This window comes from Parviterribacter kavangonensis (assembly GCF_056863335.1).
Genome location: NZ_JBXPJA010000001.1, coordinates 1,096,598 through 1,153,063, shown reverse-complemented (window position 1 = coordinate 1,153,063; position 56,466 = coordinate 1,096,598). Strand labels below are relative to the sequence as shown.

The following is a 56,466-nucleotide window of genomic DNA, read 5'->3' as shown; positions in this document are numbered from 1 at the left end:
CTGGAGGCGCACCTCATCGTCGAGACCATCGACGAGCAGACCACCGTCGATCCCGAGACCGGCGAGATGATCGAGCCGCAGGATCCGGAGATCGACCCGGTCAAGTTCGAGGAGTACAAGGACCAGATCGACGAGCGTGACGTCACGCCCGACGACTTCGGCCGCATCGCCGCGCAGACGGCGAAGCAGGTGATCCTCCAGCGCATCCGCGAGGCGGAGCGCGACATGATGTTCGAGGAGTACCGCGACCGCGTCGGCGAGCTGATCACCGGCATCGTCCAGCAGTCCGACAACCGCTACACGCTCGTCCAGCTGCGCGAGCGGGTCGAGGCGCTGCTGCCGCGGTCCGAGCAGGTCGACGGCGAGCGCTACGACCACGGCCAGCGGATCAAGGCGGTCATCAAGGAGGTCTCGCCCTCCACGAAGGGGCCGAGCATCATCGTCTCCCGCCGCGACCCCGAGCTGATCAAGAAGCTGTTCGAGCTCGAGGTCCCGGAGATCGCCGACGGCCTCGTCGAGATCGAGAACGTCGCGCGCGAGCCCGGCTACCGCAGCAAGATCGCGGTCGTCAGCCACGCGCAGGGCGTCGACCCGGTCGGCGCGTGCGTCGGCCCGCGCGGTTCGCGCGTGCGCATGGTCGTGTCCGAGCTGCGCGGCGAGAAGATCGACATCATCCCCTACAACGACGAGCCCGCCCGCTTCGTCGCCAAGGCGCTGAGCCCGGCGCGCGTGCGCGAGGTGCTCGTCGACGACGACGGCCGCCAGGCGACCGTCATCGTGCCCGACGACCAGCTCAGCCTGGCGATCGGCCGCGAGGGCCAGAACGCGCGGCTCGCCGCGCGCCTGACCGGCTGGCGGATCGACATCCGCTCCGAGACCGAGTTCGCGACGGAGGAGCAGGACGGCTACGGCGAGGGCGAGGGAGCGGAGGAGCTGGACGGCCGCTGCCACGCGATCCTCACCAACGGCCGCCGCTGCCCGAACGCCGCGCTGCCCGGCTCGCGGTACTGCGGCCTGGATGCCCACCAGGCGCTGCTGGCGATCGACTCCGACCGGCTCGCCGACCTGCAGGGCAACGGCGACGGCGCGGTCGAGGCCGAGCCCGAGCAGGTGCCGGCGGGCGAGACCGCGGTGGTGGAGGAGACCCCCGCCGAGGTCGCGCCGCAGCCGGAGGGCGCGGAACCCACGGGAGAGGCCTCGTAGCCTCTCCCCAGCGGACCTGCGTGGGCTGCCGTCGGACCACCGACCAGGCAGCCCTGCGCCGGTTCGTCCTCGTCGGCGACCGGGTAGTCGCCGATGAGGCCCGCACGTTGCCCGGCCGGGGCGCCTACGCGTGCTCGGACGCGTGCGTGGAGCGCGCTACGCAGCGCCGCGCATGGAGCCGGGCGTTCCGCACCGCCGTCTCCGGAGGCCCAGAAGGCCCTCCGGCAAGTGACAAGTAGACTGGAACCAAGTGGCAAAGAAGCGCGTCCATGAGCTCGCCAAGGAACGCGACATGTCCCCGCGGGACATGCTCGCGAAGCTGCAGGCTGCCGGACTGCCGGTGAAGGCCGTCGCGTCCGCCGTCGATGAGCAGGCGGCGCTCGACGCCCTGGCCGGCAAGAAGGTCAAGCCGCAGAAGAACGGCGCATCCGGCGACAACAAGCCGCAGTCCGCTCCGCGCTCCAGCGCGTCCGGTCCCGTTCGGCCGTTCGGCTCCGGCTCCGGTCCCGCGCAGCGCATCTCCCGTCCCTCGCAGCCCAGCCGCCCCTCGGGCGGGCAGGGCCAGGGCGGTCAGGGCGGGGCGGGCGGGCCGGGCAGCCGCCAGGGCGGTCCGGGCGGCAATCGCCAGGGCGGTCCGGGCGGCGGGCGCGGTCCCGGCGGTCCCGGCGGCAACCGCCAGGGCGGTCCCGGCGGTCCCGGCGGCAACCGTCAGGGCGGTCCGGGCGGCGGGCAGGGCGGCGCCAACCGCCCCACGCGCGACTCCCGCATGGGCGAGCGCTCCGGCCAGGGTCCCGGTGCGGGCCGCCGGCGCGTCGTCATCGACTCCCAGGCCGCACGGCGCGGCCCCGGCGGCGGCCCCGGTGGCCCCGGCGGCGGCCCCGGCGGCCCTCCCGGCGGTCCGCGCCGCCGCGGTGGCGGCGGCGGTCGCCGGCGCCGGCGCGACTTCGTCGAGGCCGAGGCCCCGACGCTCGACAAGGACGCGCAGACCCGGATCGACACGATCCGGATCAACTCCGGCTCGACCGTCAAGGACGTCTCCGAGTACCTCGGCGTCGCGGTCCCCGAGATCATCAAGAAGCTGATGGGCCTGGGCGAGATGGCGACGCTCACGCAGACGCTGTCCGACGAGGCGATCGAGACGATCGCGCTCGAGTTCGGCAAGGAGATCCAGATCGTCCGCGCGGACGAGGACGACGCAGCCGAGCCGGCCTTCGAGGACTCCGACGAGGATCTCGTCGAGCGCGCCCCGGTCGTGACGATCATGGGCCACGTCGACCACGGCAAGACGTCGCTGCTCGACGCGATCCGCGAGACCGAGGTGGCCGCGGGCGAGGCCGGCGGCATCACGCAGCACATCGGCGCCTACCAGGTGCACGTCGCGGGCGAGGACGGCAACGAGCACCCGATCACCTTCCTCGACACGCCGGGCCACCAGGCGTTCACCGCCATGCGCGCCCGCGGCGCCCGCGTCACCGACATCGCGGTCATCGTGGTCGCCGCCGACGACGGCGTGCGCCCGCAGACGCGCGAGGCCGTCGACCACGCGAAGGCCGCCGACGTGCCGATGCTCGTCGCGGTCAACAAGATCGACCGGGAAGGCGCCGACCCGACGCGCGTCCGCACCGAGATGACGCAGCTCGGCCTGCAGCCGGTCGAGTGGGGCGGCGAGACCGAGTTCGTCGACGTCTCCGCGAAGACGAAGGACGGGCTCGAGAACCTGCTCGAGACGATCAACGTCATGGCCGAGGTCGAGGAGCTCACGGCCAACCCCAACGCCGACGCGTCGGGCGTGGTCATCGAGTCCAAGCTCGATCCGGGCCGCGGACCCGTGGTCACGCTGCTCATCCAGCGCGGCACGCTGAAGATCGGCGACGCGCTCGTCTCCGGCTCCAACTGGGGCAAGGTCCGCGCGCTCTCCGATCACCTCGGCACGCGCGTCGACGACGCGATCCCCGGTCAGCCGATCGAGGTGCTCGGGTTCGACGGCGTTCCCGAGGCCGGCGAGACGTTCCGCGTCGTCGAGAACGAGCGCACGGCCCGCACGCAGGCCGCCGAGCGCGCCCAGCGCCTCAAGACCGAGGCACTCGCCCGCCGGTCCGGCCGCAAGGTCTCGCTCGAGGACGTCTTCCGGATGGCCAAGGAGGGCGATCTCGCCGAGCTCAACCTCGTCCTCAAGGGCGACGTCGCCGGCTCGGTCGAGGCGGTCGAGGACGAGATCGCCAAGCTCCCGCAGAGCGAGGTCAAGGTCAACGTCCTGCACTCCGGGGTCGGCGGCATCAACGAGTCCGACGTCACGCTCGCGGCGGCATCCGACGCGATCATCATCGGCTTCAACGTCCGCCCCGTCGGCGAGGCCCGTCAGGCCGCCGAGCGCGAGGGCGTGGAGATCCGGTCCTACTCGGTGATCTACAAGGCGCTCGACGAGCTGCGCGACGCGATGCAGGGCATGCTCGCGCCGGAGGAGGTCGAGGAGACGGTCGGCGAGGTCGAGGTCCGCCAGACCTTCCGCGCCTCGCGCATCGGCATCATCGCCGGCTCGTACGTCCGCGAGGGCAAGGTCACGCGCGGCGCGCGCGTCCGCCTCGTCCGCGACGGCACCGTCGTGCACGACGGCAGGATCAGCACGCTGCGCCGCTTCAATGAGGACGCCCGAGAGGTCGCCGCCGGCTTCGAGTGCGGCATCACGCTCGAGAACTTCCAGGACATCAAGGAGGGCGATGTCATGGAGGTCTACGAGACGCGGCAGGTCGAGCGCGAGCTCACCTAGCCGCTTCGTGCGGTGCCGGCCTTCGTCGCCCTCTTGCTCATCCACCTGCATTTCCCCGAGGCGGGCAGCCTCAAGGCCAAGCGCAAGGACCTCGCGTCGATCAAGGCGCAGCTTCACGGCCGTCTCGGGGTAACCGTCAGCGAGGTGGACCACCAGGACCTGTGGCAGCGTGCGACGCTCGCCGCGGCGGTGACCGGGGGGTCGCAGGCCGCGGTCGAGCAGGCTGCCGACCGCGTCGAGCGCTGGCTCGACGGCCGGCTGCCGCAGGGCGTCCGCGTCGACCGTACGGTCGTCTCGTTCGGGGAGCTAATGTGAGCGACCGGATGCGCCGGGTCGACGAGGCGCTGAGGGAGGTCCTCAGCGACGCCGTGGGAGAGCTGAAGGACCCACGCATCGGCTTCATCACCGTGACCGACGTCAAGACGAGCCCCGACCTTCGCCACGCCCGCGTCTACGTGAGCGTGCTCGGCGACGAGGCGGCCCGCACGGGATCGATCGAGGGGCTCCAGTCCGCGCACGGGCTCCTGCAGCGGCGCATCGCGTCCGAGCTGCGCCTGAAGCGCACGCCGACGCTCGAGTTCGCCCACGACGACACGGCACGGAACGCAGCGCGCCTGGAGGAGCTCTTCAACGATGAGCACTGACACGCGCGCCGGGTCGCGGGAGCAGGTCCTCGACGCCATCCGCGCGTACGACCGGTTCCTCCTCGTCACCCACGAGAACCCGGACGGCGACGCGCTCGGCTCGCTCGTCGCCATGCAGGGCACGCTCACCGCGCTCGGCAAGCAGAGCGTGATGTTCATGTCGCCCGACGAGTTCCCGCTGCCGTACGAGTACCGCTTCTTCGACCTCGCGGGGATGGTCACCGAGGTGCCCGGCGACCTCGCCGACCGGCTGGTCGTGTTCCTCGACTGCGGCAACATCGACCGCAACCCGGCGGTCCTCGGCCACGAGGACCTGCGGATCGTCAACGTCGACCACCACCACGACAACACGCGGTTCGGGGCGATCGACCACGTCGTCCCCGAGGCGTCGTGCACCGCGGAGATCGTGTGGGACCTCATGCGCGGCCTCGGCGTCGAGGCGACGCCGGAGATCGCCGACGCGCTGTACGTCGGTCTCGTCACCGACACGGGCCGGTTCATGTACGAGAACACCGGCACCCGCGCGCACGTCATGGCCGCCGAGCTGATCGCCGCCGGCGTCGACGTCCACGACATCTACCGCCGCCTCTACGAGGGCATGCCGTTCGCCAAGCTCGAGCTGCTCAGCCGGGCGCTCAACCGCGTCCGGCGCTTCGACGGCGGCCGGCTGACGCTGACCCGCCTGCTGCGCGACGACTACCCGGAGACGGGGGCGGAGGAGAGCTACTCCGAGGGCTTCATCGACAACCTCCGCGCGGTGAACGGGACGAAGGTCGCGGCGCTCGTCCGCGAGCTGCCGGGCCCCGGCCGCGAGGGCCTGTCGAAGGTCTCGCTGCGCGCCGCCGACGAGGACGTCGACGTCAGCGTCATCGCGCGCGCCGGCGGCGGGGGCGGCCACCGCCAGGCGGCCGGCTTCACGACGCGGCTGGACGACGACGAGCTCGTAACGTTCCTGCGCGAGCAGGTCGGGCTGCAGCTGGGCGTCGACGGGCACGCCCCGGCGCGCTGACGGCATCATCCGCCCCGGTGGACGGGGTCCTCGTCATCGACAAGCAGCCGGGTCGCACGTCGCACGACGTCGTCAACGCCGTGCGCCGCGCGCGCGGCGGGCGCAAGGCCGTGAAGGTGGGCCACGCCGGCACGCTCGACCCGTTCGCGACCGGCGTGCTGCTCGTCCTGCTCGGCCGCGCGACACGCGCGCAGCGGTTCCTCATGGGGCTCGACAAGACGTACGAGACGGTGGCGCGCTTCGGCGCCGTCTCGACGACCGGCGATCCGGAGGGCGAGATCACCGAGACCGGCGCGCCGATCCCCGAGCCGCTCGTGCTGCCGACGGGGCGCTTGCGCCAGCGCCCGCCCGCCTACAGCGCGATCAAGGTGGGCGGCCGCCGCGCGTACGCGCTGGCGCGGGCGGGGGAGGAGGTCGAGCTGCCCGAGCGCGAGGTCGTCGTCCACGCGTTCGAGGAGCTGTGGCGCCAGCCGCCGCGCGTCGGCCTGCGCCTGCGCTGCTCGAGCGGCACGTACGTGCGGTCGCTCGTCATGGCGCTGGGCGACGCGTACTGCGAGGAGCTGCGCCGGACGGCGATCGGCCCGTTCGACGTCGCCGAGGCCGACGAGGAGCGCGTGATCCCGCTGGGCGACGCGCTGGCGCGCGTGCTGCCCGTCGTGCGGCTCGAGGGCGCCGACGCGAAGCGCGCCGGCCACGGGGTGCCGATCGCCGGCGAGGCCGACGCCGAGGTGCTGCTCGTCGACGACGACGGCCCGATCGCCGTGGCGGTGCCCCGCGAAGGCGGCGTGCTCAAGCCCGCCGTAGGCTTCCGCGGGTGAAGATCACCCGCCTGCCCGACGTCGAGCGACGCCCGCGCCGGGTGGCGGTCGGCACCTTCGACGGCGTCCACCTCGGCCACCGCGAGGTCATCCGGGGCGCCGACACGGTCCTGACGTTCGACCCGCACCCGCAGTCGGTGATCGCGCCCGACGCGGCGCCGCGGCTGCTGACGACGCTCGAGCGCAAGGCGGAGCTGTGCGCCGGCATCGGGGTCGAGGAGCTCGTCGTCGTCCCGTTCGACCGCGACTTCGCGGGGCGCTCGGCGCAGGACTTCGTCGACGCGGTGCTCGTCGAGACGCTGCAGGCGACGTTCGTGTCGGTGGGGGAGAACTTCCGCTTCGGCCACAAGGCGCAGGGCGACGCCGCGATGCTGCACGATGACGGCCGCTTCGAGGCGCGCGTCGTCCCGCTCCTGGAGATCGACGGGGAGGTCGTCTCGTCGAGCCACATCCGCGGGCTCATCCTCGGCGGCGCCGTCGAGTACGGCGGCCGGCTGCTCGGCGACGCGTTCCGGATGACGGGGGAGGTCGCCCACGGCGACAAGCGCGGACGCACGCTCGGCTACCCGACCGCGAACCTCGTCCCCGATCCGCACTACGTGCTGCCCGGCCACGGCGTGTACGCCTGCCGGGCCGGCGTGATCGGGCCGGACGCCGAGGCGTGGTTCACCGCCGCGGTCAACGTGGGCGTCCGCCCGCAGTTCGTCACGGGCCGCGGCGAGCTCATCGAGGCCTACCTCGTGGACTTCGAGGGCGACCTCTACGGGCGGCAGCTAACGCTCGACTTCCACAAGCGCCTGCGGGGCGAGAAGCGCTTCGAGTCCGTCGATGCGCTCGTCGACCAGATGGGCCGCGACGTCGACGAGGCGCGCACGCTGGTGGAGGCCCGGTAGGCCCCGCGAAGCGGGTGCTACCTTCTCTCGTCGCATGTCGCTGACCCAGGACGCAAAGCAGGAGATCATCACCCGTTGGGGCAGCGGGCCGGAGGACACCGGCTCGACCCGGGTGCAGATCGCGCTGCTCACCGCGCGCATCAACGAGCTCACCGATCACCTGCGCACGCACCGCAAGGACCACCACTCGCGGCGCGGCCTGCTCATGCTGGTCGGCAAGCGCCGCCGGCTGCTGAACTACCTCCAGCGCCACGAGCTCGAGGCGTACCGCGAGCTCATCCGCGAGCTCGGCCTGCGCCGCTAGGACGGCCGCCGTGGCGATCATCGCGCCCGGCACCCCCGCGCCCGAGTTCCGCCTCATCGACGAGGACGGCAACAAGGTCACGCGCGATAGCCTGCTCGGGCAGACGTCGGTGCTCGTCTTCTACCCGTTCGCCTTCAGCCCGGTCTGCACCGACCAGCTGCAGGTCTACGAGGAGGTCCTCGACGAGTTCGAGGCCCGCGGCGCGAAGCTCTACGGCGTCTCGTGCGACGCGGTCTGGTCGCAGAAGGCGTTCCGCGAGAAGCTCGGGGTCACGATCCCGCAGCTGTCGGACTTCGAGCCCAAGGGCGCGGTCTCGAAGGCGTTCGGCGCGTACTTCGAGCCGGGCGGCTTCTCGAACCGCGCGCTCGTGATCGTAGATCCCGAGGGCGTCGTGCAGTGGAGCTGGGAGGGGGAGAACCCCGGCGTCCTGCCCGGGGCGAACCTCATCTTCGACGGGCTCGCCGTCCGCACCTGACCGCGTAGAAGTCCCTAAAGCGGTGCATCGGCGTTCGCCGATAGGAAGGGCATGCTCCCCCGCCGCCTCCTCCTGATCGCCGCCGCAGCCGCGCTGGCGGTCGCGCCGGCCGCCGACGCCGCCAAGAAGAAGACCACCGCCCCGACGACGTCCCCGACCACCACGACGTCGACCGCGTCGACGACCGTGCCGTTCAGCCCCACCGGCGTCTGGAACAAGCCGCTCGCCGCCGACGCCCCGGTCGCGGGGAACTCGCAGCAGCTCGTCGACGACCTCGTCCGCCAGGTCAACGCCTTCGGCTCGTGGGTCAACACGAGCCAGTACTCGACGCCGGTCTACCGCGTGGGCGCGACGCAGAGCACCGTGAAGATCGCGCTCGACGCGCCGGTCTCGACGGTCAACGACATCCTGCGCTCCGCGCTCGGCTCGGTGCCGCTGCCCTCGACGGCGCTGCCCGCCGCCGGCACGGACGGGCACGCGGTCATCTGGCAGCCCTCGACGGACAAGATGTGGGAGCTGTGGCAGCTGCGCAAGCTCGCCGACGGCTGGCACGCGAGCTGGGGCGGCGCCATGACGCAGGCCAGCCAGAACGCGGGCGTCTTCCCGTGGCCGTACGGGGCGACGGCGACCGGCCTGCCGCTGCACGGTGGGCTCATGCTGCCCGACGAGGTCAGGGCGGGGAACATCCCGCACGCGCTCGCGCTCTCGGTGCCCGAGGCGACGGCGGCCATCTTCACCGCGCCCGCGAACCGCACCGACGGCACGGTCGTCGGCGGCGGTATCCCCGAGGGCACGCGCTTCCGGCTGCCGCCGACGCTCGACATCCGCTCGCTCGGGCTGCCGTGGATGGCCGGCGTCATGGCGCAGGCCGCGCAGCGCTACGGGATCGTCGTGCGCGACAAGGCCGGCGCCGTGTCGTTCTACGGCGAGGACCCGAAGAGCATCGGCTCGGACCCGTGGCCGTCCCTGTACGAGGGCCGCTACCCCGACCAGAACGGGATGTTCGCGAAGTTCCCGTGGGACAGGCTGCAGGTCGTCACGCCCTGAGCAGCGGTCCGATCGCGTCGCGGCGGAAGTCGAAGATCGCCGCGACATCCCGCCCCACGAAGAGGCGGTGCGCAAGCGCCCCGAGCGGGCCGAAGCCGATCCCGTAGCGGACGACGTCGCGCATGAGCGTCGTGCCGTCCCCGCGGTCCTCGAACGTGTGCGTGTGGTGCCAGACGGCGTACGGCCCGCGCACCTGCACGTCGACGAAGCGGTGCGGCGGCTCCCACGCCTGGATCGACGTGAGCCAGCTGACGGGGACGCCGTGCAGCCGCAGGCGGTACTGGATGAGCGTCCCGACCCGCATCTCGATCGGATCCGGCGTGACGACCTCGAAGCGCAGCAGCGGCGGCGTGATCGCCTCGAGGTTGCGCGCGTCGGCGAAGAACGGGAACACCTCGCCGGGCGTTCCGGGCAGGATCTGCTCACGATGCAGCACGTGGAGCGCCATCAGTGAGCCTTACGAGCGCCCCGGTGCCCCCGATCACGGACGCCGATCACGTCCGCGGGCCGGCGGGCGCGCCGCTCGTCGTCCTCTACGCGGACTTCACCTGCCCGCGCTGCGTCGTCGCGCGCGAGCGGCTGCGCGACGTCCCGCTGCGCGTCGCGTTCCGCCACTTCGCTTTGAAGGCCAAGCACCCGCGGGCCGTGGCGCTGGCGCACGCGGCGGAGGCGGCGGCGGCGCAGGACGCGTTCTGGTCGTTCCACGACGCCGTCTACGACGACCCCGGCCGCATCGACGACCCGCACCTGTGGGCGCATGTGGAGCGGTTGGGGCTCGATCTCGAGCGATTCGAGGCCGACCGGCGCGCCGACGCGACCGCCGATCGGGTTCGCGCGGACGTCCGCGCGGGGATGCGCGCCGGGATCACGTTGACGCCGACGCTGGTCGATCCGTGGGGCGCTCTGCACGCCGGTGCGCCGGAACGGGACCTCCTCGCCGCTATCCTCACGCGGAGTTCGGAGCAAGAGAAGAAGTAAGAAGGGGCCCGCCGACCGAAGGGCGCGCCCAGAAGAGGAGAACAACTCCATATGGCTTCCAATGACGCCGTGAAGTCCGTCTCTGTCGAGATCGCGGGTGAGGAGATCACCTTCGAGACGGGCAAGATGGCCAAGCAGGCCTCCGGCGCCGTCGTCGTCCGTCAGGGCGACACCGTGGTCCTCAGCACCGCGACGATGGGCAACCTCCGCGACGCGGACTTCCTGCCCCTGACCGTCGACATCGAAGAGCGGATGTACGCCGCGGGCAAGATCCCGGGCTCGTTCTTCAAGCGCGAGGGCCGCTCGGGCACCGAGGCGACGCTGACCGCTCGTCTCATCGACCGCCCGCTGCGCCCGCTGTTCCCGAAGAGCTGGCGCTACGAGACGCAGCTCGTCGGCATCCCGCTGTCGGTGGACCACGTCCACCCGTACGACGTGCTCGCGATGAACGGCGCCTCCGCGGCGCTGCAGATCTCGCCCGTGCCGATCGCCGCGCCCGTCGGCGCCGTCCGCATCGGCCAGATCGAGGGCAACTTCGTCATCAACCCGTCCGAGGCCGACCTGGCCGAGGGCAAGAGCGACCTGGACCTCGTCGTCGCCGGCACCGAGGAGGCCATCCTCATGGTCGAGGCGGGCGCCAACCAGGTGCCCGAGGCCGAGATCCTCGACGCGCTCGACATCGCCCACGCGCAGATCAAGAAGCTCTGCCAGGCGCAGCTCGAGCTGCGTGAGCTCGCGGGCAAGGACAAGGTCGAGGTGCCCGAGGCCGGCGTGCCCGAGGACCTCTACAACGAGATGGTCTCCGAGTTCGGCGAGGCCGTCGACAGGGCGACTTCGGTCGAGGACAAGCTCGAGCGCCAGGACGCGACGAAGGCGGTCGAGGAGCAGGCGATCGAGCGCTTCACCCCGGAGCCCGACGCCGAGAACTACGCCGAGGCGCGCGCCAACGCCGCCAAGGCGTTCGCGAAGCTCGAGAAGACGACGGTGCGCGAGCGCATCGCCGTCCGCAAGCTGCGCCCGGACGGCCGCTCGGAGAAGGAGATCCGGGCGATCACCGTCGAGGCGGGGCTGCTGCCGCGCACGCACGGCTCGGCGCTCTTCACGCGCGGCCAGACGCAGGCGCTCAGCGTCGCGGCGCTGGGCACGCTGAAGGAGGAGATGCGCCTGGACACCCTCGGGCTCCAGACGCAGAAGTTCTACTTCCACCACTACAACTTCCCGCCCTTCAGCGTGGGTGAGGCCGGCTTCATGCGCGGCCCCAAGCGGCGTGACATCGGCCACGGCGCGCTCGCCGAGCGGGCGCTCATCCCGGTCGTGCCGTCGACCGAGGAGTTCCCGTACACGATCCGCGTCGTGTCGGACATCCTCGAGTCCAACGGCTCGTCCTCGATGGCGTCGGTCTGCGGCTCGACCCTGTCGATGATGGACGCGGGCGTCCCCCTGAAGGCGCCGGTCGCGGGCATCGCGATGGGCCTCATCAAGGAGGGCGACGACTACGTGGTCCTCACCGACATCGCCGGCGTCGAGGACCACCTCGGCGACATGGACTTCAAGGTGGCCGGCACCGAGGAGGGCATCACCGCCCTCCAGATGGACATCAAGATCACCGGCGTGACCTTCGAGATCATGCGCGACGCGCTCGCGCAGGCGAAGGAGGCCCGCTCGTTCATCCTGCAGCGGATGGGCGAGGTCATCTCCGAGCCCCGCACGGAGATGTCGAAGTACGCGCCGCGGATCCTGCAGCTCAAGATCGACCCGGACAAGATCGGCCTGCTCATCGGCAAGGGCGGCGAGACCATCCGCGGCCTGCAGGACGAGTTCCAGTCGCAGATCGACGTCAACGACGAGGGCCAGGTGCTGGTCTACTCGTCGAACGGCGAGCTGGGCGAGGCCCTGCGCGATCGGATCTCCTCGATGACCAAGGAGGTCGAGGTCGGCGACACGTTCACGGGCAAGGTCGTCAAGACGACCACGTTCGGGGCGTTCGTCGAGCTCGCGAAGGGCACCGACGGCCTGCTGCACATCTCCAACATCGCGCCGGGCCAGCGGCCCGACACGGTCGAGGAGGTCCTCAACAAGGGCGACGAGCTCGAGGTCCGCGTCGTCGAGGTCGACCGCGAGCGCGGCCGCATCGGGCTGCGCCTCGCCAACGACCCGGCGGTCGAGGGCAAGTCGGCCGAGGAGCTGGCGACCGTCGGCTCCGGCGGTGGCGGTGGCGACCGCGGCCCGCGGCGTGACCGCGGCCCGCGCCGCGACCGGGACGGCGGCGGCGGCAACGGCCGCGGCTCCGGCCGTCCGCGCCGCAACCGCGACGAGTGACCCCGTCAACAGCAACCCACCCGCCGACCCGTAACCCCTGAACGTGGTCGAGCCGCAGGTCACAGAGCTGGACTCCGGCGTCCGGGTCGTCACCGAGTCGATGGACTCGGTGCGATCCGTGGCGCTGGGCTTCTGGATCGGCACGGGCTCGTCCGGCGAGGACGAGCCCGAGGCCGGGCTGTCGCACCTGATCGAGCACATGCTCTTCCGCGGCACCGACCGCTACGAGTCGCTCGAGATCGACCAGATCTTCGACGCCATGGGCGCCGAGATCAACGCGGGGACCGGCAAGGAGACGACGTCGGTCTACGCGCGCGTCCTCGACGTCCACGTGCCGAAGGCGCTCGACGTCATCGCCGACATGGTCTGGCGGCCGCGGTTCGCCGACGAGGACCTGGTGAACGAGCGCCAGATCGTCCTCGAGGAGATCGCGATGTACGAGGACGACCCGCAGGACAAGGTCTTCGACGTGCTCGGCGAGGCGGTCTTCGCGGGGCACCCGCTCGGCCGGGCGATCATCGGCCGCGCCGAGGTCGTCGCCGGCACGCCGTCCGACGGGCTGCGCGCGTTCCACGCCGAGCGCTACGTGCCGCGCAACGTCGTCGTCGCGGCGGCAGGCTCGCTCGATCACGACAAGCTGGTCGCGCTCGTCGAGGAGGCGCAGGCCGAGCGCGTGGGCGCACCCGTGCCCGCGCTCGTCACGCCGCCGTCGCCGACGCCGCCGCAGGTGCGCTTCTTCACCAAGGACACCGAGCAGGTGCACGTCTGCCTCGGCGCGCCGGGCATCGCCCGCGACGACGAGCGCCGCCACGCGCTGCGCGTGCTCGACACGATCCTCGGCGGGACGTCGTCGTCGCGGCTGTTCCAGGAGGTGCGCGAGAAGCGCGGCCTCGCGTACAGCGTCTACTCGTTCCAGTCGCTCTTCGCCGGGACGGGCCAGGTCGGCCTGTACCTCGGCACGCGCCCGGACAACGTCGCCGCGGCGCTGCATGTCGTGGGGGACGAGCTCGAGCGGCTGCGCCAGGAGCCGGTCGACGCCGAGGAGCTCGACCGCGCGAAGGAGAACGTGAAGGGTCGCGTCGTGCTCGGCCTCGAGTCGACCGCCGCGCGCATGAACCGCCTCGGCGCCTCGCTGCTGGCCGGGCTGCCGCTGCTGACGGTCGACGAGGTCATCGAGCGCATCGACGCGGTGACCGTGGAGGACGTCAGCACGCTCGCGGGCGAGCTGCTCGCGCCGGACCGGCTGAGCGCCGCCGGCATCGGCTCCGACGAACCGGCCTTCCGCGCCGCGCTGGCGCCCGTGCACGAGGCGCTTGCGGCATGAGCGACAGCCCGCTCAGGGTCGCGGTCGCCGGCGCCGCGGGCCGGATGGGGCAGTCCGTCTGCGCCGCCGTCGAGGCGGCCGACGGGCTCGAGCTGACCGGCCGCGCCGACCCGGCGCTCGGCACCGACGTCTCGGAGGTCGTCGACGACGCCGACGTGCTCGTCGACTTCACGCGCCCCGACACCGCGCTGCAGAACGTGCTCGCCTGTCTCGACGCCGGCGTGCACGCCGTCGTGGGCACGAGCGGCTGGGACGTCGACGCCGCGCGCACGCGGGCGGCGAAGGAGCCCGGCCCGAACGTCCTCTTCTGCCCGAACTTCGCGATCGGCGCGGTGCTGATGATGCGCTTCGCCGCCGAGGCCTCGAAGCACATGGCGCGCGCCGAGATCATCGAGCTGCACCACGACCGCAAGCTCGACGCGCCGTCCGGCACCGCCGCGCGCACCGCCGAGATGATGGAGGGCGACGTGCCGATCCACTCGGTCCGCCTGCCCGGCCTCGTCGCCCACCAGGAGGTGATCCTCGGCGACGTCGGCCAGACGCTGACGATCCACCACGACTCGATCGACCGCGAGTCGTTCATGCCCGGCGTCGTGCTCGCCGTCCGGGCAGTCGCCGGCCTTCCCGATCGGGTGACCGTCGGGCTCGAGCACGTCCTGTGGCGCTCATAGCGGTCACGGACCACGCGGCCGAGCGGTACCGCCAGCGCGTGCGCGGGACGCTCGACGCGAAGGCGGAGATCACCGAACGGGTCGGCCGCGCGTGGCAGGCCAAGAGCGTCCGGCCCGGCCGCCGGGGCACCGTCGACGTCGTCGATCTCGACGACCGCGACGTGATCTTCGTGTGCCGCCACGACGTCCCGCGCGGAGAGCTCGTCGTCGTCACGCTGTGGGAGGAGGGCGACGGCGCCCGCGTCCCGCGGCGCTTCACCGACGCCCTCGAGCGCTAGCCTGCGCGCCGCCATGAGACACCGCCGGACCATCGTCGGCGCGGCGACGCGGTCGACGTTCCTTGCCGCTCTGCTCGCCGCGGCCCTGCTCCTCTCCGCGTGCGGCGGGGACGACGCGCTCTCGACCGGCGACTACCGCGCGCAGGCGAAGAAGATCTGCCAGGACGCGAAGCGCGCGAGCGACGCGGTTGACCAGCCGACGCGCGCGACGAACGCGGCGATCGTCGACTACTTCAAGCAGCTGCTCGCCACGAACGAGCAGTCGACGAAGCGCTTCGCCGACCTCGATCCGCCCGACGAGCTCAAGGACGCCCACGAGGCGACGTTGAAGGCCAACCGGGAGGGCGCCGACGAGGTGCGGCACGTCATCTCCGAGCTGGAGAAGGGCGGCGACGCCCAGGAGGTCCTCACCGACGCGCAGACGCGCCTGCAGTCGCTGCAGGCGCGCTCGCAGGAGGCCTCCAAGCAGCTCGGCGTGCCCGAGTGCTCCGGCTGACGGCCCGATCCTCCCGCCGCGAACGGGTCTAGGGTTCGCGCCATGGGGTTCATGGACAAGGCGAAGAAGCTGGCCGAGCAGGCCCAGGCGAAGCTCGATGAGGTCCAGAAGGACTTCAACGAGAAGCAGGCGAGCGGCGCCTCCGCGGGCGCCGGCCCGGCCGTGGAGTACGACAAGCACGGGCGGCCGGTCACGCCGCCGGAGGACCGGCTCGTGCCCGAGCCCGGGCCCAGCCACACGCAGGGCGACCCGGCCGACGACTTCCCGTCGACGGCGCCGGCGCCCACGCCGCCCGGCGATCCGCTCGGGGAGCCGCCGCAGGCGCAGGGCGGGGCCGCGAAGGATCAGGGCGATCCCCTCGGCGACCAGCCGCCGGCCGACAAGTCGCCGACCTTCCCGCCGAAGGAGCAGCCCGGGCCGGGGCCCGCGCCCGGCATGACCAGCGGCGACCCGCTGGCCGGCTGATGCGGCGCGCGTACCTGCTCGCGGCGCTGCTGGCGCTGGCGCTCGGCGTGGCCGCGTGCGGCGGCGACGGCGGGGGAGACCAGCTCAGCGAGTCCGAGTACAAGGCCGAGGTCAAGAAGTTCTGCACCGAGCAGGACAAGGAGAGCGACTCGCTCGGCGAGCCGGCGTCGACCTCGTCGGATGCGCTCGCCGACTTCTTCCAGAAGGGCACCGACCTGCAGAAGAAGTACCGCGACCGCTTCGCCGACCTCCAGGCGCCGGACAAGTACGAGGACCTGCAGACCGAGGTCGAGGGGCTGAACGACAAGGAGATCGCGCTGCTCGAGAAGGTGACCAAGGAGCTGCGCGCCGGCGGCGACCCGCGTCAGGTCATCGAGAAGTACACGCCGGAGATCGACGACCTGCAGAAGCGCGGCGACGAGCTCGCCGACCAGGTCGGCGTCCCGGAGTGCAAGTCGAACGCCTGACGACCGGAGGACGCACCGGGCGCGAGCGCTAGGGTTCCCGTGTGCCCGCGCTCGGTGCGATCCTCACCGCCATCGTCACGCCGTTCGACGCCGACGGCCGCGTCGACGAGGCCGCGTTCGTCGCGCTGCACCGGCACCTGATCGAGCACGGCTCGGACGGCGTGGTCGCGTGCGGCACGACCGGCGAGGCGTCCACGCTCACCGACGAGGAGCACCTGCGCGTCGTCGAGCTGGCAGTGAGCGAGAAGCCCGAGGGCTCGACCGTCACGGCCGGCACCGGGTCGAACGACACGGCGCACGCCGTGCACATGACCGAGAAGGCGACGGAGCTCGGCGTCGACGCGATCCTGTCGGTCACGCCGTACTACAACAAGCCGCCGCGCCGCGGGATCGTCGAGCACTTCAAGGCGGTCGCGAAGGCGACCGACAAGCCGATCGTCCTCTACAACATCCCCCAGCGCACGGGGCTCGACATGCCGAACGACCTGCTCGCCGAGCTGGCGCAGATCAACGGCATCGAGGCGGTCAAGCAGGCCAACCACGCGAACCTCGCGCGGATCGACGGGCTGCAGATCTACGCCGGCAACGACGACATGCTCGCCGACGTGCTCGACCTCGGCGAGCCGGGCGGCATCCTCACCGCGAGCCACCTCGCCGGCGAGGAGATGGCGCGCATGGTCGACGCGTCGCCGGAAGACCGCCGCGCCATCGAGCAGGGGCTCATGCCGCTGTACGAGGCGCTCGGCCGCCACCCCGCCGCGATGGCGCTGAAGGCCGGGCTCGCGATGCTCGGGATCCTGCCGAGCGACATGCCGCGGCTGCCGTACGTGCAGCTCGACGAGGCCGAGAAGGCGGAGCTGCGCTCGGCGCTCGAGCGTCACGGGGTGCTGGAGCCCGCCAGCCGTTGAGCGGGACCCTCCGCGTCCTGCCGCTCGGCGGTCTGGGCGAGATCGGCAAGAACATGACGGTCCTCGAGTACGAGGGCAGCATCGTCATCATCGACACCGGCCTGCGCTTCCCGACCGCCGAGATGCCCGGCGTCGACCTCGTCCTGCCCGACTTCCAGTACCTGCGCGGCCGCGAGGACGACGTCGAGGCGATCGTCATCACGCATGCCCACGAGGACCACGTCGGCGCGCTGCCGTGGGTGCTGCGCGAGCTCTGGGGCCGCGAGGCCGAGGACGCGCCGCCCGTCTACGGGCGCAAGCTCACGATGGCGATGGCCCGCTCGCGCCTGGACGAGCACAAGCTGCGCGACGTCGAGCTCGAGGACGTCGACCCCGGCGAGCTGATCGACGCGGGCCCGTTCACGCTCGAGCTCGTTCACATGACGCACTCGATCCCCGACGCCGCCGGCGTCGCGGTCACGTGCGACGTCGGCACCGTCTTCGTCACCGGCGACTACAAGTTCGACCAGACCCCGGTCAGCTCGGGCGGCCCGGACTTCGGGCGCCTGGCGCAGCTGGGGGAGGACGGGCTGCTGCTGCTCTGCGGCGACTCGACGAACGCCGACCGCGCCGGCTGGTCACCGAGCGAGGCGGGCGTCGGCCCGCACCTCACCGAGGTCATCGAGCGCGCGCCCGGCCGCGTCGTCGTCACGAGCTTCGCCTCGAACGTCCACCGCGTGCAGCAGGTCATCGACGCCGCCGCGCAGCTCGACCGCAAGGTCGCGCTCGTCGGCCGCTCGATGCGCAAGTACCAGAACATCGCGCGGTCGCTCGGCCTGGCCGAGATCCCCGAGGGCGTGATGATCGGCGCACGCGAGATCGACGACTTCCCCGACGAGAAGCTCGTGATCATGTCGACCGGGTCGCAGGGGGAGCCGGGCAGCGCGCTGCGCCGCATGGCCCACAACGACCACCCGGCCGTCGAGCTCAAGCCCGGCGACACCGTCGTTTTCAGCGCGACGCCGATTCCCGGCAACGAGCGCGCGATCAACGAGACGATCGACCGCCTCTTCCGCATCGGCTGCACGGTCGTGACGGCGCGCGACTACCCGATCCACGCGTCCGGCCACGGGTACGCGGAGGAGATCAAGCTGATGGTCGGGCTGACCAAGCCGCGGTACCTCATGCCGTTCCACGGCGACCACAAGCGCATCCGCCTGCACGGCGAGCTCGCGGTCGCCGTCGGCATGGACCCCGACGCGATCTTCCACGGCGAGAACGGCATGCCGCTCGAGATCGACGGGGACGGCGCCCGGTTCGGCGAGCGCGAGCAGAGCGGCATGATCTTCGTCGACGGCCTCGAGATCGGCGACGTCAACGACGTCGCGCTGCGCGACCGGCGGATGCTGTCGGCCGATGGCATCTTCGTCGTCGTCGCCACCATCTCCGAGCAGACGGGCCAGTCGGTCGCCGAGCCGGAGGTCATCTTCCGCGGCGTCCCGTTCCCCGACGAGGCCGAGAACCTGCTGGGCGACCTGCGCGCGGAGATCGAGCGGTCGATCGAGCGCGCCGCCGTCGAGGAGATCCGCGAGGTCGACCTGCTCGAGAAGGTCCTGCACGACGACCTCGGCGCGTTCGTCTACGACCGGCTGCGCCGCCGCCCGATGGTGCTGCCGGTCGTCGTCGAGGTCTAGTTCTCCGCCGCGGCGGGCAGCCGCACGACGAAGCGGGTCCCGCGGCCGTCCTCCGGCTCGTCGAGCTCGACGCGGCCGCCATGCGACTCCGCCACCGCGCGGACGATCGCCAGCCCGAGGCCGAACGAGCCGCCCCGGCCGCCGCGGTCGCCGGTGCCGCGGACGAAGCGCTCGAAGACCCTGTCGCGCAGCTCGGGCGGGATGCCGGGGCCGTCGTCCTCGACCGAGAGCTCGACGTCGCCGTTGACGCGCTGCACCGCCGCGCGGACGTGGGTCCCCTCGGGCGTGTGCTTGATCGCGTTCTCCATCAGGTTGAGCACGAGGCGGTGCAGCTCGTCGCGCGCGCCGTCGACGACGAGGTGCGGCGCGTCGACGCTGAGCACGTGGCCGTTCGTCACGGGCTCGAGCTCGCCGGCGGCCTCGACCACGACCTGTCCGACGTCGAGCGGTTGGTGCGGCGCGGCGCGGCGCGCGTCGGCGCGCGCGAGGAGGAGGAGATCCTGCACGAGGCGGCGCATCCGCTGCGATGAGCGCAGCGCCGATCGGGCGGCGTCGCCCTGCTCGCCCTGCAGCGTCTCGGCGAGGAAGTCGAGGTTCGCGAGCACGCTCGTCAGCGGCGTGCGCAGCTCGTGCGACGCGTCGGCGACGAACTCGCGCTGGCGGCGCAGCATCTGCTCCTGCTCGGACCGCGACTCCGCCAGCGCGCGCAGCATCTGCTCGAGCGTCCGCGTGAGCTCGGCGATCTCGTCCTCGGCGGGGCCCGGCTCGGGCAGCCGCTCGGACGGGTCGCGGGAGATCTCGATGCGCCGCGCGCTGGCGGTCAGGTCGGTGATCGGGCGCATCGCGCGCTTGGCGATCATGAGCCCGGCGAGCAGCGCGAGGCCGGCGCCGCCGACCACGCCGCCGACGAGGAACAGGCGCACGCGCCGCACCGTCGCCTCGACCGACGCCTTCGGGCGCCCGTACTGGATGAAGAGGTGGGCGCCGGGCAGCGTGCGGACCGCGCGGTTCTCGACGCGGTAGCCGTTGAACTCGACGGTCTGGCCGACGATCGGCCCGAGGTCGGGCGCGTTGCGGCTGCGCTTGAGCACGCGCCCGTTCTCGGCGATCACGAGCCGCGCCGCGGCCTGCTCGCCCTGCACGAACGTCGTGAGGTTCGGGCGGAACACGCTGATCCGGTACGTCCCGGGGCCGACCTCGCCGATCGTGATGCCGACCGCGTCCTGCAGCCGGTCGGCCGCCGCGGAGACGCTCGAGTCGAACTCGCTCTGGATCCGCCGCGAGGTCAGCACGCCGACCGCCACCGCGAAGGCGAGCAGGATGACGAGCGTCAGCAGCGCGGAGCCGCCCGCGAGCCGCCACCGGAAGGGGATGCGCGCGTAGAGGTCCTTCACGGGCGCACCCTACGCGCGCAGGACGTACCCCGCCCCGCGGATCGTGTGCAGGAGGCGCGGTTCGCCACCGGCCTCGAGCTTGCGGCGCAGGTTCGACACGAACACCTCGATGGTGTTCGTCGTCGCGAACGGGTCGTAGCCCCAGACCTCCTCGAGCAGCCGCTGGCGCGGCACGACGATGCGCTCGTTGCGCATGAGGTACTCGAGCAGCTCGAACTCGCGCTGGGTGAGCTCGATGCGGCGGTCGCCGCGCAGCACCTCGTGGGTGTCCGGGTTCAGGGTCAGGTCGGCGACGACGTACGAGCGCGAGCCGCGGGGCGGGCGGCGCCGCAGGAGCGCGCGCAGGCGGGCGAGCAGCTCCTGGCGCTCGAACGGCTTGACGAGGTAGTCGTCGGCACCGGAGTCGAGGCCCTCGACGCGGCTCTCGAGCGCGTCGCGGGCGGTGAGCATGAGGATCGGCACGTCGCCGTCGGCGCGCATGCGGCGCGCCACCTCGATCCCGTCGAGCTTCGGCAGGCCGAGATCGAGGATCACGAGGTCGGGCATGAAGGCGGTCGCCTGCTCCAGCGCGACCTCGCCGTCGCCGGCGATGCGCACCTCGTAGCCCTCCATGCGCAGCGAGCGCTGCACCGCAAGCGCGATGTCCTCGTCGTCCTCGACGACCAGAACCCGGGGATCTCGTGTGTAACCGCTCACGCGCGTGGCAGCGTAGTCGCGTTCCTTTGCGCAGGATGAAGCGCATTGGCGTCGAAGGGAAGCGGGCCGCCCATGCCTGCAACTCGTACGCCATCCCGTTCCCCGCGCACCGGCGCGAAGAAGAAGCCGACGCCCCGCTCCGGCGGGTCGCGTGCCAAGGCCCGCAAGCGCAGCTCCTCGCAGAGCCTGCACTTCGAGCAGCGCCACTTCGACATGCTCGGCCTCGCGTTCGTCGCGCTGGCCGTGTTCCTGGGCTTCGTGCTCTACCGCGACCGCGACGGCGGCGAGGCGGGCCGCACCCTGGTCGACGCCCTGACGTCGCTCGGCGGCGACATGGCCTACGGCGTCCCGATCGCGCTCGGCGCCATCGGGGCCATCCTCGTCCTGCGGCCCGTGCTTCCCGCCGTGCGGCCGTTCCGCTCCGGCGGCATCTGCCTCTTCTTCGCGGCCGCGCTGTGGCTGGGCGCGGAGAACGGCGGGACGATCGGCGACCTGCTCGAGACCAACCTGGCGATGCTGATCGGCGACTTCGGCGTCGACGTGCTCGCGTTCTTCCTCTTCCTCGCGGCGGTGCTGCTGCTGACCGGCGCGTCCGTCGCGGGCGTGCTGAAGGCGACGCACACCGGCGTCAGCGACACGACCCGCGCGCTGCGCACCGCCGCGCCGGCCCGCAAGCCCGCACCGCGCCGGCGTCGCCCGATCACGCCGCCCGAGCCGGCCGACGACGAGCCGCGGGTGACGAAGTCCTCGCGCGCACCGGTGTGGGAGCCGCTGCCGGAGCCCGAGCCCGTTCCCGAGTTCGAGCCGGCCGCATCCGAGGGCCCGGCCGAGGAGGAGCCGCCGCCGTGGTCGGTCGACCCGGTGGAGGAGCCCGGGCAGCCCGAGCTGTTCAGCTCGACCGAGCCGGAGGCCGACGCCGAGGCCGAAGGCGAGGCCGACGACGGCGAGGATCCCGAGACGGCCGCCGAGGTCGCCGCCGCGACGCGCCACGTCGAGGTCGGCCCGGACGACCTGACGCCGCAGGGCCGCTACCGCTCCTCGATCACCGACGACCCCGAGTTCGAGTGGGTCAATCCCGATCCGGGCCAGGTGCTCAAGCGCTCCACCGCCGAGCAGGCGCGCCCCGACACCGCCGGCCAGGCGGAGACGGCGAAGAACCTCGTCGAGGCGCTCGGCCACTTCGGCGTCGAGGCGCGGGTGATCGGCACGACCGCCGGCCCGCACATCACGCGCTACGAGCTGCGCCTCGCGCCCGGCATCAAGATGAGCAAGGTCGCCCAGCTCAAGGACGACCTCGCGTACGCGCTCGCCGCGACCGACATCCGCATCCTCGCCCCGATCCCCGGCAAGACCGCGGTCGGCGTCGAGGTGCCGAACACGCGCCGCAAGGTCGTCCAGCTCGGCGACGTCTTTGCGGCGCGGCCGGCGGACTGGTCGCCGCTGACGGTGTGGCTGGGCAAGGACGTCGCCGGCAAGGCCGTCGGCGCGGACCTCGCGAAGATGCCGCACCTGCTCGTCGCGGGCACCACCGGCGCGGGCAAGTCGGCGTGCGTCAACGCGATGCTCTCGAGCGTCCTGCTGAACGCGAGCCCGCACGAGGTCAAGCTCGTGCTCGTCGACCCCAAGCAGGTCGAGCTCAACCACTACGACGCCGTCCCGCACCTGCTCACGCAGGTCATCACGAGCCCGCGGATGGCGGCCAACGCGCTCCAGAACCTCGTGAAGGAGATGGAGGACCGCTACGGGCGGATGTCGCTGGCCCGCACGCGCAACCTGCCCGAGCTCAACCGCTACCGGGCCGAGCGCGGCGACCAGCCGCTGCCGTACATCCTGTGCGTCATCGACGAGCTCGCCGACCTCATGATGGTCGCGCCGGCCGACGTCGAGGACTCGATCATCCGCCTCGCGCAGAAGGCGCGCGCGGTCGGCATCCACCTCGTCCTCGCGACGCAGTCCCCGCGCGTGGACGTCATCACGGGCATGATCAAGGCGAACGTCCCGTCGCGGATCGCGTTCGCCGTCTCGTCGCAGACCGACTCGCGCGTGATCCTCGACCAGAACGGGGCCGAGACGCTGCTCGGCAAGGGCGACATGCTGTTCTCGCCCGTCGGCTCCTCCAAGCTGCAGCGCATCCAGGGCGCGTACATCGACGAGGCTCAGATCGAGAAGATCACGAAGTTCTGGCGCAAGCAGGGCGAGCCCGAGCTGCGTGAGGACCTGCTCGAGGAGGTCGAGGACGAGGACACGGGCACGGAGGACGCCGGCCCGGACGACTTCGATCCCGACGAGGACCCGCTGCTCGAGGAGGCGATCCACCTCGTCGCGGAGATGGGCACGGCGTCGACGTCGATGCTGCAGCGGCGGCTGCGCCTCGGCTACACGCGCGCGGGCCGGCTCATCGACATGCTCGAGCGGCGCGGCGTGATCTCGGGCTACGAGGGCTCCAAGCCGCGTCAGGTGCTCGTCTCGCCGTCCGACGTCACGCGCTTCATCGAGAACCTGCGTGAGAAGCAAGGAACCGGTGCGGCAAGCGGTTCCCCGGAGCTTCCGCCGCCGCCCGAGTAGGTTCTCCGGCTGACGATGCCGGAAGTGGGGGCCACTCTGCGCGAGGCGCGCATGCGCCAGCGCATCGACATCACGGACATGGAGGTGCGGACGAAGATCCGCGCCAAGTACCTCCGTGCGCTCGAGAACGAGGAGTGGGACCTGCTGCCGGGCCCGACTTACGTAAAGAGCTTCCTGCGCACGTACGCCGACGCGCTGGGGCTGGACAGCCGGGCGCTGGTCGAGGAGTACAAGCTGCGCCACGATCCGCTCGAGACGGGCGAGCTGCACCCGATCCGGCGGCCGACCGCGCGCGAGCAGCGCCGCCGCTCGGGCGGCGGGGGCGGGCGCGGCGGGCTGCCGGGCTTCGCGATCGTCGGGCTCGTCCTGGCGGCGATCGTCGTGGCGCTGTTCATCATCGGCGAGGGCGCCGACGACGGCGGCGACGACGCCTCGCAGATCACGTCGACGCCGACGCAGACGATGGCGAAGAAGAAGCCGGCGAAGGAGAAGAAGAAGGCGCCGGCCAAGCCGACGACGGTGCGGGTGCAGATCGTCCCGACGGCGGCCATCTCGGTGTGCCTGGTCAACGCGAGCGGCGACATCCTGATCGGCAACCAGATCCTCCAGCCGGGCCAGCCGAGCGAGACGTACAAGTCGAAGAAGTTCCGGCTGGTGCTGGGCAACAACGCGCTGCAGCTGAAGATCAACGGCAAGACGCGCGAGGTGCCGCCCTCCAGCGGGCCCATCGGCTACACGATCACGCCGAACGGGCGGTCGGACCTGCCCGTCGAGCGCCGTCCGACCTGCCAGCCGTCGTGAGCGCGCGCGCCGGCGTCGTCGTCACGGGCACCGAGGTGCTGACCGGGCGGGTGCTCGACCGCAACGGTCCGTGGCTGTCGGAGCGCCTGCGCGACCTCGGCGTCGACCACGCGCACACCGTCGTCGTCGGCGACCGCGACGAGGACATGCGCGCCGCGCTTGCGTGGATGGCCGAGCAGGGGATGGACGTCGTCTGCACGTCGGGCGGGCTCGGGCCGACCGAGGACGACCGGACCGCGGCGATCGTCGCGGAGTTCTGCGGCCGTTCGTTCGAGCTCGACGAGGCGCTCGAGGGGCGGATCGCGAAGATCCTCGAGCGGCTGACGAAGCGCTGGCCCGATCTCGATCTGGACGCGATCCGCGCGGGCAACCGCAAGCAGGCGATGGTGCCCGTCGGGGCCGCCGTGCTGGAGCCGGTCGGCACGGCGCCCGGGTTCGTCGTCCCTCCCGTGGACGGGCGACCGGGTCCCACGGTCGTCGTGCTGCCCGGCCCACCGCGCGAGCTGCAGGGCATGTGGCCGGCCGCGGTCGAGACCGAGGAGCTGAGCGCCGCGATCGGCGGGCGCACCGAGTACCGCCAGGTGATGCTGCGGATGTTCGGGATCCCGGAGTCCGAGATCGCCGAGACGCTGCGGATCGCGCGGCGGTCGGGCGTCGACCTCGATGCGCTGGAGATCACGACCTGCCTGCGGCGTGGCGAGGTCGAGGTGGTCACCCGGTACGAGCCGCCGCAGCAGGACGTCTACGACGCCTTCGACGCGGTCGTCCGCGAGCGCCACAGCGACACGCTGTTCTCCGACGACGGCACGTCGGTCGACGAGCAGGTCGCCGGGCTGCTGAAGGACCGCGGGCTGACGATCGCGACGGCGGAGTCGTGCACGGGCGGGCTTCTGGCCGGCCGGTTGACGGACCGCGCCGGGTCCTCGGACTACGTGCTGGGCGGCCTCGTCGTGTACTCGAACGACGCGAAGATCGCGCTGGCGGGCGTGGACGCGGGGCTCATCGACCGCGTCGGCGCCGTCTCGGTCGAGGTCGCGCAGGCGCTGGCCGGCGGCGCGCGCTCGAAGCTGCACGCCGACGTCGGCGTCGGGATCACCGGCATCGCCGGCCCGGGCGGCGGCACCCCCGAGAAGCCCGTCGGGACCGTCTGCTTCTCCGTCGAGGGCCCCGACGGCTCGCTCACCCGCAGGCTCGAGCTCCCCGGAGGCCGCACCGACGTCCGCGACCGGTCCACGACCGTCGCGATGCACATGGTCCGGCGCGTCCTGCTGGGTGAGGTCGACTGAGGCTCTTCGCGGCCCTCGAGCTGCCCGACGGGGTGGTCTCCGCCCTCCACGACTGGGCGACGGAGGCGACGAGCGGGCTGCGCGTCCTCCCTCCGTCGTCGTTGCACGCGACGCTGGTCTTCCTCGGCGAGCAGCCGGAGGAGGACCTCGAGGCGATCTCGGCCGCGGTCCGTGGCGCCGACGGGCCGGCGCCGCGGCTCTCCCTCGGACGGCTCGCCGCCCTCGGCCGCGGCAGGGCGCTCGCCGTCGACCTCGTCGACCACGACGGCGCGGCCGCGGACCTGCAGGGCCGGCTGGCCACCGCGCTCGCCGATCTCGGCGTCCACGAGCCGGAGGTTCGCGCCTACCGGCCGCACGTCACCGTCGCGCGCGGCGACCGCGTCCGTGTGAAGGGACTGTCCCCGCTTCCGGAGCTGCCTTCGTTCCACGGCACCGCCGTGACGCTGTTCCGCTCCCACCTCGGCCGCGGCGGGGCGCGGTACGAGGCGCTGGTTTCCGTGCGTCTGCAGGCGTGAGCCTCCGCTCGTCGCGCTCGGTCGCGGGCGGTACGGTGCGCGCATCAGGAGCCGCACGATCCACCCGGCCGTCGTCGGCGTCCTCGTCGCCGTGGCGGCGCTGTGGCTCCCCGCGGGCGCGTCGGCCCGGAGCACGCTGGTGGACGTCCCCGTGTCGGGGCGGCTCGACGTGGCGGCGCTGGTGCGGCTTGGGCTGGACGTCACCGAGGACGTGACGCCGCGCCGCGCGCGGGTGCTGCTGCGCGACGCCGCCGACGCGCGCAGGCTGCGGCGGGCGGGGTGGACCTACCGGGTGGTCGTGCGCGACGTCGACGCGGCGTCGCGCCGGCGCGTCGCGCGAGCCTCCTCGTCGCCGGCGCTGCCGAGCGGGCATGCGCCGCGCTACCGCGTGCTCGACGAGTACGTCTCCGAGCTGGCCGCGCTGGCGTCCGCGCATCCGGGGCTCGTCCAGTCCGTCACGCTGCCGGAGCGCTCGGTCGAGGGACGGCCCATCACCGGCGTCGAGCTGGCCTCCAACGTCAACCGCGACGACGACGGCCGGCCGGTGTTCGTCGTGCTCGGGCTCCATCACGCGCGCGAGTGGCCGTCGGGCGAGGTGGCGCTCGAGTTCGCCCACGACCTCGCGCGCGGCTACGGGACGTCGGCGCGGATCACCGCGCTGCTCGATCGCGTCCGGGTGCTCGTCGTCCCGGTCGTCAACCCGGACGGCTACGTCGCGTCGCGCGGCGATGACCCCGCCGCGGCCGGCGGCGTCGACGAGCAGCGCCGTCGCAACTGCGCCGCGACGACGCCGGCGGAGGAGGCGATGCCCTGCATGTTCCGGGAGGGCGTCGACCTGAACCGCAACTACGCGGCGGGGTGGGGCGGCGTCGGCGCGGGCGTGGACCGAACGAGCGAGACGTACCGCGGCCCGGCGCCGTTCTCCGAGCCCGAGTCGCGTGCGGTCCACGAGCTGCTCCAGCGCCGGCAGGTCACCGGCGTGCAGTCGCTCCACACGATCGTCGCCCAGGTGCTGCGCCAGCCGGGCTTCCGCGACTACGGCCCCGAGGCGCCCGACGAGGCGCGGATGCGCGAGCTCGGCGACCGCCTCGGCGCCGTCACCGGCTACCAGTCGCTGCACGGCTACGAGCTCTACGACGTCAACGGGGCGGCCGAGGACTGGAACTACATCGCCCAGGGCGCCTACGGCTACACGGTCGAGCTCGGCCCGGCGTCCGACAGCGGCACGAACCCGGTCTTCCACGGGCCGTTCCAGACCGCGGTCGTCGACCAGTACTACGGCGGCTCGGCTTCCGGGCGCGGGATGCGCGAGGCGCTGCTGCTCGGCGCCGAGGCGGCCGGCGACCTCCGCGACCACGCGCTCGTCGCCGGCTCCGCGCCCGCCGGCTCGGTCCTGCGCCTCCGCCGCTCGTTCCGCACGTCGACCGTCGCGATCTGCACTGCCACCGGCTGCGCGACCCGCACGCCGCCGCAGCAGCTCGACGACTTCGTGGAGACGACGCTGACCGTCGGCGCGAGCGGCAAGTTCACCTGGCACATCGGCCCGTCGACACGGCCGTGGATCGGCCGCGACGGGACGCGCGAAGCATGGACCCTGTCCTGCACACCAGCCGACGCGACCTCATCGAGCGCCGGGGAGGCGCCGTCCCCGAGCGCGTCTTCCGCCGCCACCTCCGAGCTGGTGGTCGTCGGGCGCGGCCAGACGGCGCGGGTCTCGCCGTGCACGCCCGGCGACTCGCCGGCCGTCTCCCGGACGGCGGGCATCCTCCGCGTCTCGGTCGGGGCGCCGCGCCTGCGGGCGTCGCCGACCCGGGCGGTCGTCGTGCCGGTCTCGGTGAGCGGCGGGGTGCTCCGGTCGGGGCGCCTTCGACTGATCGACCGCCGGCGCCATCTGGTCGCGAGCCGCTCCTTCGGGCGCCTGGCGGGGGAGCGGACGCTGCATGTCCCGCTGCGCGCGCCGCTCGGACCGGGCCGCTACCGCCTCGTCCTCCGCGGAACCGCGACGGACGGCGCGAAGGCCGGCGACACGGCGCGCCTCGTCGTGTCCCGGCGCTGAACCGCGCGTCTTCCGGCGCACTTCGTGGCACCCGTGGCACGCGGCCGCGCTCAGCATGTGTTCCGTCCGATGCCCGACGCATCCTGTTGCGTCCCAGACGAAGTGAGTGAGGTTGACCAGAGCATGTCCGTGAGCGAGCAGGAGAAGGCCGCGAAGGCCCGCGACGCCGCCCTGCAGGGGGCGCTGTCCCAGATCGAGCGCCAGTTCGGGAAGGGCTCCGTCATGCGCATGGGCGATGAGGGCGCTCAGGTCAAGGTGCAGGCGATCCCGACCGGCGCGCTGTCCCTCGACCTCGCGCTGGGGATCGGCGGGGTCCCGCGCGGCCGCATCGTCGAGGTCTTCGGCCCGGAGTCCTCCGGCAAGACGACGCTGATGTACCACATCCTGGCCGAGGCCCAGAAGATGGGCGGCGTCTGCGCGTTCATCGACGCCGAGCACGCGATGGACCCGCTCTACGCCAAGGCGATCGGCGTCAACATCGACGAGCTGCTCGTGTCGCAGCCCGACTACGGCGAGCAGGCGCTCGAGATCGCCGACATGCTCGTGCGGTCCTCGGCCGTCGACGTCATCTGCGTCGACTCCGTCGCCGCGCTGACCCCGCGCGCCGAGCTCGAGGGCCAGATGGGCGACACCACCGTCGGCTTGCAGGCGCGCATGATGTCCCAGGCGATGCGCAAGCTCGCCGGCAACCTCAACCGCACCGGCACGCTCTGCCTCTTCACGAACCAGATCCGTGAGAAGGTCGGCGTCATGTTCGGCTCGCCGGAGACGCAGCCGGGCGGTCGCGCGCTCAAGTTCTACTCGTCGCAGCGCCTCGACATCCGCCGCATCGAGACCCTCAAGGAGGGCACCGAGGCGGTCGGCAACCGCGTGCGCGTGAAGGTCGTCAAGAACAAGGTCGCCCCGCCGTTCAGGCAGGCGGAGTTCGACATCGAGTTCGGCCAGGGCATCTCCACCTCGGGCTGCATCCTCGACCTCGGCATCGAGCACGGCGTCGTCACGAAGTCGGGCTCGTTCTTCTCCTACGGCGACGAGCGGCTCGGCCAGGGCCGCAACAACGCCAAGGCCTACCTCAACGAGCACGGGGAGGTCGCCGCCGAGATCGAGGCGAAGATCTACGAGGCACTCGGGATAGACCGCGACAAGGTGGCCGAGATCGAGCCCGACACGGACATCCCGGCCATGCCGGAGGCCATCGCCGCCGTCTGACGCCGCGCGCGGTGAGCGAGAAGTACGAGAAGGCGCTCGGCAGGGCGTACCGGTACCTGGGTCACCGGGACCGGTCGGTCGCCGAGCTGCGCCGGCACCTCGCGGTGAAGGAGCCGGACGCGGACGTCGTGGACGCGGTCGTCGAGGAGCTCGAGAACCAGGGCTACCTCGACGACGCGCGCTTCACCGAGCGGTTCGCGGACGACAAGCGGCGCCTCGAGGGATGGGGGCCGGACCGGATCGCCCGCAAGCTCGGCGACGCCGGCATCGCCCGCGCGCACATCGAGGCCGCGCTCGCGCAGCGCGACGCGGAGGACGACCTGCAGGCCGCCGTCGCGCTGCTGCAGCGCAAGCTGCGCGAGCCGCCCGCGGACGACCGCGCCCGCGAGCGCGCGCTCGGGTTCCTCGTCCGCAAGGGCTACGACCTCGACCTCGCCTACGACGCAGTCCGCGCGATCAGCCGGTGAGGTACGATCCGGCGAAGCGAAGGCACCGGGCCCGAAAGGGCATGAAAGGGCAGCAAAACCGCAGTTTCCGATTCGTAGTTGCTTCGGCCCCCACGACACCAGAACCCGACCGAACACCGCATCACCGTCGTAGCCTGAAGCGCGACCGCCAGGTCGCTCGTCCGCTGTCCCGGCGTGCATCGGCACGGCCCGGACCCTCGCTCCAACCACTGAGAGAAGACCTGGGCCGGCTCCGGCCGTCCCAGCTGGGGAGAGAGAGCAATGGAACTGGTGATCGCGGCGGCGCTGGTGGCGACGGGGCTCGTCGCCGCCGCCGTCGTCTTCCGGAGGCCGAGCGCGGCCACCGCGGGGCCCGGCGCCCCGGCGGCCGCGCCGGTCGCCGGCGCCGCGTCGCACGGAGCGGTGAGCGCACGCGAACGAGAGCTCGAGCAGCGCGCCGAGGAGCTGCGCCAGCGCGCGGCAGAGCTCGAGCGGCGCAACGTCGAGATGGAGGCCAAGGCCGCGGAGGTCGCGGCGCTCGGCGCCGAGCTGGACCAGGAGCGCGCGCTGCTGGCCCAGCAGCGCGAGGAGCACGTCAAGGCGCTCGAGCGCGTCTCCGGGCTGTCGGCCTCCCAGGCCAAGCAGCAGCTCGTCAAGCAGGTCGAGGACCAGGCCAAGCACGACGCGGTCCGCACGCTGCGCCAGGTCGAGGAGCAGACCAAGCGCGACGCCGAGCGCCGCGTCCGCTCGATCCTCGCGGTCGCCATGCAGCGCCTCGCCGCCAGCCACGCCGCCGAGACCACGGTCAGCGTCGTCCAGCTGCAGGCCGACGACATGAAGGGCCGCATCATCGGCCGCGAGGGCCGCAACATCCGCGCCCTCGAGAACCTCACGGGGATCGACTTCATCATCGACGACACGCCCAACGCGGTCGTGCTGTCGGGCTTCGACGGCGTCCGCCGCGAGATCGCCCGGATGACGCTCGAGAGGCTGCTGCAGGACGGGCGCATCCACCCGGCCCGCATCGAGGAGGCCTACTACCAGGCGAAGTCCGAGCTCGAGGCTCACATCGTCGAGGCCGGCGAGAGCGCCGCGTTCGACGCGAACGTGCCGGGCTTGGATCCTGAGCTCGTCAAGCTCCTCGGCCGCCTGAAGTTCCGCACCAGCTACGGGCAGAACGTGCTCGCGCACTCCGTCGAGTGCGCGCACCTCGCGGCGATGATGGCCGACGAGCTCGGCGCCAGCGCGAACACCGCCCGCCGCGCCGCGCTGCTGCACGACATCGGCAAGGCCGTCTCGCACGAGGTCGAGGGCCCGCACGCGCTCGTCGGCGGCGAGTACATGCGCCGCCACGGCGAGACGGAGGCCGTCGCGCACGCCGCCGAGGCGCACCACAACGAGGTCGAGCCGCAGACCATCGAGGCGGTCATCGTCCAGGCCGCCGACGCGCTCTCCGGCGCCCGGCCCGGCGCCCGCGGCGAGTCGCTCGAGTCCTACGTCAAGCGCCTGCGCGAGCTCGAGCAGCTCGCCAGCCGCCACAAGGGCGTCGAGAAGGTCTACGCCATGCAGGCCGGCCGTGAGATCCGCATCATGGTCGCGCCGAACGACATCGACGACGACGGCATGACGCTGCTCAGCCACGAGATCGCCCGCGAGATCGAGCAGGAGCTCGAGTACCCGGGCCAGATCAAGGTCACCGTCATCCGGGAGTCGCGCGCGGTGGAGTACGCCCGCTAGCGGCGAGCCCGAATCGCCCGGCGGGCCGAGCCGCGGTTGCCCGCGGCGTCGGTCGCCCGGGCCACGACGACGAGCCGCACCGCGCCACGGCGGCGGCCGAGGAGCGCGCGGCGCCCCCGCGCGGTGAGCCGGAGGCGCAATGCGGCCGCGCGGCCGGCGAGAACGCGCCGCTTCGCGGTCGCCACCACGAGCCGCCCGCTCGCCAAGCGCAGCTCGACCGCGCACGTGGCCGGCTCGTCGACGCGGCACGTCAGCGTGAGCCCGCGGCGCAGCAGCGTCCGCACCAGCGGGCGCGTCGCGACGCGAACCCGGATGCGCGGCGCACGCCGATCGGGCAGCACGACGAGCTGCGGGACCGGCGTCAGCAACGGCGCAGTCGCGACGACCTCGCCGGTGTCCCGCGGCGGCGCGGCGCCCGCGTCGGCAGCCACCGGCGGCTGCTCGGGCGGCGGCGGCGCGGGCAGCTCGACGGTGAACGTGCGGGTCCCGCTCGTGGCGACGTTGCCCGCCTTGTCGTGGACGATGACCGACCAGCGGTGCTCGCCCTCGGCAAGCGCAGCCGGGGCGGAGGCCGAGGTCGCGGTCGGCGGGAGGTCGCCGGGGATCGGCTGACCGTCGATGACGAGGAAGTAGCGGGCGATGCCGCTGCCGCTGCCGCCGGCGTCGGTCGACGGCTGCCACGAGAAGACCGGCTCCGCGCCGGTGACCGCGCCGGGCGCCGGGTCGAGCTGGACGGGATCCGACGGCTTCGTGCGGTCGACGAGCAGCGAGCGGAACGGCGTCTGCGACGTGTGGCCGGCCCTGTCGCGCGCCCGCACCCACCACTGATGCGGCCCGGCGCCGAGGTCGGCGGGCAGGTACGTCCCGGTGCCCGCGCCGGTGATCGTCGCCCGCGAGACGCCGTCGACGAACACGTCGTACTGCTGCAGGCCCGAGCCGGCGTCGGACGACGGCTCCCACTCGAAGAACGGCCGCGGGTCGTTCGTCGCCGCGCCGGGCGCCGGCCTGATCGTCGTGAAGGCCGCCGGCGCGATCGTGTCGACCGTGAGGCTGCGCGTCGTGTCGGACGAGCGGACGTTGCCGGCCTTGTCGACGGCGCGGACCGACCACGAGTGCACGCCGTCGGGCAGCGGCGTCGCCGGCGTCGCGGTGATCGTGCCGGGCAGCAGCCGGTCGCGCTCGACCACCGAGCCGGCGCCGGCGCGATTGACGACGAGCTGGTAGCACTGCAGGCCGCTTCCGACGTCGCCGGTGGCCGACCACGCGAGGTCGGGGGTGGGATCGCCGATCACGGCGCCGTCGGCCGGGCCGGTCAGCGGGAACGCGACGGGCGGCGTCGTGTCGCCGGGGATGCGCAGCGCCGACCGCCCGTCGACGCGCCCGTCGGCGGCGACCTTCCCGTAGAGCGCCGGCACGAGGTCGGCGCTGCGCACGATCGCGTCCTTGAGCGCCGCCGTGCTGATGGTCGGGTGCGCCGTGCGCACGAGCGCACCGATCCCCGTCACCACCGGCGCGGCCATCGAGGTGCCGCTCAGGTAGCCGACGGAGTCGCCGACGGTCGCGCACCGGATGAGGACGTCGTCGAGGTGGGCGCCGTCGTCCTGGCCGCTGCCGTCGCTGTGCAGGCGGAACCGGAAGCGGACCTGCGGCTCGTCCTGGAGGAACTCGAGGTCGACGAGGCCGGGCAGGAACGCTCCGCCGGTCGGCGGCATGCCGAAGTTGAACTGCGTCCACGGACCCGACGGCCCGAGCTTGTACTCGGCGACGAAGAGGTCCCCGGCGCCCAGCACGAGCCGGTAGCGGTACGTCATGACGCAGCCCTTGCGGCCGGTGAAGTTCAGGACGTCGCTCAGCGTCGCGGTGCGGTCGGTGTTCGCCGCGTAGTTCGCCCCGGGGCTGTCGGTGATGCTCTGGGTGGGGCTGGCGGAGCGCTCGGTCGTGCGCGCGAAGGCGCCGGCCGCGCCCTCGTTCCAGTGCTGCGCGCCCTCGAAGTCGTCGCTGTGCAGCACGTCGGGCGGGATGACGGTGCTCAGGATGTCCTGGCCGGGCGCTGCGACGTCGACGCCGGACCCGAAGTTCGAGAACCCGATCAGGGCGTCGGTGCGGCGCGTGGCGGCGACGCACAGGACGTTCGCCGATGGGTACGAGCACGGGTACGTGGGCTCGACCGCCACGTCGTCGCCCACCTGGTCGGCGCCGCCGTTGCCGGCCGAGACGACGTAGAGCGTGTTCGGGTTCGCCTCGATCGCGTCGCGTTCGGCCTGCGAGGGCGTGGGGCTGCCCAGGCTTGCGTTGACCAGCCGGACGCCCTTCTGGCCGGCGTAGGCGAACGCCGACGCGGTGGCCGCCGAGCTGCACGTGTTGACGCACGCGCGCAGCGGCACGAGCCGCGTCTGCCACGCGACGCCGCTGATGCTCGTCCCGTTGTTGCCCTCGGCCCCGATGATCCCCGCCACGTGCGTGCCGTGGTCGGTGATGCCGTACGGCTCGTTGTCGTCGCGGATGAAGTCCCAGCCGCGCACGTCGTCCACCAGGCCGTTGCCGTCGTCGTCGACGTGGTTGGACTCCCGGCCCGCTCCGGTCTCGCCGGGGTTCGACCACAGCTGGAACGCGAGGTCCTCGTGCCCGAAGGCGATGCCGCTGTCGACGACTGCGACGGGGACCGTGGGGCTGCCGGTGGTGATGTTCCACGCGTTCACCGCGTCGATGTCGATCCCGGCGGGTCCGGTCGTCCCGAGGACGGTCTGACCGGTGTTGCGCAGGCTCCACTGCTGGGCGAACCCGGGATCGGCGGGGATCGCATGCGGCTCGCGCTCGAGGTTCGGCTCGGCCCAGAGCACCGACGACCTCGCCTCGAGCCGCTCGATCGCCCGGCCGACCGCGCCGCGCGGCACCTGCAGGAGCTCGGCGTGGGGGAGGACCAGGCGTTGCTCGAGCCGCGCGCCGGCGGCCGCGCGGGCCGCCGCCCGCTCGGTGCCGTCCGCCGCCGGCCGGTACCGGACGACCACCTCGCCGGGGATCGTCTGCGCCGCCGCGACGCCGGTGCCGAGCGCGAGCAGGGCGACCATCGCGGCGAGAGCGGCGGCGCAGCGCATGGCTCAGCTGGCGCCCACGTAGACGGCGCTGAGGGCGCCGTGCGTCACGACGGCGTCCCCGTTGCCCTGGCGGCACTGCAGCTGGATCTGACGCGCTCCGGCGGCGACGGGCGCGCTCACGGCGTTGAGGGAGACGTGGGTCGGCGCCGCGGAGCTCGTCTGGTTGGCGAGCGCGCCGAACCCGAACTCGCCTCCGGCGATGGCTCCGTCGACGACCACGCGACAGCCGCCGTCCATCGCCTGCGCGGCGTTGCCGGCGATCACGTTCGCGCTGGCGGTGATGAGGATGCGGCCATCGGCCGGCAGCTGCAGCGTGACCGATCCGCACAGGTTCGCGGCGTCGGTGAAGACGAAGCTCGCGGGGTTGCAGGCGGCGCCGCTGTACACCGACCGTCCGGGGCCGGCCTGGCCGGGAGCGCCGTCGGCGCCGTCCTTCCCGTTGGTGCCGTTGGTGCCGGTCGCGCCCGCCGGGCCGGCGGGACCGGCCGGGCCCGCCGGCCCGCGCTCGCCCGCCTTGCCCGCCTTGCGCAGTGACGCGACGTCCGCGGCGCGGAGGTCGGCGAGCCGCAGGCTGCCGTTCTTGACGTGCTTGCCACGGATCGCGTTCTTCGCGATCTGCCCGCCGCTGATCTTCGCGGCGAGGCGCGCGACCGGATCCGCGAGCGCGCTGCCGGCCAGCGCCGCGATCAGCGCGACGATCGACACGACGAGCGCCGCGCGGCCGTGCAGGTGGTTCCTCATCGTTGCTCCTCCGACTCGGTGGCGGGGGCGTCGTCCGCGCTCCAGGCCAGGAGCTGGCCGGCGAGCTGCGAGACGTCGCTGAGCCGGATGCGACGGCGTCCGCGAACGTCCTCGACGAGCACGCCATCGGGCGGCGGCTGGAGGACGACCACGAACGTGCGGCGCGAACCGGTCACGATCGGCGACGCTAGGGGCGGGGGCGAAACGCACGCGAAACGCCCTCGCGCGCCGTCGGCCGAGCGGGTCTAGCGTCGCCGCCATGTTCCGTCGCACGCCGATGTCCGCGCTCCCGCTCGCCGCGTGCCTGCTCCTCGTGCCGGCCATGCCGGCAACGGCCTCGACGCGTGCGGCCACCGTCGTGCGGGTGGTGGACGGCGACACCGTTCGCGTGCGCGCGGGCGCGGCGGCGACGACGCTCGAGCTCGCCGGGGTGTCCGCTCCGGAAGGGTCGGCGTGCTTCGCTCGGCAGGCCACGAGCAGGCTGCGCAGCCTGCTGCCCGCCGGCGTCCGGATCCGCTTCGAACGGCGGCCGGGAACGCGCAGTGCCTGGATCCGCCGCGGGACGCGCGCGGTCAACGTCGCGGTCGTCGCCTCGGGGCACGCGAGGGCGGGCTCGCTCGGCGGCGCGCGTGGCGCGGCGATCCGCGCGGCGCAGACCGACGCGCGCGACGCGGGCGCGGGCCTGTGGACCGCCTGCGCCGCTGCGCCTGCGCCGCCGGCCCCGGCACCCGCGCCGACGCCGACACCGACGCCCGAGCCCGAGCCGATCCGGGGCGAGGAGGCGAAGACCATCCTGCGTTCGCTGCTGCGCCATCAGCACTTCAAGCGCATCGGTCAGGTCAACTCGAGCAGCGGCAGCCTCTCGAGCCGCGACGAGTGGGGGTTCTGCAACGAGGCCTACGCCTCCTACTCGTTCTCGAGCGGCAGCTTCGGCTCGAGCGAGGACACCGACACGGGCACCTGGTCGGTGATCGACGCCGTCGCCGATCCGTCCCGGCGCGCGGCGCAGGGCACGATCCAGCTCACGTCGTCGAGCCGGGCGCCACGGACGATCGAGGTCGGCATCGACAGCGCCGGCGACGACCTCATCGACGAGCTGCGCTTCAGCGAGCAGCAGGCGTACGACTGCTCGGGCGCGCCCGGCGACTGAAGCCGCAGAAGTTCAGGGTGCCCACCCTGAAGACGGGGTGACGCGCGGTCGGCAGGCTGCGCCGCATGGGACCAGGGACGGTCGCCCTGCAGCCGGGGCCTTCGAGGCACCACGGGACGGACCCCGGCGTGCTGCGCGCGCGGGTGTGTCGTGCGTTGCGATGGGCGCTCGACGAAGGCGTCCTCGAGCCGGCCGAGGTGCTGGCGCTCGTCGCGTCGTCCACCCGGGGCGGCGCGGCCGTGCGTCTGCGACTGCGCGTCCTCGGCCGCTTCGCCGTCGAGCGCGACGGGCGCAGCGTGCCCGACGCAGCGTGGGAGCGGCCGCTCGCCGCGCGCGTCGTGCGCTTCCTGCTCGTCCACGACGGGGCGGCGGTGCCGGAGGACGCGATCTTCGAGGCGTTCTGGCCGGACATGCCCGTGGCTTCGGCGCGGCAGAACCTCCGCATCGCCGCGCGCCGTGCGCGCGACGTCCTCGGGGCGGAGGCGATCGAGCGGTGCGGGCGCACCTGGCGCCTGGCGCTCGACGACGACGTGATCGTCGACGCTGCGGCGTTCGACGCGCAGGCGGTCGAGGCGCTCGCCGCGACGGGTGGTGGGCGGCGCGCAGCGCTCGAGCGCGCGGCGGCCGCGTGGACGGGCGAGCCCCTGCCCGAGGAGCGGTACGCCGACTGGGCCGCGGTCTGGCGCGAGCGCCTGCGCGACCGCTACGCGGAGGTCCTCGGCGCGCTTGCCCGGACGTGCACCGCCGAGGGCGACCACGCCGGGATGCTGCGCGCCGCTCGCGCGTCGGTGGTGCTCGAGCCGTGCAACGAGGCGGCCCAGCGCGACCTCATGGTCGCGTACGCGCGCGCAGGCCTGCGCGGACACGCGCTCCGCCAGTTCCGCGAATGCCGGCGGGTGCTCGTCGACGAGCTGGGCGTCGAGCCCGACTGCGCGACGGCGCTGCTGCACCGGCGCGTGCTCGCCGGCGACCGCGTCTGAGCGCGCGTCGCAGCCACGGCGACCGCTACCTTCTCGCCGCCCGCGGGTTTGGATGACCGGGCAAGACAGCCAACGGGAGGCGGCAACGAACATGAAGAGGGTCCTCGCAGCGACGGTGGCGGCGCTGCTCACGATGCTCCTGGGCGCCGGGTCGGCGTCCGCGGCGGCGCCCGTCGCGAGCACCGGCGGCGTCGGCTCGATCACGTCGAGCGGCGCGAAGCTGAACGGATCGGTCGATCCGAACGGCGAGCGCACGACGTACTACTTCGAGTACGGCACGACGACGCGGTACGGCTCGCGGACGCCCGACGGCGCGACCGGCACGGGCACGAGCGCGGTGAAGGTCTCGGCGACCATCGGCGGCCTCGCGCCGAACACGACGTACCACTACCGGCTCGTCGCGTCGAACCCGAGCGGCGTCGATGCCGGCTCCGACAGGACGTTCAAGACCAAGCCGCAGCCGCTCGGCCTGCAGATCGCCGCGAACCCGGGCAACCCGGTGACGTTCGGCTCGCCCGCGGTGATCTCCGGCACGCTCACCGGCACCGGCAACGGCGGCAGGCAGGTCGTGCTGCAGGCGCGCACGTTCCCGTACACCGCCGCGTTCGCCCAGGTCGGCAACCCGGTGGTGACGGCGGACAACGGCAACTTCTCGTTCACGCTGCTGCCGCAGACGATCAACACGCAGTACCGGGTGCAGACCGTCGCGAAGCCGGCCGTCACGAGCCCGATCCTCAACCTCGGCGTCGCGGTGCGCGTGGCGACGAACGTGACGAAGACGCGTGTCAAGCGCGGCCGCACCGTGCGGTTCTTCGGCACGATCAAGCCGGCCAGGGCGGGCGCGCAGTTCGCGGTGCAGCGCGAGAAGACGCCGGGCGTGTGGCAGAACGTCGCCGGCGGGATCACCCACGGCACGGGCGATTCGAGCAGCTGGTCCAAGCGGGTGAAGATCCGCCGCGGCGGCAACTACCGCGTGTTCGTCCTGATCATCGACGGCAACTACGTGTCGGGGATCGGGCGGACGGTCAAGCTCCGCTCGTTCAAGTAGGCAGGGGTTCGGGAACGGCGGCCGCCGCCTGGCGGCCGCCCCGAACTACTCTTGGGCAGGCCGATGAAGCGCTTCCACGTCACCACCTTCGGGTGCCAGATGAACGAGCACGACTCGGAGCGGATGAAGGGCATGCTCGAGTCGCTCGGGTACTCCGAGACCGGGGAGGCCGAGGACGCCGACCTCATCCTCTTCAACACGTGCTCGATCCGCGAGAAGGCCGACGAGCGCTTCATCGCCCGCCTGCAGCAGGCGGCCGCGCTGAAGAAGCGCGATCCCGAGCGCGTCATCGGCGTCGGCGGCTGCTGGGCGCAGTCGGTCAAGGAGCAGGTGTTCCGGCAGTTCCCGTACGTCGACGTGGCGTTCGGGCCGGGGCAGGTGCACAAGCTCGCGGAGTTCCTCACGAGCGACTCGATCACCGCGCAGGGGTTCTTCGAGTTCGAGGGCTTCACCGGCCACCTGCCGATGAAGCGCGCGCGCGAGTTCCAGGCGTGGATGCAGATCTCCGTCGGCTGCAACTGCCGGTGCTCGTACTGCATCGTCCCCTCGACGCGCGGGCGCGAGGTGTCGCGGCCGTTCGACGAGCTCGTCGACGAGGCGGCGCGCCTGGCCGGCGACGGGGTCCGTGAGATCACGCTGCTCGGCCAGAACGTCAACTCGTACGGGCGCGACCTGCGGCCGGACCGGCGGACGTTCGCCGAGCTGCTGCGCGCGCTGGACGACACCGGCGTCGACCGCATCCGCTACACGTCACCGCACCCGAAGGACATGCGCGAGGACGTGATCCGCTGCCACGCCGAGCTCGGGTCGCTGTGCGAGCACATCCACCTGCCGCTGCAGTCGGGCTCGACGCCGATCCTCAAGGCGATGCGGCGCACGTACTCGAAGGAGCGCTACCTCGACCGCGTCGCGCTCATCCGCGAGCACGTGCCGGACGTCGCGCTGACCACCGACATCATCGTCGGCTTCCCGGGCGAGACCGAGGAGGACTTCGAGCACACGCTCGACGTCGCCGAGCAGGTCGGCTACGACGGGGCCTTCACCTTCATCTACTCGCCGCGCCGGGGCACCGAGGCCGCGGAGCTGGCCGACGGGTTCCTGCCACACGAGGTGTCGGTGGAGCGGATGGAGCGGCTCGTCGAGGTCGTCCAGCGCCGGGCGCGCGAGCGGGCGCAGCGCTTCGTCGGGCGCACGATGGACGTGCTCGTCGAGGGCGTCTCGCGGACCGATCCGTCGAAGCTGCGCGGTCGGACGCGCCACAACAAGACGGTGAACTTCACCGGGCTCGCCCAGCCGGGGGAGCTCGTGCAGGTCGAGATCACGGGCGCGACCTCGACCACCCTGTCGGGGGAGGAGCCGCTGCTCTCCCGCATCGGGGCACCCTGATCGCGAAGTTCTTCGGGGACCCCCCGAGGCCAGCGGAGCCGCCGGTGAGCACCATCGGGGCATGCTCCGCTTCGCCCTTCCGCTCGTCGCCTGCGCGGCGTTCCTGATCCCGGCCTCCGCGCAGGCCGCGCCGTACTACGAGGTCGACTACACGGTCGGGCTCGACGCGACGGCCAACTGGTCCTACAGCCGGTTCGTCGATCACGGCGGCGGCAACACCGACAAGGTCGACGCGACGGTCACCGCGAAGGTCAGCGGCTCGATCACCGACGTCCTGTTCCGCAACGGGGAGCTGCTCTCCGTGAAGCCGACCGGCCTGGCGACGATCGACGTCACCGGCGGCGCGACGGTCGTGCAGACCCGCTGGAACCCGGTCAAGCAGACCATCGAGACGACGACCGACCAGTGCACGGCGGTCGGCGGCCTGCCGGGCGGCGCCGCGCACATCGCGAAGGATCCGTCGGGTCTGGACACGCCGAACGCCGCCGATCTGGTCGTCCGCCTGACGACGGCGATGTACGTGCAGCTCGACTGCACCAAGACATCGGACGCCGGCTTCGACTTCGCCGCGCCGCAGAAGGAGTTCCCCGACGGCGAGTTCGACTCGGACTTCACGCTGCCGCACGAGGCCGTCGGGATGGGCACGATCATCCAGAACGTCGGCGCGTCGGTGGCGCGGCGCAGCCCGCAGTTCTGCCCCGGCATGGACGCCTACGTGACGGCGTGCTCGTTCAACTGGAGCGGCAAGCTGACGTTCGACAAGCAGGCCGAGTACCAGTACGGGATCGAGACGCTGCCGCCGGCGCCGGCGGACGAGCTGACCGAGGCCGACGTCCCGCCGGTCCCGCCGCGTCCCACGGGTTCGGTGACGCCGCCTGCGACCACGACGCCCACGCCGTCGTCGTCGGGCTCGGGCGGCCCCGGCGTGCTGCTGCCCGCCACCGGCAAGGTCTCGCGGCTGGGCGACCGGCTGACGTTCAAGGTGACCTGCCCGGCCGGGTGCAGCGGGAAGGTGGTCATCGCCGGCACGCAGCTGCGGGTGCGGTTCCCCGCTTCGCGGTCGGCGCGCCTGGCGACGGTGAAGGTCCCCAAGTCGCTGCGGCGGGCGGTGCGGAGCGTGAAGGCCGTGAAGGTGACGCTGACGCCGCTGTCGGGCGGCAAGCAGGTCAGCCGGAAGCTGCGCCTGCGCTAGGCAGCTCGTACTCGAACCACGCGGACCGCTCCGCGCCGGTGCGCTCGTACAGGCGCTGGGCGGTCCGGTTGTCGAGCGCGGTCTGCCAGCTGAGCGTCGCCGACCCGCGCTCGCGGGCGACCGCCCGGGCCGCCTCGATGAGCTGCCGGCCGACGTCCCTGCCGCGGGCGTGCTCGGCGACGAACAGGTCGTTGAGCAGCACGTGCTCCTCGGCGGTCGTGCTGCTGAACGTCCAGTAGAGGTTCGCGAGCCCGAGCGCCTCTCCGGTGCCGGCGTCCCGCGCGACGAGGAGCAGCCCGGCGTCGCCGCCGCCCATGAACCGGGCGAGGAACGCGCGGTTCTTGTCGTCGCCGGCGTCGGTCGCGGTGTAGAACCGCTGGTAGCCGGCGAAGAGCGGCAGGACGTCCTCCAGGTCGTCGACCGTGGCGGGGGAGATGGCGACGGGCACGCGGCGATCCTACGTCTTGGCTCCGTCATGACGCTGTGCGAACATGTGTTCGCATGCGCTGGGACAACCTGACGATCGAGGCCGACGAACGCTCGCGCCTCCCCGGCTACAAGGACGGCGCCGTCGTCCGTCGCTTCGACGCCCCCGAAGCCCTCGACACCCGCTTCCACGAGGTCCGAGCGAAGTCCGCGCTCAACCGAGTCCCCAAGGCTTCGCAGGTCCCGTTCCGTTGGACGATCAACCCGTACAGGGGATGTTCGCACGCATGCAAATACTGCACGCATGCAAACACTCCGGTGCTCATGGCCGACGGCACGCACCGCCCGATCAAGGATCTTCAGGTCGGTGACGCGATCGTAGGGACCGTCCGGGACGGCTCGTACCGCCGCTACGTCGAGACCGTGGTCAAGGATCTCTGGACGGTCATCAAGCCGGCGTTCCGCGTGATCCTCGAGGACGGGACCGAGTTGATCACGAGCGGCGACCACCGCTTCCTCACCGGTCGGGGGTGGAAGCACGTCACCGGCGCGATGAGCGGCGCAGACCAGCGTCCGTACCTGACGCTCAACAACGCTCTCCTAGGCACGGGGAAGTTCGCGGAGCAGCCCGATCACGACGACGACTACATGCGCGGCTACCTCTGCGGGATGATCCGCGGAGACGGAACGCTCAGCTCACGCGAGTACGTGCGGCCGAGCGGATCGATCGGCGCCCATCACCAGTTCCGGCTCGCGCTCGCCGACCTGGAGGCGCTGTACCGCTCCCAGGTGTTCCTCGCATCCCTCGGCGTGGGATCTCGTGAGTTCCTCTTCGCCGCAGCGACGGAGCGGCGCCGGGAGATGATGGCGCTCCGATCAGGTGCGGCCGCGAAGATCCAGCGGGTCCGGGAGCTGACCGCTTGGCCGCTTTCTCCGAACGACGGCTGGCGAAAGGGCTTCCTCGCCGGCATCTTCGATGCGGAGGGCTCCTGCGCGGAGGGGGCAGCCGCAGTGAGGATCGCCAACTGCGATCGCCAGATGCTCGGCTGGACCGAGGAGTGCCTGCGTCACTTCGGCTTCGACACTGCCCGCGACGTCCCCGGCAGGGAGAACGGAATCGAGTACGTGCGGTTCCGGGGCGGCCTTCGCGAGCGGCTTCGGTTCTTCCATCTGACCGACCCCGCGATCACGCGCAAGCGCACGGTGCAGGGCATCGCGCTGAAGTCGGACGCGAAGACGCGAGTCGTGTCGATCGAGCCGCTCGGGAAGGCGATGCGGCTCTACGACATCACGACCGGGACGGGTGACTTCATCTCGAACGGCGTGGTGTCGCACAACTGCTTCGCGCGGCCGACGCACACGTACCTGGACTTCGACGCGGGACGGGACTTCGAGAAGGAGATCGTCGTCAAGGTGAACGTTCCCGAGGTGCTGCGGGCGGAGCTGGCGCGGCCGTCGTGGAAGCGGGAGCACGTCGCGATGGGCACAAACACGGACCCGTATCAGTGGGTCGAAGGCCGCTACAAGCTCATGCGCGGGATCTGGGAGGCGATGCGGGACTTCTCGAACCCGTGCTCGATCCTCACGAAGTCGCCGCTGCTGCTGCGCGATCTCGACCTGATGCTGGAGGTCGCCGCGCGGGCGCCGTTCCACGCGAACCTGTCGATCCCCACGATGGACGAGAAGGCGTGGCGGGCGAGCGAGCCGCACACGCCGAACCCGAAGGCGCGGATGGAGGCGGTGGCGGAGCTGAACCGGGCCGGCATCCCCTGCGGGATCCTCGTGGCGCCGCTGATGCCGGGCATCAACGACTCGCCCGAGCAGGTCGAGCGGATCCTCGAGATGGCCGCCGAGGCCGGCGCGACCGGGATCGGCGGGATCGCGCTGCACCTGCGCGGCGATGTGCGGCAGGTGTTCATGGACTGGCTGCGCTCGTACCGGCCGGACCTCGTGCCGCGGTACGAGGAGCTCTACCGCAACGGGGCGTACGCGCCGCAGCGGGAGCGCGAGCGGCTCGCCCGGCTGATCCACGACGACCGCATGCGCGGAGGCACATGGCCGAAGGACGTCCGCGAGGAGGCCCTCGCGCGCGAGGTGGTCAAGGAAAAGGAGCCGTTCTCGCTCGCCGAGCACGAGCGGCGCGGATGGATGCAACTGGGCGCCTCGTCGGACGATCTGCGCGGCGTGTCCCGGTCGGCGGGCGACCGGGAGCGGCGCGAGCGCGAGCGACGCTTGGCGGAGAGCCGCGCCACGAGGGACCGCGGCTCGTCTGAGACAGAGCGCACAGACGCCATGCCGCTGCAAACGACCTTGTTCTAGAGCAGGCCAACCGGGGAAGCACGGACCCTGGATGGCGCAACGGCGACCACACGTGCCCGAAGACGTGAAGAAGATGTTCGACACTCGCAGCCACGCGTGGCGGGAGGTCGGGCTCGCGCGTCAGCTGAGCCGCAAGGCGGTGCGGCGCGCACGGCTGGAGACGCTCGTGCTGCTGGCGCTGGTCGCGGCGACCGTCGTGCTGTTCGTCTACCGCAAGGAGCTGTTCGGCATCGACGCGCCGATCCGGCTCGGGGCGGCGATGGTGCTCCTGCTGCTCGGCTTCGGCCTGGCGCGGGACATCGGCCGGCTGCTCGGCCCGGCGCTCTTCCGCCGTATGGACCCCGGCACCGCGGGAACCGTCGGCTTCCTCGTCCGGCTGTTCTTCGCGACCGTCGCCACGCTCGCCGCGCTGCGGGTCGCCGGCGTGACCAACGCGAACCTCGTGCCGGCCGCCGCCGCGACCGCGGTCATCCTCGGTCTCGCGGCGCAGCAGACCCTCGGCAACCTTTTCGCCGGCGTCGTGCTCCTGAGCGCACGGCCGTTCGTCGTCGGCGACCGCGTCCGGCTGCAGGGCGGCGACCTCGCGGGGGAGGTCGAGGGCACCGTCAGCTCGCTCGGTCTCCTGCACACCGTCTTCTCGAACGGCGAGGACTCGATCATGGTCCCGAACCGGACCGTGCTGAACGTCGCGATCGTCCCGCTGCGCGAGCCCGCCGGCATCGACCTCCGCGCGCGGCTACGTCCCGGCGTCACGCCGCTCGACATCCAGCAGCTGCTGCAGCAGACGATCTCGACGCCGACCCGCGGCGAGCCGCGGATCCTCCTCGAGGAGATCGACGGCGACGAGGTCATCGTCCGCGTTCAGGCAACCCCCGAGGCCAACGCCGACGGCCCGCGCCTCGCCAGCGAGGTCCTCGCGGCGATCGGGCCGGAGACACGCCGCTTCGAGCGCGAGGCCGACCGCGAAGACCGCATCTCGAGCACCGGCGGCGAGGCGAGCTACAGCATGGACTCGTCGTAGGCGCGCGCCGCGGCGCCGTTCAGCGCTTGCTCTTCTGACCTTCGCCGAGGGCGTCGGAGATCTCGGCGGAGCCGAGCCGGCGGGCGAGGGCGGCGGAGAGGCCGGGGGCGACTCCGGCGAAGGCCGCGCCGGCGCGGAGGCTCGCGGGGGCGACGTCGATCTCGGGCGGGTCGTCCTCGATCGCCTTGACGACGGCGGCGGCGACCTGCTCGGGCGTCCGCGTGCCGACGCCCTTAGGCAGCTTCACGCCCGACTCGGCGAACATGCCGGCGTCGCGGATGAACCCGGGGAAGACGGTCGAGACGCCGACGCCGCGGCCGTGGAGATCGCCGCGCAGGCCGAGCGCGAACCCGCGCAGCCCGAACTTCGTGGCCGAGTAGATCGAGCTGCCCGGCGTCGCCGACTTGCCGGCGAGCGAGGAGATGAAGACGATCTGGCCGCGACCGCGCTCGACCATGTGCGGCACCAGCGCATGCGCGAGGACCATGGGCGCCCGGAGGTTGACGTCGAGCACCTTGTCGAGCTGCTCGACGGTGTAGTCGACGAGCGGCCCGCTGCCCGGCAGCGCCGCGTTCGCGACCAGGACGTCGACGTCGCCGCTGTCCGCGCCGAGCCTCGCGACCGCGTCGGGGTCGAGCAGGTCGACCGCCGTCGTCGTCGCGCCGATCTCGGCCGCGAGCGGCTCGAGCACATCGGTCCGGCGCCCGGTGAGGACCAGCTTCGCGCCCCGCGCCGAGAGGGCCCGCGCGATCGCCTGCCCGATGCCACCCGTCGCGCCGGTGAGGAGGACCTTCGCGCCGGCGATGTCGATGTGGCCGCCCATGAGGGTCGGAAGGTTCTCACGGAGTGCCGTCGCCGCGCGCCGAAGACGGCGGTGCCAAGAGGTCAGCGGGGGAAGACGGCGAGCGTGGCGGTGAAGCTGTGGAGGAAGCTGCCCCCGCCGACCGGGCCGATCTCGCCGCCCGCGAAGAACCCCGCGGCGGGGGCGTCGCCGAGCTCGTCGCCGATCGCCTCGGCGTCGTGGTCGGGCATGCCGAACATCCCGCGCCCGCGGCCGTTGCAGGTGAACACCAGAGCGCCGGCGGGATCCGCGCCCCCCAGCGCGAGGCGGCGCAGCTCGAGCTGGCTGTGCAGGTCGCTGGTCGCGGACTCGGCGTCGCGGGCGTGCAATCGGACGACCTGGCCCGGCCGGACCTCGGCGGCGACGGCGACGGAACCCTCGTCGGGATCCGCGCCGATCAGGCCGCGGACGAGGAAGTCGCCCTGGACGTAGTCGGGCTTGTCGCCGTCGACCACGATGCCGAGGAGCAGGCCGTGGGAGATCATCTCGCGCTCGTCCGTCGGCAGCTCGTAGATGACCTCGCGCAGCGTCTGGATCGCCGGCTTGCCCGCGAGCTCGCCGATCACGTGGCCGTCCGCCGCCGTGACGGTCAGCTCAGGGCCGACCGGCGTCGCGCCCTGCGAGACGCACGGCAGCATCTCGACGCCGTCGAACCGCACGCCGACCGCGCCGTTGGCCAGGACCTCGTCGCCGTGGAAGAGCACCGCCCCGCCCGTCGGGCCTTCACCGGACGCCACGCCGCCGAGGACCGGGACACCGGGCGACCGGGCCGCCAGCTCGGCGAGCACGAGGTCGACCGGGAACGTCCACGGGTCGGGCAGCATGATCGCCCCGGCGGCGCCCGTCAGGTCGGGGACCCCGTCGACCGTGAGCACGCCGTCGGGCATCTCCTCGACGCCGGCATGGAAGGTGCTCGCCGTGCCGGCGCCGAGCGAGGCCGCCCACACGGCGACGGCGGTGCCGCTCTCGACCTCTCGCCGCCCGCCCATCACGCCGCCGGCGCCGCATCCGACCAGCGCGCCCGGCGCCATCGCCTCGTGCACGCCCTCGAGCGTCACCGCCGGCTCCTGCAGGTGCTGGCCGGACGCGAAGAGCACCACGAGGTCGGCCGGCGCGCCATCGAGCTCGGCCCGCGCCTGGAGCGACGCGGTCACCGCCGCCTCGCGCCCGTCGCCCCCGACGGCGAGGCCACATCCGATCCGAACTCCCACGGCGCGACAGTACCCGCGGGGCGTAGGAGGCACCCGTTGGTGAACATCCCCACCCATGAGCGTCCTTGCCCTCTTCGGCCCCACCGGCGTGGGGAAGACCGCGGTGGCGATCGCGCTCGCCGACCGGCTGCGCGGCAAGGGGGAGCGTCCGGTCGCCGTGTCCGCCGACGCGCTGCAGGTCTACCGCGGCCTGGAGGTGCTCACCGGCGCGGCCGACGCGGGGGAGCAGGCGCGGCTCGAGCACCGGCTCGTCTCGATCCTCCCGGTGACGGAGCGCTTCAGCGCCGGCGAGTACGCCCAGCGCGCGCACGCGGAGATCGACGGGCTGCTCGACGAGGGCGCGACGCCGATCGTGGTGGGCGGCACGGGGCTCTACCTCCGCGCCGCGCTCGCGGACCTCGATCTCCGCCCGGCCCCGCCGCCCGAGCTGCGCCGCGCTTGGGAGCGCAAGATGGACGAGCACGGCCCCGAGGCGCTGCACGCCGACCTCGCCACGCGGGCGCCGCGGACCGCCGCGCGGATCGACCCCCGCGACCGCAGCCGGATCATCCGCGCGCACGAGCTGCTCGACATGGGCGCCGACGACGCGCCGCCCGGCGAGAACCGCCTCTGGACCTCTGACACGAGGCACCCGACGCGGCTCGTCGGCCTGATCATGGACCGCGACGCGCTCTACGCGGCGATCGACCGCCGCGTCGAGGCGATGGTGGCCGCGGGCGCGGCCGAGGAGGTCCGGCGGGCCGACGCCGGCGACGCGAGCGAGACGGCGCGCAAGGCGCTCGGGTTCGAGGAGCTGCTGGCGGGCGACGTCAAGGCGATGCAGCGACGGACGCGCCAGTACGCGCGCCGGCAGCTGACGTGGATGCGCAAGCTCCCCGACGTCGAGCTCATCGATGTCACCGGGCGAGCGCCGGAGGACGTCGCCGCGGAGATCGCGCCGTAACGGCAAGATCTCCGCCCGATGCGCTTCGAGAAGTGGCAGGCCCTCGGCAACGACTACCTCATCGTCACCGAGCCGGTGGACCCGGAGACGGTCACGGCGCTCTGCCACCGGCACACGGGCGTCGGCGCGGACGGCGTGCTCGTGCTGAGCCGCAGCGACGAGCCCGGCTTCACCGCCGACCTGCGCATCTTCAACCCCGACGGCAGCGAGGCCGAACTGAGCGGCAACGGCGCCCGTGAGGCGCTCATGTACCTGCACCTCCGCGGCTGGGCGAAGGGCAGCCAGTTCTCGATCCGCACGATCGCCGGCGAGATCCGCGCGACGGTCCTGGATGACCGCACCTGCCGCGTCGACATGGGCCGCGCGAAGGTGCGCGAGGCCGGCGAAGTCGAGGGCCGCGCCTACCAGGCGCTCGAGGTCGGCAACCCGCAGTGCGCGATCCGGATCGCCGACCGGGACGAGCTCGAGGCGCTCGACCTCCCGGCGATCGGCCCCCCGATCGAGCGCAGCCCGCTGTTCCCGAACCGCACGAACGTGTCGTTCTGGACCGAGCTCGCGGACGACCGCATCCGCGCCCGCATCTTCGAACGCGGCGTCGGCGAGACGATGTCGAGCGGCACCGGCGCGACCGGCGCCGCCATCGCGCACGTCCTGCGCGGCGGCGATAGCCCGGTCACGGTCGAGCTCGACGGCGGCGAGCTGGTCGTCGATGTGGGGGAGGACCTCCACATCGACCTCACCGGCTGGGCCGTCCCCGTCTTCGTGGGCGAGACCGCCTAGCCGAGCGTCACGGGCGTCGTCACGCCCTCGACGGCCTTGCCGCGCATGACCTGCAGGCGGTAGTTCCCCTTCCGCCGGACCACGAGGGAGACGTTCAGCGACCGCCGGCGCGGCACCATCGTCCAGCGCTTGACCAGGCGGCCGTCGCGGCGCAGCTGCACGGTCCGGGCGATGCGCGACCCGCCGAAGACCCGCGCCTTCAGCCGCGCCTTGGCCGCCTTCAGCCGGCCGCCCATGATCGCGCTACGCCGGCCCTTCTGCAGCGACAGGCGCAGGTCGGCCGACTTCGGCCCGAAGACCTTCGCGTACGTCCGCCCGGCCCGGACCGCGTCGCGCACGCCACGCTCGGACAGCGTCTTCGCGTAGACGACCGTCGTGCCGATCCCGACCGGCGTCTGCGTCAGCGCGTTCTCGGGCTTGCCCGCGTGATGGCTGTCGGACACCGCGATCGCGGCGGGCCGGAAGCCCTGCTGCCACAGCGAGTCGAACTCGGTGATCGCGATGAGGGTGAACCCGTTCGGCGCCTTCGGCTCGCCGGTCGGCCCGGTGTGGACCTCGTACGCGTCGACCTTCGTCCAGTCGGTCTCGATGTCGGAGTAGTCCCACGGGCAGCCGCGGCAGACGTTCGCCAGCCCCGGCACGTCGGACGGGAAGATCGTCGGGTGGTTGACCTGCGTGAAGCCGCCGAAGCGGTGGATCTCGTCGAACACGCTCGACGGCGCCCGAGCGGCGCGCACCGGGGCGAGCGAGCCGTCGGGCAGCAGCTCGACGACCGGCCCGAGGCGGTGGTCGACGTAGTGCAGCGACAGCTGGTTCTGCGTGTGCCCGCGGTAGGTGATGATCTCCGCCGAGCGGCCGATGAGCTTGCCGGGGTGCTGCTTCTGGTACCTCCCGAGCTCGCCCCAGTTCGACGTGGTCACGTAGTCCGTGACCGTCACGAAGTCGAGGCCGGGGCCGCGCGGCGGCTCGCTGAACGCGTACGAGAGGACCTCGCTCGTCGGCGCGTCGCCGAGCGCCGAGTGCTCGGCATGCACGTGCAGGTCGCCGGCGTACCAGCCGGCCGACCGCCGCACCGGCGTCTCGTCATAGGGCGCGGGCTCGTACGGCGAGGCCGCGAACGCGGGGTCCTTGTCGAGCTGCACCTCCACGCGCCACGCCACGCGGCCGTCCGCGTCGCCGTCGGCCTGCGAGACGACGGCCGCGACCCCGATCTCGGCCGCCCACTGGCCCGCCTGGATCGGTCCGGGCACGAACCCGCGCGTCGTGCGGCCGGGGACGACGCCCTTCGGTTCGGCCTCGTACTGCGCCTCGGTCGAGAAGCCCTGCGGCGTGACCGTCACGTCCGGGTGCGACGAGCCGCCCCAACCGCGGAACTGCTCCTCGCCCCACTGGCCGCCGGCGGGCCGGGCGCTCCACAGGCCGAGGTCGAGCGTGTGCTTGAGCAGCGCGTTCTTCGGCGCGTCCGGCTTGTCCCAGCAGTACTTGACGCGCACCGACGTCGTTCCCGCGGGAACGTCGAACGGGACCATGACGTACGAGCCCATCTGCTCGACGCCGAACGAGCCGGTGATGACCCGGTCGGCGCGGATGGGGACGCCGGGGCAGGCGGCGTCGACGCCGCCGGCCTGCGCGATGCGGGCGGACGGGGGCTGCTCGGCGACGTAGTGCGCGAGCGCGGTGGACGGCAGGGCGAGGAGCGCCAGGACGGCGAGCACGAGGCGGGACACGCCGCGAAGATATCTTCGGAGCGGATGACTGCCAGCGCCCATGGCATCGCGACGATCGACGTCGCCTCCGGCCGCACGCTCGACGTCCTGTACCCGGCGCCGGTCCTGAGCCGCGAGCCCGAGCCGGTCAGCGGCCTCCCGGAGCGCCCCCTGACCGACGACGTCCGCGGCGTCCGCCTCGAGGCCGTCACGACGGTCATCGACGACCTCGGCTCGGCGCCGGCGAGCACCGAGGACGCGTACCTGCGCCTCCATCTGCTGTCGCACCGCCTCGTCAAGCCGCACGAGATCAGCCTCGACGGCATCTTCGCCGTGCTGCCGAACGTCGCGTGGACGAACCGGGGTCCGGTCGACGTCGAGCAGGTCGAGGCCGTGCGTCTGAAGCTCCGCGCGCAGGGCCAGCTGCTCGAAGTCCTCGGCGTGGACAAGTTCCCGCGCATGACCGACTACGTCGTCCCGAGCGGCGTGCGCATCGCCGACGCCGACCGCGTCCGGCTCGGCGCGCACCTCGCGCCCGGCACGACCGTCATGCACGAGGGGTTCGTGAACTTCAACGCCGGGACGCTCGGCACGTCGATGGTCGAGGGCCGCATCTCGGCGGGCGTCGTCATCGGCGACGGCACCGACATCGGCGGCGGCGCCTCGATCATGGGCACGCTCAGCGGCGGCGGCAAGGAGATCGTCCGCCTGGGGGAGCGCTGCCTGCTCGGCGCCAACGCGGGCCTCGGCATCGCGCTCGGCGACGACTGCGTCGTCGAGGCCGGCCTCTACATCACGGCCGGCACGCGCATCACGCTGCCCGACGGCGACGTCGTCAAGGGCCGCGAGCTCTCCGGCGTGTCGGGGCTGCTGTTCCGCCGCGACAGCGTCAGCGGGCGGATCGACGCGCTGCCGCGCAAGGGGTCGTGGGGCGGCCTCAACGCGGCGCTGCACGCGCACCAGTAGCCGCCCGCACGATCGCCTCGACGGAGCGGTCCACGTCGGCCTCGGTCGTCGACCAGTTCGACACGGCGATGCGCATGTAGCGCTCGCCGCGCCACGTCGTCCCGCCCATCCAGCAGGTGCCGTCGCGCTGGACGGCGTCGACGACCGCGTCGGTGGTGGCGTCGTCGCCGAAGCGCGCGAGCACCTGGTTGAGGACGACGTCGTTGCCGATCGTCGCGCCGTGCGCCTCCAGCGCGCCGGCGAACCGCCGGGCGTGGGCGCAGCAGCGGTCCACGAGGTCCGCGACGCCGTCGGTGCCGAGCTGCCGCAGCGCCGCCCACGTCGCGAAGCCGCGGGCGCGGCGGGAGGACTCGAGCGCGAGGTCCGCGCCGCCGGGATCGCCGGTCCCGGAGCCGGTCAGGTAGGCGGCGGTGTACGACACCGCGGTGGCGTGGAGCTCCGGGTCGCGGCAGAACGCGTACGCCGAGTCGTACGGGACGTTCAGCCACTTGTGGCCGTCGCACGCCCACGAGTCGGCGAGCTCGATGCCGTCGACGAGGTGGCGCAGAGCGGGTGACGCCGCGGCCCACATGCCGAACGCGCCGTCGACGTGGACCCAGGCGCCTCGCTCGTGCGCGAGTGCGCAGCCGGCACGGAGGTCGTCGACCGCGCCGGTGTTGACGTTCCCCGCCTGGAGGCACACGATCGTGGGACGGCCGCCGGCGCCGGACAGCACCCGTTCCAGATCGGCGACGTCGATGGCGCCGTTCGCATCCACGGCGACCGGCTCGATGGACGTCTCGCCGAGGCCGAGCAGCCGCAGCGCGCGGTCGATCGTGGCGTGCCGCTCGGCGCCCGCGACGACGCGCACGCGCGGCGCGCCGAAGAGGCCGTCGCGGCGCACGTCCCACCCGCAGCGCTCGAGCACGGCATGGCGGCCGACCGCCAGGCCGACGGTGTTCGCCTGCTGCGCGCCCGTGACGAACCCGCACGACACGGTCGCGGGCAGCCCGAGCAGCGCCTTCAACCAGCCGCCCGCGGCCCGCTCGACCGCGATCGACGCGGGGGAGAGCACCGCGTTGAACGCGCACTGGTCCCACCCGGCGGCCACCATCTCCGCCGCCGTCGCCGCCGGCAGCGACCCGCCGATGACGAACCCGAAGTACCGCGGTCCCGCCGTGGCCACGAGGCCGGGCTCGACGGCGGAGACGAGCTCGTCCAACACCGTCTCGGGAGAGGTCGAGTCCGCCTGAAGGGTTCCGCCGAGCGTCCGCCCGATTGGGTCCGCGTCGGTGGGCCGCCCAACGGGCCGCTCATCGAGCGAGGAGCGGAAGTCCGCGGCGATCGCCGCCGCGCGGCCGAAGAGAGGACCGAGGTCGCTCGCCGGAGAAGTCGAGGTCGCGAGAGGGTCGCTCATGGAGCGACTCTACGCCGCGATCCCTCAGGCGGCGAGCATCTCGGCGGCGCGGGCGCACTGCTCGATCGTCGGGACGAGCGCGACGCGGACGTGGCCCTCGCCGCCGTCCCCGAGCCATGAGCCCGGCGCGACGACGATCCCGCGGTCCAGGAGCGACTCCGCGTAGGCGACGTCGTCGCCGCCGGGGACGCGCAGCCAGAGGAAGAAGGACGCGTCGCCGCCGGCGGGCTCGAGACCCGCGGCGAGCAGCGCCGGAAGCAGGACGTCGCGCTTGCGGGCGTAGCGCTCGCGCGTCTCGGCGACGTGGGCGTCGTCGTCCCACGCGACGACCGAAGCGCGCTGGATGAACGTCGGCGGCGCGGTTCCGGTGTTCGGGCGGAAGCGCTTCAAGGCGGCGATGAGATCGGCGTCGCCGGCGACGAACCCGGACCGGTAGCCGGGCATCGACGACCGCTTCGAGAGCGTGTGGAACGCGAGGACGCCCTCGCGGCCGGCCTGCAGCGCCGAGGCGGGCGGGCCGCCGTCGAACCACAGCTCGCAGTACGCCTCGTCGCTTGCCAGGACGACGCCGTGCTCGGCGCAGCGCGTGTGCGCCTCGCGCAGGAAGTCGATCGGCATCGCGACCGCCGTCGGGTTGCCCGGCGAGTTCAGCCACAGCAGGCCGAGGCGGTCCCAGGGCAGCGCGTCGAGATCGGGCAGCCAGCCGCGATCGCCCCGCAGCGGCATCGGGACCACCTCGCGCCCGGCGAACAGCGCGCCGCGCTCGGGCACGGGATAGCCGGGCGTCGGGACCGCGACCGCGCCGTCGACCACCTGCGAGAGCGAGAAGATCGCCTCCTTCGACCCCAGCGTCGGGACGACCTCGGTGTCCGGATCGACCTCGACCCCGAACCGCCGCCCGAGCCACCGCGCCGCCGCGGCGCGCAGCTCCGGCAGGCCGACGGCGAGGGGATAGGCCGAGACCGGCTCCGCCTCGATCGCCTCCGCGACCGCCCGCCGCAGGAAGGCGGGCGTCTCCTCCCGCGGCTCGCCGACCCCGAAGTCCAGCACGTCGACACCGGCCGCAGCGAGGCGCGCCTTGGCGTCCGTCAGCCGCACGAAGGGGTAGGTCCGGAGATCCGTCAAGACGGGCGACAAGGTCATCGGGCGATGAGCCTCTCGAGGGTCTCGTAGGAGCGGACGAGGGCGTCGATGGCGACCTGCTCGTCACGGGCGTGCGCGAAGCGGGGCTCTCCGGGGCCGAAGTTGATCGCGTCGACGCCGGCGAGGGAGAACTCGGCGACGGGGGTCCACGCCTGCTTGGGCTCCCAGGCGAGGTCCTCGCGCAGCCGCTCCACCAGCGGGTTGCCCTCGGGGACCGCGCCGGACGGGGCGTTCGAGGCGATCTCGAGCTCACCGAACGGGTCGCAGACCGCGCGCAGCAGCGCCTCGGCCTCCTCGGGCGACCGGCCGGGGGCGTAGCGGAAGTTGATCTCGGCGACCGCCTCGTCGGGGATCACGTTCGAGGCGATCCCACCGGAGACGCGCGTCACGGACATCGCCTCGGTGAAGGTCAGCCCGGCGAAGACGTGCTCGCGCCACGGCTGCTCGGCGATGGCGGCGATCGCCTCGCCCAGGCGGTGGATGGCGTTGTCCGCGTGCCAGGGCCGCGCGGAGTGCCCGCTGCGGCCGCGGACGACCAGCCGGGCGAAGATGTTCCCCAGGCAGCCGGCGTGGATCGCGTTGGACGTCGGCTCCATCACGATCGCCAGCGACGCGCCCGCCAGCTCCGGGCAGCGCTCGATCAGCGGCGTCAGCGCGCTCTCGGCGTGCGGCAGCTCCTCCCGGCCGAAGAGCACGTACGTGTACGGCACGCCGGCCAGCGCCAGCTCGACCATCACGGCGTCCGCACCCTTCATGTCCGCGGCGCCCAGGCCGTGGACCGCGCCGTCGGCGATCCGCCCCGGCAGGTTGCCCTGCTCCGGCACCGTGTCGAGGTGCCCGGCGAGCACGATGCGGACGTCCTCGAGCTCCCCGAACACGAGGCACGTGTCGCCCTCGTCGCGCAGCCGCACGCCCCCGTTGCGCAGGACGCGAAGGACGTGCGCGGTCAGCTCCTCCTCCGACCGGGACTCGGACGGGACGTCGACGAGCTCGAGCGTTCGTCGGGCAAGGCGGTCGGCGAGCATCGGGCCTATCTACCATGACGGGGATGCAGCGGACGGCACGTGCGAAGCAGCGAGCGTTCTGCATCGCCGTGCTCGAGCGCGGCGATGACCTCTCCGAGCTCCACGAGCTCCTGCGCACCGCGGGCGTCGCGGTGGTCGGCCAGTCGATCCAGCACCGCGATCGGCCGCACCCGAACACGTACGTCGGGCCGGGCAAGCTCGAGGAGATCAAGGAGCAGCTCAAGCGCACCGACGCGAACATGGTCGTCAGCGACGACGAGCTGTCCCCGCGGCAGGAGCGCAACCTCGAGGAGGCGCTCGGCGTCCCGGTCGTCGACCGCACCGCGACGATCCTCGACATCTTCGCCGCCCACGCCGCGACGGCCGAGGGCAAGCTGCAGGTCGAGCTGGCGCAGCTCGAGTACAACCTCGCCCGCATGCGCGGCCTGTGGACCCACCTCGAGCGCCTCGGCGGCGTGTCGAGCGGCGGCTTCGCCACCCGCGGCCCCGGCGAGTCGCAGATCGAGACCGACCGCCGCCTGGCGCGCGACCGGATCTCCGCGCTCAAGCGCCGTCTGGCCGAGGTGAAGGGCTCGCGCGCCGTCATGCGCGCCGAGCGCGAGCGCGCCCACCTCCCGCAGATCGCGCTCGCCGGCTACACGAACGCCGGCAAGTCGACGCTGCTCAACCGGCTCACCGGCGCCCACGTCGGCGTCCGCGACCGGCTCTTCCACACGCTCGACCCGAGCACGCGCCAGCTGCGCCTGCACGGCCGCACGTACCTGCTGACCGACACCGTCGGGTTCATCCGCAAGCTCCCTCACCAGCTCGTCGACGCCTTCGGCGCGACGCTCGAGGAGACGCGCCTCGCCGACCTCGTGCTCCACGTCGTCGACGCGAGCGCGCCGGAGGAGGAGATGCTCGAGATGCTCAGCGCCGTCGAGGAGGTCCTCGAGGAGATCGGCGCCGGCGACCAGCCGCGCGTCCTCGTGCTCAACAAGGCCGACGCGCTCGACGACGAGCGCCGGCGCGAGCTCGGCTTCCGCCATCCGGACGGCGTGCTCGTCAGCGCGCTCACCGGCGAAGGGCTCGAGGAGCTGGGGGAGCGGATCGAGCAGGAGTTCGAGCGCACCCTGCGCCCCGTCGACCTGCTGCTGCCGTACGCCGAGGGCGGGCGGCTCGCGGAGCTGCACGACGTCGCCGGCGATCTCGACCGCGAGGAGATGCCCGAGGGCGTCCGCGTGCGGGCGCGCGTGCCGGTCACCGTCGCCGAGCGCTTCGCCGAGTTCGCGTTCTCGAGCAACGGCCACCCCGACAGCTAGGTTCCGGCGATGGACCTCTCCGACTACCAGGCCCGGTCGCGGGCGACCGCCGTCTACCCGGATGCCGGCGACAACCTCCTGTACCCGACGCTCGGGCTGTGCGGCGAGGCCGGCGAGGTGGCCGAGAAGATCAAGAAGATGGTCCGCGACGACGACGGCGTCCTGTCGGATGAGCGGCGCGACGCGCTCGCCAAGGAGCTCGGCGACGTCCTCTGGTACGTCGCGCAGATCGCCACGGAAGCCGGGCTCGACCTCGGCGAGGTCGCCGGGGCGAACCTGGACAAGCTGCTCTCGCGCCGCGACCGCGGCGTGCTGCAGGGCAGCGGCGACGACCGCTAGCCGGCGGCGATCA

At 72.8% G+C, this 56,466-nt stretch carries 55 protein-coding genes (2 of these 55 only partly in view); 41 read left to right on the top strand and 14 right to left on the bottom strand.

Annotated features, from left to right (window positions below):
• The 11 genes in view from nusA to AC1UE4_RS05945 are tightly spaced (at most 51 nt apart) and all read left to right on the top strand, a layout consistent with a single transcriptional unit that may run on beyond the window.
• Positions 1-1,203, top strand: partial view of a transcription termination factor NusA gene (nusA, locus tag AC1UE4_RS05995; RefSeq protein WP_482916308.1) — the 3' portion only. Its footprint begins 198 nt before the window's first position; 1,203 of the gene's 1,401 nt are visible here — the last part of the coding sequence; its start codon lies beyond the left edge, outside the window; the stop codon is at positions 1,201-1,203.
• A 20-nt stretch (positions 1,204-1,223) separates the two neighbouring features.
• Complete coding sequence (locus AC1UE4_RS05990; protein WP_482916307.1) at positions 1,224-1,442, top strand: YlxR family protein; 219 nt, start codon at positions 1,224-1,226, stop codon at positions 1,440-1,442.
• Between the two features lie 11 nt (positions 1,443-1,453).
• Positions 1,454-3,970 carry a translation initiation factor IF-2 gene (gene infB, locus AC1UE4_RS05985; protein WP_482916306.1) on the top strand — a complete coding sequence of 839 codons (2,517 nt, stop codon included), beginning with the start codon at positions 1,454-1,456 and terminating at the stop codon, positions 3,968-3,970.
• A gap of 12 nt (positions 3,971-3,982) precedes the next feature.
• On the top strand, positions 3,983-4,285 hold the full coding sequence (locus tag AC1UE4_RS05980; RefSeq protein ID WP_482916305.1) for a DUF503 domain-containing protein: 303 nt from the start codon (positions 3,983-3,985) through the stop codon (positions 4,283-4,285).
• A gap of 8 nt (positions 4,286-4,293) precedes the next feature.
• Entirely contained in the window at positions 4,294-4,614 is a 321-nt protein-coding gene (gene rbfA / locus AC1UE4_RS05975) for a 30S ribosome-binding factor RbfA (RefSeq protein WP_482916304.1), read from the top strand.
• Positions 4,604-5,623: a DHH family phosphoesterase gene (locus AC1UE4_RS05970; protein ID WP_482916303.1), complete on the top strand. Its 1,020-nt coding sequence runs from the start codon at positions 4,604-4,606 to the stop codon at positions 5,621-5,623. Before rbfA ends, AC1UE4_RS05970 begins: the two co-directional genes overlap by 11 nt.
• Positions 5,624-5,640: 17 nt before the next feature.
• On the top strand, positions 5,641-6,441 hold the full coding sequence (truB, locus tag AC1UE4_RS05965; RefSeq protein ID WP_482916302.1) for a tRNA pseudouridine(55) synthase TruB: 801 nt from the start codon (positions 5,641-5,643) through the stop codon (positions 6,439-6,441).
• Positions 6,438-7,334 (top strand): bifunctional riboflavin kinase/FAD synthetase, encoded by an 897-nt coding sequence (locus AC1UE4_RS05960; protein ID WP_482916301.1) that lies wholly within the window; start codon positions 6,438-6,440, stop codon positions 7,332-7,334. Before truB ends, AC1UE4_RS05960 begins: the two co-directional genes overlap by 4 nt.
• A 40-nt stretch (positions 7,335-7,374) precedes the next feature.
• Positions 7,375-7,638 carry a 30S ribosomal protein S15 gene (gene rpsO / locus AC1UE4_RS05955; RefSeq protein WP_482918210.1) on the top strand — a complete coding sequence of 88 codons (264 nt, stop codon included), beginning with the start codon at positions 7,375-7,377 and terminating at the stop codon, positions 7,636-7,638.
• A 10-nt stretch (positions 7,639-7,648) separates the two neighbouring features.
• Positions 7,649-8,113, top strand: a complete 465-nt coding sequence (locus AC1UE4_RS05950) for a redoxin domain-containing protein (protein ID WP_482916300.1) — start codon at positions 7,649-7,651, stop codon at positions 8,111-8,113.
• A gap of 51 nt (positions 8,114-8,164) precedes the next feature.
• The gene (locus AC1UE4_RS05945) at positions 8,165-9,160 is read left to right on the top strand and encodes a hypothetical protein (protein ID WP_482916299.1); all 996 of its coding nucleotides are present in this window, start codon (positions 8,165-8,167) and stop codon (positions 9,158-9,160) included.
• Here the strand turns inward: AC1UE4_RS05945 and AC1UE4_RS05940 are convergent.
• Positions 9,150-9,608 (bottom strand): SRPBCC family protein, encoded by a 459-nt coding sequence (locus tag AC1UE4_RS05940; RefSeq protein ID WP_482916298.1) that lies wholly within the window; start codon positions 9,606-9,608, stop codon positions 9,150-9,152. The two genes, AC1UE4_RS05945 and AC1UE4_RS05940, sit on opposite strands and share 11 nt — an antisense overlap.
• Before the next feature lie 23 nt (positions 9,609-9,631).
• Here AC1UE4_RS05940 and AC1UE4_RS05935 point away from each other — a divergent pair, with 23 nt between their 5' ends.
• The 10 genes from AC1UE4_RS05935 to AC1UE4_RS05890 are packed head-to-tail and all read left to right on the top strand — an operon-like array spanning position 9,632 to position 18,739.
• Complete coding sequence (locus AC1UE4_RS05935; RefSeq protein WP_482916297.1) at positions 9,632-10,138, top strand: DsbA family protein; 507 nt, start codon at positions 9,632-9,634, stop codon at positions 10,136-10,138.
• 51 nt (positions 10,139-10,189) lie between these two features.
• Complete coding sequence (locus AC1UE4_RS05930; protein WP_482916296.1) at positions 10,190-12,457, top strand: polyribonucleotide nucleotidyltransferase; 2,268 nt, start codon at positions 10,190-10,192, stop codon at positions 12,455-12,457.
• A 43-nt stretch (positions 12,458-12,500) separates the two neighbouring features.
• Positions 12,501-13,781, top strand: coding sequence for a M16 family metallopeptidase (locus tag AC1UE4_RS05925; RefSeq protein WP_482916295.1), 1,281 nt, complete (start codon positions 12,501-12,503; stop codon positions 13,779-13,781).
• Positions 13,778-14,452: a 4-hydroxy-tetrahydrodipicolinate reductase gene (locus AC1UE4_RS05920; protein WP_482916294.1), complete on the top strand. Its 675-nt coding sequence runs from the start codon at positions 13,778-13,780 to the stop codon at positions 14,450-14,452. Before AC1UE4_RS05925 ends, AC1UE4_RS05920 begins: the two co-directional genes overlap by 4 nt.
• The gene (locus AC1UE4_RS05915) at positions 14,440-14,730 is read left to right on the top strand and encodes a hypothetical protein (RefSeq protein ID WP_482916293.1); all 291 of its coding nucleotides are present in this window, start codon (positions 14,440-14,442) and stop codon (positions 14,728-14,730) included. Before AC1UE4_RS05920 ends, AC1UE4_RS05915 begins: the two co-directional genes overlap by 13 nt.
• Positions 14,731-14,743: 13 nt before the next feature.
• Positions 14,744-15,226 carry a hypothetical protein gene (locus AC1UE4_RS05910; RefSeq protein ID WP_482916292.1) on the top strand — a complete coding sequence of 161 codons (483 nt, stop codon included), beginning with the start codon at positions 14,744-14,746 and terminating at the stop codon, positions 15,224-15,226.
• Positions 15,227-15,268: 42 nt separating this feature from the next.
• Positions 15,269-15,691, top strand: a complete 423-nt coding sequence (locus tag AC1UE4_RS05905) for a hypothetical protein (protein WP_482916291.1) — start codon at positions 15,269-15,271, stop codon at positions 15,689-15,691.
• Entirely contained in the window at positions 15,691-16,158 is a 468-nt protein-coding gene (locus AC1UE4_RS05900; RefSeq protein WP_482916290.1) for a hypothetical protein, read from the top strand. The genes AC1UE4_RS05905 and AC1UE4_RS05900 overlap by 1 nt, the downstream gene beginning before the upstream one ends.
• A 41-nt stretch (positions 16,159-16,199) precedes the next feature.
• A complete protein-coding gene (gene dapA / locus AC1UE4_RS05895) occupies positions 16,200-17,066 on the top strand; it encodes a 4-hydroxy-tetrahydrodipicolinate synthase (RefSeq protein WP_482916289.1) in 867 nt (288 codons plus the stop codon).
• Complete coding sequence (locus AC1UE4_RS05890) at positions 17,063-18,739, top strand: ribonuclease J (RefSeq protein ID WP_482916288.1); 1,677 nt, start codon at positions 17,063-17,065, stop codon at positions 18,737-18,739. Before dapA ends, AC1UE4_RS05890 begins: the two co-directional genes overlap by 4 nt.
• Here AC1UE4_RS05890 and AC1UE4_RS05885 read toward each other — a convergent pair.
• Both AC1UE4_RS05885 and AC1UE4_RS05880 read right to left on the bottom strand, forming a co-directional pair.
• The gene (locus tag AC1UE4_RS05885; RefSeq protein ID WP_482916287.1) at positions 18,736-20,133 is read right to left on the bottom strand and encodes a HAMP domain-containing sensor histidine kinase; all 1,398 of its coding nucleotides are present in this window, start codon (positions 20,131-20,133) and stop codon (positions 18,736-18,738) included. The two genes, AC1UE4_RS05890 and AC1UE4_RS05885, sit on opposite strands and share 4 nt — an antisense overlap.
• 9 nt (positions 20,134-20,142) lie before the next feature.
• On the bottom strand, positions 20,143-20,829 hold the full coding sequence (locus AC1UE4_RS05880; protein ID WP_482916286.1) for a response regulator transcription factor: 687 nt from the start codon (positions 20,827-20,829) through the stop codon (positions 20,143-20,145).
• 72 nt (positions 20,830-20,901) lie between these two features.
• On the opposite strand from AC1UE4_RS05880, the gene AC1UE4_RS05875 reads away from it, so the two are divergent.
• The 8 genes from AC1UE4_RS05875 to rny all read left to right on the top strand — a co-directional run bounded on the left by AC1UE4_RS05875 (position 20,902) and on the right by rny (position 31,444).
• Entirely contained in the window at positions 20,902-23,394 is a 2,493-nt protein-coding gene (locus AC1UE4_RS05875; protein ID WP_482916285.1) for a DNA translocase FtsK, read from the top strand.
• Between the two features lie 24 nt (positions 23,395-23,418).
• On the top strand, positions 23,419-24,195 hold the full coding sequence (locus AC1UE4_RS05870; RefSeq protein WP_482916284.1) for a helix-turn-helix domain-containing protein: 777 nt from the start codon (positions 23,419-23,421) through the stop codon (positions 24,193-24,195).
• Entirely contained in the window at positions 24,192-25,481 is a 1,290-nt protein-coding gene (locus AC1UE4_RS05865; RefSeq protein ID WP_482916283.1) for a competence/damage-inducible protein A, read from the top strand. Before AC1UE4_RS05870 ends, AC1UE4_RS05865 begins: the two co-directional genes overlap by 4 nt.
• Positions 25,478-25,996, top strand: a complete 519-nt coding sequence (gene thpR / locus AC1UE4_RS05860; protein WP_482918209.1) for an RNA 2',3'-cyclic phosphodiesterase — start codon at positions 25,478-25,480, stop codon at positions 25,994-25,996. The genes AC1UE4_RS05865 and thpR overlap by 4 nt, the downstream gene beginning before the upstream one ends.
• Before the next feature lie 91 nt (positions 25,997-26,087).
• Positions 26,088-28,052: a M14 family zinc carboxypeptidase gene (locus AC1UE4_RS05855; protein WP_482916282.1), complete on the top strand. Its 1,965-nt coding sequence runs from the start codon at positions 26,088-26,090 to the stop codon at positions 28,050-28,052.
• Positions 28,053-28,175: 123 nt separating this feature from the next.
• Positions 28,176-29,261, top strand: a complete 1,086-nt coding sequence (gene recA, locus AC1UE4_RS05850; protein WP_482916281.1) for a recombinase RecA — start codon at positions 28,176-28,178, stop codon at positions 29,259-29,261.
• Between the two features lie 11 nt (positions 29,262-29,272).
• Positions 29,273-29,728: a regulatory protein RecX gene (locus tag AC1UE4_RS05845; RefSeq protein ID WP_482916280.1), complete on the top strand. Its 456-nt coding sequence runs from the start codon at positions 29,273-29,275 to the stop codon at positions 29,726-29,728.
• A 261-nt stretch (positions 29,729-29,989) separates the two neighbouring features.
• Positions 29,990-31,444 carry a ribonuclease Y gene (rny, locus tag AC1UE4_RS05840; RefSeq protein WP_482916279.1) on the top strand — a complete coding sequence of 485 codons (1,455 nt, stop codon included), beginning with the start codon at positions 29,990-29,992 and terminating at the stop codon, positions 31,442-31,444.
• Here the strand turns inward: rny and AC1UE4_RS05835 are convergent.
• Genes AC1UE4_RS05835 through AC1UE4_RS05825 form a run of 3 tightly spaced genes read right to left on the bottom strand, consistent with a single transcriptional unit; the run spans position 31,441 to position 35,456 of the window.
• Entirely contained in the window at positions 31,441-34,539 is a 3,099-nt protein-coding gene (locus AC1UE4_RS05835; protein ID WP_482916278.1) for a S8 family serine peptidase, read from the bottom strand. The two genes, rny and AC1UE4_RS05835, sit on opposite strands and share 4 nt — an antisense overlap.
• A gap of 3 nt (positions 34,540-34,542) precedes the next feature.
• Entirely contained in the window at positions 34,543-35,280 is a 738-nt protein-coding gene (locus tag AC1UE4_RS05830) for a hypothetical protein (protein WP_482916277.1), read from the bottom strand.
• Complete coding sequence (locus tag AC1UE4_RS05825; protein ID WP_482916276.1) at positions 35,277-35,456, bottom strand: hypothetical protein; 180 nt, start codon at positions 35,454-35,456, stop codon at positions 35,277-35,279. The genes AC1UE4_RS05830 and AC1UE4_RS05825 overlap by 4 nt, the downstream gene beginning before the upstream one ends.
• A gap of 83 nt (positions 35,457-35,539) precedes the next feature.
• On the opposite strand from AC1UE4_RS05825, the gene AC1UE4_RS05820 reads away from it, so the two are divergent.
• From AC1UE4_RS05820 to AC1UE4_RS05800, 5 genes are all read left to right on the top strand, one after another.
• On the top strand, positions 35,540-36,430 hold the full coding sequence (locus tag AC1UE4_RS05820; RefSeq protein ID WP_482916275.1) for a thermonuclease family protein: 891 nt from the start codon (positions 35,540-35,542) through the stop codon (positions 36,428-36,430).
• Between the two features lie 65 nt (positions 36,431-36,495).
• Positions 36,496-37,410: an AfsR/SARP family transcriptional regulator gene (locus tag AC1UE4_RS05815; RefSeq protein ID WP_482916274.1), complete on the top strand. Its 915-nt coding sequence runs from the start codon at positions 36,496-36,498 to the stop codon at positions 37,408-37,410.
• Between the two features lie 91 nt (positions 37,411-37,501).
• Complete coding sequence (locus tag AC1UE4_RS05810; protein WP_482916273.1) at positions 37,502-38,458, top strand: fibronectin type III domain-containing protein; 957 nt, start codon at positions 37,502-37,504, stop codon at positions 38,456-38,458.
• Positions 38,459-38,521: 63 nt separating this feature from the next.
• The gene (gene miaB, locus AC1UE4_RS05805) at positions 38,522-39,844 is read left to right on the top strand and encodes a tRNA (N6-isopentenyl adenosine(37)-C2)-methylthiotransferase MiaB (RefSeq protein WP_482916272.1); all 1,323 of its coding nucleotides are present in this window, start codon (positions 38,522-38,524) and stop codon (positions 39,842-39,844) included.
• 61 nt (positions 39,845-39,905) lie between these two features.
• Positions 39,906-41,036, top strand: a complete 1,131-nt coding sequence (locus AC1UE4_RS05800; protein WP_482916271.1) for a hypothetical protein — start codon at positions 39,906-39,908, stop codon at positions 41,034-41,036.
• On the opposite strand, the gene AC1UE4_RS05795 is transcribed toward AC1UE4_RS05800, so the two are convergent.
• On the bottom strand, positions 41,011-41,484 hold the full coding sequence (locus tag AC1UE4_RS05795; protein ID WP_482916270.1) for a GNAT family N-acetyltransferase: 474 nt from the start codon (positions 41,482-41,484) through the stop codon (positions 41,011-41,013). The two genes, AC1UE4_RS05800 and AC1UE4_RS05795, sit on opposite strands and share 26 nt — an antisense overlap.
• 53 nt (positions 41,485-41,537) lie before the next feature.
• On the opposite strand from AC1UE4_RS05795, the gene AC1UE4_RS05790 reads away from it, so the two are divergent.
• Together AC1UE4_RS05790 and AC1UE4_RS05785 are read left to right on the top strand one after the other, a co-directional pair.
• Positions 41,538-43,781 (top strand): intein-containing Rv2578c family radical SAM protein, encoded by a 2,244-nt coding sequence (locus tag AC1UE4_RS05790; protein ID WP_482916269.1) that lies wholly within the window; start codon positions 41,538-41,540, stop codon positions 43,779-43,781.
• Between the two features lie 73 nt (positions 43,782-43,854).
• A complete protein-coding gene (locus AC1UE4_RS05785; protein WP_482916268.1) occupies positions 43,855-44,802 on the top strand; it encodes a mechanosensitive ion channel domain-containing protein in 948 nt (315 codons plus the stop codon).
• Between the two features lie 19 nt (positions 44,803-44,821).
• On the opposite strand, the gene AC1UE4_RS05780 is transcribed toward AC1UE4_RS05785, so the two are convergent.
• Together AC1UE4_RS05780 and AC1UE4_RS05775 are read right to left on the bottom strand one after the other, a co-directional pair.
• A complete protein-coding gene (locus AC1UE4_RS05780; protein WP_482916267.1) occupies positions 44,822-45,625 on the bottom strand; it encodes an SDR family NAD(P)-dependent oxidoreductase in 804 nt (267 codons plus the stop codon).
• 62 nt (positions 45,626-45,687) lie between these two features.
• Entirely contained in the window at positions 45,688-46,854 is a 1,167-nt protein-coding gene (locus AC1UE4_RS05775) for an FIST signal transduction protein (protein ID WP_482916266.1), read from the bottom strand.
• Between the two features lie 55 nt (positions 46,855-46,909).
• Between AC1UE4_RS05775 and miaA the strand changes: the two genes are divergently transcribed.
• Both miaA and dapF read left to right on the top strand, forming a co-directional pair.
• Positions 46,910-47,797 carry a tRNA (adenosine(37)-N6)-dimethylallyltransferase MiaA gene (gene miaA, locus AC1UE4_RS05770; RefSeq protein WP_482916265.1) on the top strand — a complete coding sequence of 296 codons (888 nt, stop codon included), beginning with the start codon at positions 46,910-46,912 and terminating at the stop codon, positions 47,795-47,797.
• Positions 47,798-47,815: 18 nt separating this feature from the next.
• Positions 47,816-48,577, top strand: coding sequence for a diaminopimelate epimerase (gene dapF, locus AC1UE4_RS05765; protein ID WP_482916264.1), 762 nt, complete (start codon positions 47,816-47,818; stop codon positions 48,575-48,577).
• Here dapF and AC1UE4_RS05760 read toward each other — a convergent pair.
• Positions 48,574-50,304, bottom strand: coding sequence for a CehA/McbA family metallohydrolase (locus AC1UE4_RS05760; RefSeq protein ID WP_482916263.1), 1,731 nt, complete (start codon positions 50,302-50,304; stop codon positions 48,574-48,576). The genes dapF and AC1UE4_RS05760 overlap by 4 nt on opposite strands.
• 24 nt (positions 50,305-50,328) lie before the next feature.
• Between AC1UE4_RS05760 and dapD the strand changes: the two genes are divergently transcribed.
• Positions 50,329-51,249, top strand: a complete 921-nt coding sequence (gene dapD / locus AC1UE4_RS05755; protein ID WP_482916262.1) for a 2,3,4,5-tetrahydropyridine-2,6-dicarboxylate N-succinyltransferase — start codon at positions 50,329-50,331, stop codon at positions 51,247-51,249.
• On the opposite strand, the gene AC1UE4_RS05750 is transcribed toward dapD, so the two are convergent.
• From AC1UE4_RS05750 to dapE, 3 genes are read right to left on the bottom strand one after another with little or no spacing between them, the layout of a single operon-like run.
• A complete protein-coding gene (locus AC1UE4_RS05750) occupies positions 51,221-52,645 on the bottom strand; it encodes a pyridoxal phosphate-dependent decarboxylase family protein (protein ID WP_482916261.1) in 1,425 nt (474 codons plus the stop codon). The genes dapD and AC1UE4_RS05750 overlap by 29 nt on opposite strands.
• Before the next feature lie 24 nt (positions 52,646-52,669).
• Positions 52,670-53,788: a pyridoxal phosphate-dependent aminotransferase gene (locus AC1UE4_RS05745; protein ID WP_482916260.1), complete on the bottom strand. Its 1,119-nt coding sequence runs from the start codon at positions 53,786-53,788 to the stop codon at positions 52,670-52,672.
• Positions 53,785-54,813: a succinyl-diaminopimelate desuccinylase gene (gene dapE, locus AC1UE4_RS05740; protein WP_482916259.1), complete on the bottom strand. Its 1,029-nt coding sequence runs from the start codon at positions 54,811-54,813 to the stop codon at positions 53,785-53,787. The genes AC1UE4_RS05745 and dapE overlap by 4 nt, the downstream gene beginning before the upstream one ends.
• Positions 54,814-54,836: 23 nt before the next feature.
• Between dapE and hflX the strand changes: the two genes are divergently transcribed.
• Both hflX and AC1UE4_RS05730 read left to right on the top strand, forming a co-directional pair.
• Positions 54,837-56,114, top strand: coding sequence for a GTPase HflX (gene hflX, locus AC1UE4_RS05735; protein WP_482916258.1), 1,278 nt, complete (start codon positions 54,837-54,839; stop codon positions 56,112-56,114).
• A 9-nt stretch (positions 56,115-56,123) separates the two neighbouring features.
• A complete protein-coding gene (locus tag AC1UE4_RS05730; protein WP_482916257.1) occupies positions 56,124-56,453 on the top strand; it encodes a nucleoside triphosphate pyrophosphohydrolase family protein in 330 nt (109 codons plus the stop codon).
• On the opposite strand, the gene AC1UE4_RS05725 is transcribed toward AC1UE4_RS05730, so the two are convergent.
• A protein-coding gene (locus AC1UE4_RS05725; protein ID WP_482916256.1) for a glycine betaine ABC transporter substrate-binding protein crosses the window boundary here: on the bottom strand, positions 56,450-56,466 show its 3' end. The gene runs 970 nt beyond the window's last position; only the last 17 of its 987 coding nucleotides appear in the window; its start codon lies beyond the right edge, outside the window; it ends in the stop codon at positions 56,450-56,452. The genes AC1UE4_RS05730 and AC1UE4_RS05725 overlap by 4 nt on opposite strands.

Excerpts from the sequence above, each read along its gene's own strand:
- miaA (WP_482916265.1), top strand. The coding sequence starts at position 46,910 with ATGAGCGTCCTTGCCCTCTTCGGCCCCACCGGCGTGGGGAAGACCGCG.
- AC1UE4_RS05835 (WP_482916278.1), bottom strand. The coding sequence starts at position 34,539 with ATGCGCTGCGCCGCCGCTCTCGCCGCGATGGTCGCCCTGCTCGCGCTC.
- AC1UE4_RS05970 (WP_482916303.1), top strand. The coding sequence starts at position 4,604 with ATGAGCACTGACACGCGCGCCGGGTCGCGGGAGCAGGTCCTCGACGCC.
- AC1UE4_RS05945 (WP_482916299.1), top strand. The coding sequence starts at position 8,165 with ATGCTCCCCCGCCGCCTCCTCCTGATCGCCGCCGCAGCCGCGCTGGCG.
- AC1UE4_RS05785 (WP_482916268.1), top strand. The coding sequence starts at position 43,855 with ATGTTCGACACTCGCAGCCACGCGTGGCGGGAGGTCGGGCTCGCGCGT.
- recA (WP_482916281.1), top strand. The coding sequence starts at position 28,176 with ATGTCCGTGAGCGAGCAGGAGAAGGCCGCGAAGGCCCGCGACGCCGCC.
- dapD (WP_482916262.1), top strand. The coding sequence starts at position 50,329 with ATGACTGCCAGCGCCCATGGCATCGCGACGATCGACGTCGCCTCCGGC.
- AC1UE4_RS05745 (WP_482916260.1), bottom strand. The coding sequence starts at position 53,788 with ATGACCTTGTCGCCCGTCTTGACGGATCTCCGGACCTACCCCTTCGTG.
- AC1UE4_RS05800 (WP_482916271.1), top strand. The coding sequence starts at position 39,906 with ATGCTCCGCTTCGCCCTTCCGCTCGTCGCCTGCGCGGCGTTCCTGATC.
- AC1UE4_RS05875 (WP_482916285.1), top strand. The coding sequence starts at position 20,902 with ATGCCTGCAACTCGTACGCCATCCCGTTCCCCGCGCACCGGCGCGAAG.
- dapE (WP_482916259.1), bottom strand. The coding sequence starts at position 54,813 with ATGCTCGCCGACCGCCTTGCCCGACGAACGCTCGAGCTCGTCGACGTC.
- miaB (WP_482916272.1), top strand. The coding sequence starts at position 38,522 with ATGAAGCGCTTCCACGTCACCACCTTCGGGTGCCAGATGAACGAGCAC.
- AC1UE4_RS05730 (WP_482916257.1), top strand. The coding sequence starts at position 56,124 with ATGGACCTCTCCGACTACCAGGCCCGGTCGCGGGCGACCGCCGTCTAC.
- AC1UE4_RS05830 (WP_482916277.1), bottom strand. The coding sequence starts at position 35,280 with ATGAGGAACCACCTGCACGGCCGCGCGGCGCTCGTCGTGTCGATCGTC.
- rny (WP_482916279.1), top strand. The coding sequence starts at position 29,990 with ATGGAACTGGTGATCGCGGCGGCGCTGGTGGCGACGGGGCTCGTCGCC.
- AC1UE4_RS05750 (WP_482916261.1), bottom strand. The coding sequence starts at position 52,645 with ATGAGCGACCCTCTCGCGACCTCGACTTCTCCGGCGAGCGACCTCGGT.
- dapF (WP_482916264.1), top strand. The coding sequence starts at position 47,816 with ATGCGCTTCGAGAAGTGGCAGGCCCTCGGCAACGACTACCTCATCGTC.
- AC1UE4_RS05905 (WP_482916291.1), top strand. The coding sequence starts at position 15,269 with ATGGGGTTCATGGACAAGGCGAAGAAGCTGGCCGAGCAGGCCCAGGCG.
- AC1UE4_RS05930 (WP_482916296.1), top strand. The coding sequence starts at position 10,190 with ATGGCTTCCAATGACGCCGTGAAGTCCGTCTCTGTCGAGATCGCGGGT.
- rbfA (WP_482916304.1), top strand. The coding sequence starts at position 4,294 with ATGCGCCGGGTCGACGAGGCGCTGAGGGAGGTCCTCAGCGACGCCGTG.
- AC1UE4_RS05790 (WP_482916269.1), top strand. The coding sequence starts at position 41,538 with ATGCGCTGGGACAACCTGACGATCGAGGCCGACGAACGCTCGCGCCTC.
- AC1UE4_RS05910 (WP_482916292.1), top strand. The coding sequence starts at position 14,744 with ATGAGACACCGCCGGACCATCGTCGGCGCGGCGACGCGGTCGACGTTC.
- hflX (WP_482916258.1), top strand. The coding sequence starts at position 54,837 with ATGCAGCGGACGGCACGTGCGAAGCAGCGAGCGTTCTGCATCGCCGTG.
- AC1UE4_RS05810 (WP_482916273.1), top strand. The coding sequence starts at position 37,502 with ATGAAGAGGGTCCTCGCAGCGACGGTGGCGGCGCTGCTCACGATGCTC.
- AC1UE4_RS05900 (WP_482916290.1), top strand. The coding sequence starts at position 15,691 with ATGCGGCGCGCGTACCTGCTCGCGGCGCTGCTGGCGCTGGCGCTCGGC.
- AC1UE4_RS05940 (WP_482916298.1), bottom strand. The coding sequence starts at position 9,608 with ATGGCGCTCCACGTGCTGCATCGTGAGCAGATCCTGCCCGGAACGCCC.
- AC1UE4_RS05920 (WP_482916294.1), top strand. The coding sequence starts at position 13,778 with ATGAGCGACAGCCCGCTCAGGGTCGCGGTCGCCGGCGCCGCGGGCCGG.
- AC1UE4_RS05815 (WP_482916274.1), top strand. The coding sequence starts at position 36,496 with ATGGGACCAGGGACGGTCGCCCTGCAGCCGGGGCCTTCGAGGCACCAC.
- AC1UE4_RS05780 (WP_482916267.1), bottom strand. The coding sequence starts at position 45,625 with ATGGGCGGCCACATCGACATCGCCGGCGCGAAGGTCCTCCTCACCGGC.
- AC1UE4_RS05820 (WP_482916275.1), top strand. The coding sequence starts at position 35,540 with ATGTTCCGTCGCACGCCGATGTCCGCGCTCCCGCTCGCCGCGTGCCTG.